This is a genomic window from Winogradskyella psychrotolerans, from assembly GCF_018860565.1.
GTDB lineage: Bacteria > Bacteroidota > Bacteroidia > Flavobacteriales > Flavobacteriaceae > Winogradskyella > Winogradskyella damuponensis.
This window is the reverse complement of the sequence record NZ_JAHKPS010000013.1, coordinates 122413-180083: the sequence shown is the minus strand read 5'-3', so window position 1 is coordinate 180083 and position 57671 is coordinate 122413. Positions and strand designations below refer to the sequence as shown.

At 31.8% G+C, this 57671-nt stretch carries 60 protein-coding genes and 1 riboswitch (1 of these 61 running past the window's edge); of the genes, 32 read left to right on the top strand and 28 right to left on the bottom strand.

The features are described from left to right. Together carB and KO504_RS05405 are read left to right on the top strand one after the other, a co-directional pair. Positions 1-268 carry the 3' portion of a carbamoyl-phosphate synthase large subunit gene (gene carB / locus KO504_RS05410; RefSeq protein WP_215925307.1) on the top strand. Its footprint begins 2588 nt before the window's first position, so the window shows 268 of its 2856 coding nt (coding positions 2589-2856); the start codon falls outside the window, past its left edge; its stop codon occupies positions 266-268. A 77-nt stretch (positions 269-345) separates the two neighbouring features. Further along, positions 346-729 (top strand): T9SS type A sorting domain-containing protein, encoded by a 384-nt coding sequence (locus tag KO504_RS05405; protein WP_215925306.1) that lies wholly within the window; start codon positions 346-348, stop codon positions 727-729. A gap of 71 nt (positions 730-800) precedes the next feature. Here KO504_RS05405 and KO504_RS05400 read toward each other — a convergent pair whose 3' ends face one another. The 4 genes from KO504_RS05400 to rmuC are packed head-to-tail and all read right to left on the bottom strand — an operon-like array spanning position 801 to position 4050. Beyond that, positions 801-1337, bottom strand: a complete 537-nt coding sequence (locus KO504_RS05400) for an acyl-CoA thioesterase (RefSeq protein WP_215925305.1) — start codon at positions 1335-1337, stop codon at positions 801-803. Next, positions 1330-2043, bottom strand: coding sequence for a DUF3307 domain-containing protein (locus KO504_RS05395; RefSeq protein ID WP_215925304.1), 714 nt, complete (start codon positions 2041-2043; stop codon positions 1330-1332). Before KO504_RS05395 ends, KO504_RS05400 begins: the two co-directional genes overlap by 8 nt. Continuing rightward, on the bottom strand, positions 2040-2672 hold the full coding sequence (locus KO504_RS05390) for a SatD family protein (RefSeq protein ID WP_215925303.1): 633 nt from the start codon (positions 2670-2672) through the stop codon (positions 2040-2042). The genes KO504_RS05395 and KO504_RS05390 overlap by 4 nt, the downstream gene beginning before the upstream one ends. Further along, positions 2665-4050 (bottom strand): DNA recombination protein RmuC, encoded by a 1386-nt coding sequence (gene rmuC / locus KO504_RS05385; RefSeq protein ID WP_215925302.1) that lies wholly within the window; start codon positions 4048-4050, stop codon positions 2665-2667. The genes KO504_RS05390 and rmuC overlap by 8 nt, the downstream gene beginning before the upstream one ends. Before the next feature lie 291 nt (positions 4051-4341). Between rmuC and purB the strand changes: the two genes are divergently transcribed. Both purB and KO504_RS05375 read left to right on the top strand, forming a co-directional pair. Further along, positions 4342-5685: an adenylosuccinate lyase gene (gene purB, locus KO504_RS05380; RefSeq protein WP_215925301.1), complete on the top strand. Its 1344-nt coding sequence runs from the start codon at positions 4342-4344 to the stop codon at positions 5683-5685. Between the two features lie 13 nt (positions 5686-5698). After that, entirely contained in the window at positions 5699-5926 is a 228-nt protein-coding gene (locus tag KO504_RS05375) for a hypothetical protein (protein ID WP_215925300.1), read from the top strand. 56 nt (positions 5927-5982) lie between these two features. On the opposite strand, the gene KO504_RS05370 is transcribed toward KO504_RS05375, so the two are convergent. The 4 genes from KO504_RS05370 to KO504_RS05355 all read right to left on the bottom strand — a co-directional run bounded on the left by KO504_RS05370 (position 5983) and on the right by KO504_RS05355 (position 8260). Continuing rightward, positions 5983-6528, bottom strand: coding sequence for a DUF4252 domain-containing protein (locus tag KO504_RS05370; RefSeq protein ID WP_215925299.1), 546 nt, complete (start codon positions 6526-6528; stop codon positions 5983-5985). A 95-nt stretch (positions 6529-6623) separates the two neighbouring features. Continuing rightward, positions 6624-7247, bottom strand: a complete 624-nt coding sequence (locus KO504_RS05365) for a DUF4252 domain-containing protein (RefSeq protein WP_252723623.1) — start codon at positions 7245-7247, stop codon at positions 6624-6626. A gap of 25 nt (positions 7248-7272) precedes the next feature. Further along, a complete protein-coding gene (locus tag KO504_RS05360; protein WP_215925298.1) occupies positions 7273-7764 on the bottom strand; it encodes a hypothetical protein in 492 nt (163 codons plus the stop codon). Beyond that, on the bottom strand, positions 7751-8260 hold the full coding sequence (locus KO504_RS05355; protein WP_215925297.1) for an RNA polymerase sigma factor: 510 nt from the start codon (positions 8258-8260) through the stop codon (positions 7751-7753). Before KO504_RS05355 ends, KO504_RS05360 begins: the two co-directional genes overlap by 14 nt. Positions 8261-8483: 223 nt before the next feature. Here KO504_RS05355 and KO504_RS05350 point away from each other — a divergent pair, with 223 nt between their 5' ends. Next, on the top strand, positions 8484-9989 hold the full coding sequence (locus KO504_RS05350) for a S41 family peptidase (RefSeq protein WP_215925296.1): 1506 nt from the start codon (positions 8484-8486) through the stop codon (positions 9987-9989). Between the two features lie 62 nt (positions 9990-10051). On the opposite strand, the gene KO504_RS05345 is transcribed toward KO504_RS05350, so the two are convergent. Continuing rightward, the gene (locus KO504_RS05345; protein ID WP_215925295.1) at positions 10052-11098 is read right to left on the bottom strand and encodes a YncE family protein; all 1047 of its coding nucleotides are present in this window, start codon (positions 11096-11098) and stop codon (positions 10052-10054) included. A 10-nt stretch (positions 11099-11108) separates the two neighbouring features. Then, positions 11109-12959 carry a TonB-dependent receptor plug domain-containing protein gene (locus KO504_RS05340; RefSeq protein WP_215925294.1) on the bottom strand — a complete coding sequence of 617 codons (1851 nt, stop codon included), beginning with the start codon at positions 12957-12959 and terminating at the stop codon, positions 11109-11111. 29 nt (positions 12960-12988) lie between these two features. Further along, positions 12989-13227, bottom strand: a riboswitch (cobalamin riboswitch). 190 nt (positions 13228-13417) lie between these two features. On the opposite strand from KO504_RS05340, the gene KO504_RS05335 reads away from it, so the two are divergent. The 4 genes from KO504_RS05335 (at position 13418) to KO504_RS05320 (ending at position 17107) form a co-directional block, all read left to right on the top strand. Beyond that, positions 13418-14563: an ABC transporter substrate-binding protein gene (locus tag KO504_RS05335; protein ID WP_215925293.1), complete on the top strand. Its 1146-nt coding sequence runs from the start codon at positions 13418-13420 to the stop codon at positions 14561-14563. Positions 14564-14651: 88 nt separating this feature from the next. Further along, on the top strand, positions 14652-15674 hold the full coding sequence (locus KO504_RS05330) for a FecCD family ABC transporter permease (RefSeq protein WP_215925292.1): 1023 nt from the start codon (positions 14652-14654) through the stop codon (positions 15672-15674). Between the two features lie 12 nt (positions 15675-15686). Next, positions 15687-16313, top strand: coding sequence for a hypothetical protein (locus KO504_RS05325; RefSeq protein WP_215925291.1), 627 nt, complete (start codon positions 15687-15689; stop codon positions 16311-16313). Further along, positions 16313-17107, top strand: a complete 795-nt coding sequence (locus tag KO504_RS05320) for an ABC transporter ATP-binding protein (protein ID WP_215925290.1) — start codon at positions 16313-16315, stop codon at positions 17105-17107. The genes KO504_RS05325 and KO504_RS05320 overlap by 1 nt, the downstream gene beginning before the upstream one ends. 58 nt (positions 17108-17165) lie before the next feature. Here the strand turns inward: KO504_RS05320 and KO504_RS05315 are convergent, their stop codons facing one another. Continuing rightward, entirely contained in the window at positions 17166-17729 is a 564-nt protein-coding gene (locus KO504_RS05315) for an adenylosuccinate lyase (RefSeq protein WP_215925289.1), read from the bottom strand. A gap of 39 nt (positions 17730-17768) precedes the next feature. On the opposite strand from KO504_RS05315, the gene KO504_RS05310 reads away from it, so the two are divergent. Both KO504_RS05310 and KO504_RS05305 read left to right on the top strand, forming a co-directional pair. Further along, positions 17769-18242 carry a heme-binding domain-containing protein gene (locus tag KO504_RS05310; protein WP_215925288.1) on the top strand — a complete coding sequence of 158 codons (474 nt, stop codon included), beginning with the start codon at positions 17769-17771 and terminating at the stop codon, positions 18240-18242. A 72-nt stretch (positions 18243-18314) separates the two neighbouring features. Beyond that, on the top strand, positions 18315-19547 hold the full coding sequence (locus KO504_RS05305; RefSeq protein ID WP_215925287.1) for a glycosyltransferase: 1233 nt from the start codon (positions 18315-18317) through the stop codon (positions 19545-19547). A 23-nt stretch (positions 19548-19570) separates the two neighbouring features. Here the strand turns inward: KO504_RS05305 and KO504_RS05300 are convergent, their stop codons facing one another. From KO504_RS05300 to KO504_RS05270, 7 genes are all read right to left on the bottom strand, one after another. Next, positions 19571-20161 carry an RluA family pseudouridine synthase gene (locus tag KO504_RS05300; protein ID WP_354667386.1) on the bottom strand — a complete coding sequence of 197 codons (591 nt, stop codon included), beginning with the start codon at positions 20159-20161 and terminating at the stop codon, positions 19571-19573. 332 nt (positions 20162-20493) lie between these two features. Next, complete coding sequence (locus KO504_RS05295) at positions 20494-20679, bottom strand: hypothetical protein (RefSeq protein ID WP_215925286.1); 186 nt, start codon at positions 20677-20679, stop codon at positions 20494-20496. A gap of 329 nt (positions 20680-21008) precedes the next feature. Next, positions 21009-21848, bottom strand: coding sequence for a DUF6503 family protein (locus tag KO504_RS05290; protein ID WP_215925285.1), 840 nt, complete (start codon positions 21846-21848; stop codon positions 21009-21011). Positions 21849-21923: 75 nt separating this feature from the next. Continuing rightward, on the bottom strand, positions 21924-22658 hold the full coding sequence (locus KO504_RS05285) for an SDR family oxidoreductase (protein ID WP_215925284.1): 735 nt from the start codon (positions 22656-22658) through the stop codon (positions 21924-21926). Positions 22659-22665: 7 nt separating this feature from the next. After that, on the bottom strand, positions 22666-23469 hold the full coding sequence (locus tag KO504_RS05280) for a haloacid dehalogenase type II (protein WP_215925283.1): 804 nt from the start codon (positions 23467-23469) through the stop codon (positions 22666-22668). Between the two features lie 39 nt (positions 23470-23508). Further along, entirely contained in the window at positions 23509-24111 is a 603-nt protein-coding gene (locus tag KO504_RS05275; protein ID WP_215925282.1) for a TetR/AcrR family transcriptional regulator, read from the bottom strand. Between the two features lie 134 nt (positions 24112-24245). Further along, positions 24246-24920, bottom strand: a complete 675-nt coding sequence (locus KO504_RS05270; protein WP_215925281.1) for an SIR2 family NAD-dependent protein deacylase — start codon at positions 24918-24920, stop codon at positions 24246-24248. A 151-nt stretch (positions 24921-25071) separates the two neighbouring features. On the opposite strand from KO504_RS05270, the gene KO504_RS05265 reads away from it, so the two are divergent. After that, entirely contained in the window at positions 25072-25731 is a 660-nt protein-coding gene (locus KO504_RS05265) for a TrmH family RNA methyltransferase (protein WP_215925280.1), read from the top strand. A 152-nt stretch (positions 25732-25883) separates the two neighbouring features. Here the strand turns inward: KO504_RS05265 and KO504_RS05260 are convergent, their stop codons facing one another. The 3 genes from KO504_RS05260 to KO504_RS05250 form a co-directional block, all read right to left on the bottom strand. Continuing rightward, entirely contained in the window at positions 25884-26684 is an 801-nt protein-coding gene (locus KO504_RS05260) for a carboxypeptidase-like regulatory domain-containing protein (protein WP_215925279.1), read from the bottom strand. 178 nt (positions 26685-26862) lie between these two features. Continuing rightward, positions 26863-28746, bottom strand: a complete 1884-nt coding sequence (locus KO504_RS05255; protein ID WP_215925278.1) for a DEAD/DEAH box helicase — start codon at positions 28744-28746, stop codon at positions 26863-26865. A 286-nt stretch (positions 28747-29032) separates the two neighbouring features. Continuing rightward, positions 29033-29605: a non-canonical purine NTP diphosphatase gene (locus KO504_RS05250; RefSeq protein ID WP_215925277.1), complete on the bottom strand. Its 573-nt coding sequence runs from the start codon at positions 29603-29605 to the stop codon at positions 29033-29035. Between the two features lie 93 nt (positions 29606-29698). Here KO504_RS05250 and KO504_RS05245 point away from each other — a divergent pair, with 93 nt between their 5' ends. After that, positions 29699-30655 carry a DUF4421 family protein gene (locus tag KO504_RS05245; RefSeq protein WP_215925276.1) on the top strand — a complete coding sequence of 319 codons (957 nt, stop codon included), beginning with the start codon at positions 29699-29701 and terminating at the stop codon, positions 30653-30655. 161 nt (positions 30656-30816) lie between these two features. Next, entirely contained in the window at positions 30817-31116 is a 300-nt protein-coding gene (gene hpf, locus KO504_RS05240) for a ribosome hibernation-promoting factor, HPF/YfiA family (RefSeq protein ID WP_215925275.1), read from the top strand. Positions 31117-31159: 43 nt separating this feature from the next. Here the strand turns inward: hpf and rlmH are convergent, their stop codons facing one another. Beyond that, complete coding sequence (gene rlmH / locus KO504_RS05235; RefSeq protein ID WP_215925274.1) at positions 31160-31633, bottom strand: 23S rRNA (pseudouridine(1915)-N(3))-methyltransferase RlmH; 474 nt, start codon at positions 31631-31633, stop codon at positions 31160-31162. A gap of 198 nt (positions 31634-31831) precedes the next feature. Between rlmH and nadC the strand changes: the two genes are divergently transcribed. Both nadC and KO504_RS05225 read left to right on the top strand, forming a co-directional pair. Next, a complete protein-coding gene (gene nadC / locus KO504_RS05230) occupies positions 31832-32689 on the top strand; it encodes a carboxylating nicotinate-nucleotide diphosphorylase (RefSeq protein WP_215925273.1) in 858 nt (285 codons plus the stop codon). A gap of 71 nt (positions 32690-32760) precedes the next feature. Next, on the top strand, positions 32761-33741 hold the full coding sequence (locus KO504_RS05225; protein ID WP_215925272.1) for a YihY/virulence factor BrkB family protein: 981 nt from the start codon (positions 32761-32763) through the stop codon (positions 33739-33741). Here the strand turns inward: KO504_RS05225 and KO504_RS05220 are convergent. Further along, a complete protein-coding gene (locus KO504_RS05220; protein WP_215925271.1) occupies positions 33734-34468 on the bottom strand; it encodes a LytR/AlgR family response regulator transcription factor in 735 nt (244 codons plus the stop codon). The two genes, KO504_RS05225 and KO504_RS05220, sit on opposite strands and share 8 nt — an antisense overlap. A gap of 1 nt (position 34469) precedes the next feature. Then, complete coding sequence (locus KO504_RS05215; RefSeq protein WP_215925270.1) at positions 34470-36245, bottom strand: tetratricopeptide repeat-containing sensor histidine kinase; 1776 nt, start codon at positions 36243-36245, stop codon at positions 34470-34472. 169 nt (positions 36246-36414) lie between these two features. Between KO504_RS05215 and KO504_RS05210 the strand changes: the two genes are divergently transcribed. The 7 genes from KO504_RS05210 (at position 36415) to priA (ending at position 43685) form a co-directional block, all read left to right on the top strand. Further along, the gene (locus tag KO504_RS05210; protein ID WP_215925269.1) at positions 36415-36942 is read left to right on the top strand and encodes a hypothetical protein; all 528 of its coding nucleotides are present in this window, start codon (positions 36415-36417) and stop codon (positions 36940-36942) included. A 46-nt stretch (positions 36943-36988) separates the two neighbouring features. Then, a complete protein-coding gene (locus tag KO504_RS05205; RefSeq protein WP_215925268.1) occupies positions 36989-37420 on the top strand; it encodes a hypothetical protein in 432 nt (143 codons plus the stop codon). A 12-nt stretch (positions 37421-37432) separates the two neighbouring features. Continuing rightward, the gene (locus KO504_RS05200; protein ID WP_215925267.1) at positions 37433-38266 is read left to right on the top strand and encodes a hypothetical protein; all 834 of its coding nucleotides are present in this window, start codon (positions 37433-37435) and stop codon (positions 38264-38266) included. A 110-nt stretch (positions 38267-38376) separates the two neighbouring features. After that, a complete protein-coding gene (locus KO504_RS05195; protein ID WP_215925266.1) occupies positions 38377-40071 on the top strand; it encodes a hypothetical protein in 1695 nt (564 codons plus the stop codon). Between the two features lie 37 nt (positions 40072-40108). Then, positions 40109-40654, top strand: a complete 546-nt coding sequence (locus tag KO504_RS05190) for a DUF6252 family protein (RefSeq protein WP_215925265.1) — start codon at positions 40109-40111, stop codon at positions 40652-40654. 152 nt (positions 40655-40806) lie between these two features. Continuing rightward, a complete protein-coding gene (locus KO504_RS05185) occupies positions 40807-41232 on the top strand; it encodes a DUF2147 domain-containing protein (RefSeq protein WP_215925264.1) in 426 nt (141 codons plus the stop codon). Beyond that, complete coding sequence (gene priA / locus KO504_RS05180) at positions 41232-43685, top strand: replication restart helicase PriA (RefSeq protein ID WP_215925263.1); 2454 nt, start codon at positions 41232-41234, stop codon at positions 43683-43685. The genes KO504_RS05185 and priA overlap by 1 nt, the downstream gene beginning before the upstream one ends. Positions 43686-43962: 277 nt before the next feature. On the opposite strand, the gene KO504_RS05175 is transcribed toward priA, so the two are convergent. Further along, positions 43963-44658 (bottom strand): LytR/AlgR family response regulator transcription factor, encoded by a 696-nt coding sequence (locus KO504_RS05175; protein ID WP_179339550.1) that lies wholly within the window; start codon positions 44656-44658, stop codon positions 43963-43965. A gap of 201 nt (positions 44659-44859) precedes the next feature. On the opposite strand from KO504_RS05175, the gene rpsF reads away from it, so the two are divergent. The 5 genes from rpsF (at position 44860) to KO504_RS05150 (ending at position 47552) form a co-directional block, all read left to right on the top strand. Further along, positions 44860-45210 carry a 30S ribosomal protein S6 gene (rpsF, locus tag KO504_RS05170; protein WP_092443854.1) on the top strand — a complete coding sequence of 117 codons (351 nt, stop codon included), beginning with the start codon at positions 44860-44862 and terminating at the stop codon, positions 45208-45210. Positions 45211-45212: 2 nt separating this feature from the next. After that, positions 45213-45509 (top strand): 30S ribosomal protein S18, encoded by a 297-nt coding sequence (gene rpsR / locus KO504_RS05165; protein ID WP_186845850.1) that lies wholly within the window; start codon positions 45213-45215, stop codon positions 45507-45509. A gap of 12 nt (positions 45510-45521) precedes the next feature. Continuing rightward, positions 45522-45983 carry a 50S ribosomal protein L9 gene (gene rplI / locus KO504_RS05160; protein WP_215925262.1) on the top strand — a complete coding sequence of 154 codons (462 nt, stop codon included), beginning with the start codon at positions 45522-45524 and terminating at the stop codon, positions 45981-45983. A 113-nt stretch (positions 45984-46096) separates the two neighbouring features. After that, the gene (locus tag KO504_RS05155) at positions 46097-46969 is read left to right on the top strand and encodes a glycerophosphodiester phosphodiesterase family protein (protein WP_215925261.1); all 873 of its coding nucleotides are present in this window, start codon (positions 46097-46099) and stop codon (positions 46967-46969) included. 106 nt (positions 46970-47075) lie between these two features. Continuing rightward, entirely contained in the window at positions 47076-47552 is a 477-nt protein-coding gene (locus KO504_RS05150; RefSeq protein ID WP_215925260.1) for a DUF6495 family protein, read from the top strand. Positions 47553-47762: 210 nt separating this feature from the next. Here KO504_RS05150 and KO504_RS05145 read toward each other — a convergent pair whose 3' ends face one another. Then, positions 47763-49004 (bottom strand): ABC transporter permease, encoded by a 1242-nt coding sequence (locus tag KO504_RS05145; protein ID WP_215925259.1) that lies wholly within the window; start codon positions 49002-49004, stop codon positions 47763-47765. 234 nt (positions 49005-49238) lie between these two features. Here KO504_RS05145 and hisS point away from each other — a divergent pair, with 234 nt between their 5' ends. After that, the gene (gene hisS, locus KO504_RS05140; protein ID WP_215925258.1) at positions 49239-50621 is read left to right on the top strand and encodes a histidine--tRNA ligase; all 1383 of its coding nucleotides are present in this window, start codon (positions 49239-49241) and stop codon (positions 50619-50621) included. Positions 50622-50680: 59 nt separating this feature from the next. Here the strand turns inward: hisS and KO504_RS05135 are convergent, their stop codons facing one another. After that, a complete protein-coding gene (locus tag KO504_RS05135; RefSeq protein WP_215925257.1) occupies positions 50681-53443 on the bottom strand; it encodes a LamG-like jellyroll fold domain-containing protein in 2763 nt (920 codons plus the stop codon). Positions 53444-53910: 467 nt separating this feature from the next. On the opposite strand from KO504_RS05135, the gene KO504_RS05130 reads away from it, so the two are divergent. The 3 genes from KO504_RS05130 (at position 53911) to KO504_RS05120 (ending at position 56781) form a co-directional block, all read left to right on the top strand. Then, entirely contained in the window at positions 53911-55536 is a 1626-nt protein-coding gene (locus KO504_RS05130; protein ID WP_215925256.1) for a tetratricopeptide repeat-containing sensor histidine kinase, read from the top strand. 1 nt (position 55537) lies between these two features. Further along, positions 55538-56203: a DNA-binding response regulator gene (locus tag KO504_RS05125; RefSeq protein ID WP_215925255.1), complete on the top strand. Its 666-nt coding sequence runs from the start codon at positions 55538-55540 to the stop codon at positions 56201-56203. A gap of 215 nt (positions 56204-56418) precedes the next feature. Next, entirely contained in the window at positions 56419-56781 is a 363-nt protein-coding gene (locus tag KO504_RS05120; RefSeq protein ID WP_215925254.1) for a hypothetical protein, read from the top strand. Positions 56782-56815: 34 nt separating this feature from the next. Here KO504_RS05120 and KO504_RS05115 read toward each other — a convergent pair whose 3' ends face one another. After that, a complete protein-coding gene (locus tag KO504_RS05115; RefSeq protein WP_215925253.1) occupies positions 56816-57259 on the bottom strand; it encodes a hypothetical protein in 444 nt (147 codons plus the stop codon). Between the last annotated feature and the right edge of the window lie 412 nt (positions 57260-57671).

Here is a 57671-nt window from a genome sequence, read left to right as displayed (position 1 = left end):
TGCAAAAGCTTACAAAGAACCTTATGTAAACTACGCTACTAAAGTAATGTTAGGTGAGAAAAAAGTAACAGACTTTGACTTTAAACCACAATTAGAAGGTTACGCTATAAAACAACCTGTATTTTCATTTAATAAGTTTCCAAACGTAAATAAACAATTGGGACCAGAAATGAAAAGTACGGGAGAAAGTATCTTATTTATTGATAGTTTAAAGGACGATCAGTTTTATGATTTATATGCAAGAAGAAAAATGTATTTAAGTAAGTAATTGGCATAGTTTTCGATGAAGTGTATAGTGTTATTCATTAATAATTACTAACTTAGCTATAATAAGGCCCAAATTATATGAAAAAATTACTACTCATTTTTATATCGGTATTCACTTTTAGTACTATGTCTGCAAATGCGACATGGAATGTAAATGGTGATGTTAAGTTTATAGAAAACGCTAATTATATATATGATTTAAGTGAAAATATTGCTTTATATCAAGATGAAGGTTTTAAAATTTCACCGAATCCTTCAAAAAATAAGTTAAATATTAAATTGCCTGCGTCATCTGAAAATATGACACTCGAAGTATTTGATGTTTTAGGTAAGCGTATTCATAAAAGTACAATTACTAAATTGGAAGCATCAGTAGATGTTTCTAATTGGAAAACTGGAGTATATCTTGTGAAAATTTCAAACGAAAAAGAATCACAAACCAAACGCTTTATCAAGCAATAAAGGAATACAAAAAACAAATAAAGAGCTGCTTTAATCTTGATAATCATCAAAAGGAAGCAGCTTTTTTTTTATTAAAAATCAAGTTTTACACGATAATCCTTTAATTGTTCTAAGTGCTGGTCTACATTTTTATAAAGGTTCTCTAAGTCGGCACTTCGTTTGGTATCACTGTCTCGTCTAATTATAGATTTAATAAAACGCTTGGCGGCTAATTTATTAGTTAGAATTAAACCTGGAACTGTAACTGTATTTCCGTCTTCATCTACAGCAACCATAATAAAATAGGAAGAATTACAGTGTTTCTTTTCGCCTGTTCTAATATTTTCAGATTCTACTCTTATACCTACAACCATAGATGATTTACCCACATAGTTAACAGAAGCTTTCATGGTTACTAATTCGCCAACTTCAATTGGGTTTAAAAAGTTAACCTTATTAACAGAGGCCGTGACGCAATAGCTACGAGAATGTTTTGAAGCGCAAGCAAAAGCAACATTATCCATTAAACTTAAGATATAACCTCCGTGAATTTTTCCTCCAAAATTAGCATAGGATGGTTTCATTAATTCTGAAATCTGAATTCTAGAATCTTCCGTAGTTTTAAACATAATTGATAAGATTTAAGTATAGTAAACTAGTAATTATAGCAATGCCAAAACTGATTAATGTACCTATTAAAATGTATTCGGTAAGTCTTCTATCTTTTGATGCCGATAAATTACCAAAGCTAAAAACAGATTTAGCCGTTATTAAAAAGCCAACGGCCTCCCATTGACCACAAATCATAAACAGAAAGACTAATGTCCGCTCAAGTACTCCAATATAATGACCAGCATATTTTATAGATTTATGCTCAGTTTTAAGGTCATCCATGATGTCTTTTAGTAATAAATTACTCATAATAACAGATACAGGCTTTGTAAGAAACAACAAGCAAATTATAAATAATAGAATTTCCTCTATTTTAAATTCAGTTTTTATTAACGGTAAATCAGTAAATAAGTGCAATGCAGCAAAAATTACTAATAAGTGTAGTGCTTGATCAATAAAGAAAAGAAATACTTCGTTTTCTTTATTTAGCATATATATTTTTAAAACATCAATTAAAAAGTGTAGACAAATAATAAAAACAATAATTGGCCATAATTTTAAATCCCAAAGTAAAAGTGTAGTAATAATTAAGTGAACTAATATGTGAAAATATAACTTAGGGGATTTAATTTTGTTTTTTCTCTTATCCTTAGCCCAAGAATTTGGTTGCAAAATGAAATCACCTAAAATATGTGCTAGTAATAGTTTTAATAGAATTATCATTGCTTAAGGTTTTTTAATTTGTGATTTAAAATATTATTTAGCTCTAGTATTTCATTTAAATATGCTCGTTTTTTTCTTTTGCTTACTGCATCTTGACTGATTCCAATAATACTGGCTAATTCCGATTGAATCATATTAGGATTTTCTAAAGATAGTTTTATAATCTGAGCAGAGTTTACAGTCCAGTTGTCCATAGCAATAAGTGCTAACTTAAAATAAAGGTTAACTTCTTTATTAAGATACTCGTCTTTTGTTTTAAGTTTTATGTTTTGTTTCTCTTTTTTAAGTTTTTCAAAAATTTCGCCAGAATAAATAAATGCTTCACCATTTGATTCACTAACATTCTTTCCTTCATAAGATTTTTTTCCAATACCTATTGCTATGCGAACATCTAGACCTTTAATGGATTTAATGCAAGATTTTATGTATGCTGTTGCATTTAAACAATTATGATAAGATTCAAATTCAATTTGAAAACTATCACCTCTGAAAATTTGCCATTTAGAGGTGTTATGTTGTAAATAACTTAAAGCATCTTTTAGAGGCTCAATCCAAATGTTAGGATTTGTTTTTGTTCTAGAATTAATTATATCACCTGTTATAACTGCTATGCTTTTATTATTAATCATCTTCTGTAGCACGTTTAATAATACTTTCAGGAAGCGCTTTCTTGGCTTTAGCACCCATTTTTTTGATTTTTTCTACACGAGAAATAAGGTTACCTTTGCCATCTACTAATTTATTCATAGCAGCAGAATAGTCACTTTTAGCAGCATCAATCTTTTTACCAACACCAGTTAAATCAGTTACTAAACCTTCAAATTTATCATAGAGTGCTCCGGCTTGTTTGGCAATTTCTAAAGCATTTTGTTGTTGTTTTTCGTTATTCCACATTGTGTCAATTGTACGTAACGTCGCTAAAAGTGTAGAAGGTGTAACAATGACTATGTTTTGTTCAAAGGCTTTATTATATAATGAATTGTCGTCATTTATAGCGACTGCAAAAGCAGGTTCAATAGGAATAAACATTAATACAAAATCTGGAGATTCAATATCATATAAATCCTGATAATTTTTGGCAGAAAGCTGATCGACGTGCTTTTTTATAGAATTAACATGCGCTTTTAAAAAGATAGGACGTTGGTCTTCTTCGGCGTTTACAAACTGTTCGTAAGCAGTTAGTGACACTTTAGAATCGATAATCATTTTTTTAGAATCTGGAAGATGTAATACTACATCTGGCATTACTCGAGAACCATCTTCGCGCTGAAAATTTTGTTGTACAAAATACTCACGGTCTTTTTCTAAACCCGATTTTTCTAAGACACGTTCTAGCACTAATTCGCCCCAATTTCCTTGCGTTTTACTATCGCCTTTTAAGGCTCTTGTAAGGTTAGTCGCTTCTTTTGCCATTTGTTGGTTAAGATCTTTTAAGCCTAACAACTGTTCTTTTAAAGCGGAATGCATACTGATACTTTCCTTTTGTGTATCTTCAACTTTCTTTTCAAATGTTTTGATTTTTTCCTCTAGCGGATTTAAAATATTCTTAATGTTTTCTTTATTCTGAAGTGTAAATTTTTCGGATTTTTCATCTAAGATTTTAGAAGCCATTAATTCAAAATCCTTTCGCAATTGTTCTTGTTGTTCTGCTAATTCTTCGTCGCGTTTTAAGTTTGCTTTTTCAAGATTTTCGTATTCCGAATTACGTCTAGAAAGTTCTGTGTTTAAAAAGTCTTTTTCTCGTCTAATGGCTTCACGCTCACTTTCAATTTTAGAAATGGTTTCTTTTAACTCCGTTAATTGCTGTGTAAAGTATTGGTCTTGTTTTTGGTTTTCGGCTTCAGAATAGGTTTTAAATTCATTGAATTGCTGCTGAAGATTAGTATTGCGTTCTTCTAAAGTACTTTTGTCACTTTTACTTTTTAATTGCGAAAATTTAAGGCCTATAAAAGCTCCAATTCCAGCGGAAATGAAAATGGTAATGATAAGAATAATGGTATCGTTCATGTTTAAAATTGAAATTTATCAAAGATACATTTTTAGCTTGAAGAATGAAGGATTTAGTTGGAAGCTCAAAAGCATAAATTCTTTCTCTAAGTTTTGATGTTAAACTTATAAAACATGAGCTAAGATTGAATTATTTTATAAAGCATCTGGTTTTAGAAGTTGAATTTTAGAAAGTTAAGTGCTAAAAACTAAAGAAGGTAATGCTTCTAGAAACTTTAAAAACTCTTAATTCAGAACGGCTAACTCTTAACTAACTTTCTTATATTTGATGCTTCAAAAAAATCAACATAAATGGCACTTTCACCTCTTAATGCAATTTCACCAATTGATGGTAGATACCGATCTAAAGTAGAAAAATTAAAAGATTATTTTTCAGAAGAAGCACTAATAAAATATCGTGTTTTAGTAGAAATCGAATATTTTATTGCGCTTTGTGAATTACCATTGCCACAATTAGAATCGGTTTCAAACGCTGTTTTTGAAGATTTGAGAGCTATTTATAAGAATTTTACAGCTGTTGATGCTTCTGCAATTAAGGACATTGAAAAAGTAACTAATCACGACGTAAAAGCTGTTGAGTATTTTATTAAGGAAAAATTTGAAGCATTAGGTTTATCGGCATATAAAGAGTTTATTCATTTTGGATTAACGTCTCAAGATATTAATAATACAGCAATTCCTTTAAGTATAAAGGATGCCATGAATGATGTATACGTACCTGAATATCGTTCATTATTACAAAAGATAGAAGATTTGGCAAAAGATTGGGCAGATATCCCAATGTTAGCTAGAACACATGGTCAGCCAGCTTCACCGACACGTTTAGGTAAAGAGATTGAAGTTTTTGCAGTAAGATTAAAAGAGCAGTTTAACTTATTAAACGATGTGCCTAGTGCCGCTAAATTTGGTGGAGCAACAGGTAATTTTAACGCTCATAAAGTAGCTTACCCTAATATTGATTGGAAAGCCTTTGGAACTAAATTTGTACAAGAAAAATTAGGTTTACAGCATTCATTTCCAACCACACAAATAGAGCATTACGATCATGCAGCAGCATTGTTTGATGGTTTAAAACGTATAAATACCATTATTATCGATTTAGATAGGGACATTTGGACGTATGTATCGATGGATTATTTTAAGCAAAAAATTAAAGCTGGTGAAGTTGGAAGTTCAGCAATGCCACATAAAGTAAATCCAATAGATTTTGAAAATAGTGAAGGTAATTTAGGTATTGCAAATGCTATTTTTGAACACCTATCTACAAAATTACCAATTTCTAGATTGCAACGTGATTTAACGGATAGTACGGTTTTAAGAAATGTTGGTGTGCCTTTTGGACATACACTTATAGCCTTTAAATCTACAGTTAAAGGCTTAAATAAATTATTGTTGAATGAGTCTAAATTTGCTCAAGATTTAGAAAATAATTGGGCTGTGGTTGCAGAAGCGATTCAGACCATTTTAAGACGTGAAAGTTACCCTAATCCTTATGAAGCTTTAAAAGGGTTAACAAGAACTAATGAAGCGATTACCCAAACGTCTATTTCAAATTTTATTGATACCTTAGAGGTTTCTGAAGCTATTAAATCTGAATTAAAAGCTATAACACCAAGTAATTATACCGGAATCTAATTGTTTTAGACCTGTGAAATTTATACCAACAACTAAAGATAGTATTGCTTTAACAGCAGTAACCATTTTAACCTTAAGCATGTTTGTTTCAGGTTTATTAAATGTGTTAGACTATCTTATTGTTAAAACGGTATTGCTTATAGGTTTTGTATTGCTTTTTATTTTTGCTCTTGGTTATGCTTTAAAAAATGAAACCAAAAAAAATCATCCAGAAGACAAGCCTCAGGATGATTCTTATTAACATTTAAATACATACCAAATTAAATTCTATTTGGTTTGTGTCAGTGTATTCAAATTTTATTTAAAAAAGTCAGTTAAACTCTTTAGGTTTGAGTCTTCAAAATTGGCTTGCTCTAAAACAGAACTTAAAGTCATAAGTTTACCGGCATTCATATTATCACCTAAAATTCTTGCAATCATAAAGCCTTTATTTTCAATGTTTCCAAATATGATGAGTTCATCTATTTGATCTATTTCACCTAGAAATTTTACTACAAATTTTCCGTCAGTTGTATTGCCTCCACGTATTAATTCTTCGTATTTAGGATTTTTTAAAATGGTGTTTACCTTTTCTAATTCTAGCTCATATTCTGAAGCATCTGTGTCTTCTTTCATGTAGGTAAGCACATTTAATTTATCTACAGAATTGTATGCTTCTTTCTGTTCTTCAGTCATGTCTACGTCTTCAACATTAACTAAACTTGTTGGGACATCAAATGAAGCAAAGCCAGGCTTTAACTCGTTATCTACGTAATAGGTTTGTAATGAAGTCTCTTGATTACAGCTGGTAAAAGCTGTAACCAAAAGCAACATTACTATTGATTTTTTGATTGATTGTTTCATGAGTTTATATTTTTGTTTTTATTATGGACTCATGCGGTTTGCGATGTGTCATTTGATTAAATGATTAAGGCTTTTAGCATGCTTATCTCATAATTTTAGTTTTTCTTTTCGCCTGCTTTCTTTAGCTGCTCACCACCTGGAATATCCATTTGGTTAGTGATTTTTGATACTTGTCTTAAGTCTATATTGCCAGTTAAGGTCATTACTACAGTTTCAAACTCACGTTTTTTACCATTAATTTCGATATTTTGATCTTTAGTCAATTCTTTTAAACCTGTAATAAACATTAATAATTCCTTTACATGGTTATCGTCTTTTCCTTCTTTTACATAAAATTTTACGGTTTGGTCACCATCTTTAATACGCATAAGTTCTTCTAATGCAGATGATTTTAAATATTTTGCAACCGTTGCATTCATGTCTGCCGCTATTTTTGTATCTCCGGTAGTGAATACTTTAAAACCTGTAATATTGTTTGCCATTTCAGCATATTCTTTCATTTCTGGGTCATCTATATCTATACCCATTGTAGCTAACATTTTAAACATTTTCCCATTAAGAATAACAGAAGCTACTCCTTTTTGGTCTTCATATTTATCAAATACACTTTGACTAAATCCAGTTACTGATATAAGCATTGCTGCTACGATGACTACTATTTTTTTACTCATGGCTGTTTTATTTTTTAGGTATTCGTGAAAATTTTTTAAATTTTTCATTGTTCTTGTTTTTAAATTTTGATTTCTAATTCTTTAATAATTTGTTTGTTGTTTCACTAAATTCTGTGATATGATTGGCTTTTTCAAGACCAACATTAAAATTTTCTGAAGCTAAGCTTAAGGTTTTTAAGCTAGAGGCTCCGTCGTTAAAATTATTTGAAAGCATTGCTAAAGCTTCTTTTGCTTCCAAATACATTTGTTGTTCCTCTGGCGAATAATCTGCTAGAGTTTTTGGCCCGCTATTCCAATTTGGAATAAAGAAACCAAGCATAAGAATAGCCACAGCTGCGACAGAAATCCATTGATACAATTTTGTTTTCTTAGTGTTTAATGGAACGTCTTTGGTGTACTGCTCTTTTTTTGATTCAGAAAAGTATTGAAACATAGGCTTGTAATGCTCTAAATGTGGTGCCACATTGTCGCTTAAGAAATACGCTTTTAATTCTGCTTCTTCCTTTAGCGTTGTCTCTGCATTGTTATACTTTTCTAGTAATGTTTCTATATTATTTAATACCATGTTGATGTGTATTAGTTAATTTTTCTCTTATTGTTTTTCGTGCTCTTGATAAATTAACGCGTATTGCGGTCTCGTTCATGTCTAGCATTTTTGCTATTTCTGCAAAATCGTATTCTTCAATATCTCTTAATTGCACTATTATTTTTTGTTGTTCAGGAAGGTCTTCCATTATTTTAGAAACCCAATCCACACTGTCCTTAGCTTCTACTTGTTTTTGTAAAGAGGTGTTATTATCCGTGTAATTACTATGAACAATTTTTAAATTCTGCGCTTGTTTTGATTTTAAACGATCCAAGCAAAAATTCTTGGTCATGGTCATTGAAAACGCTTCTACATTTTTATAGTCACCAATCTTTGTTTTATTCTTCCATAATTTTAACAATATTTCTTGTGTAGCATCTTCTGCTTCTTCACGAGATACTAGTAATCGTTTCGCTAAACGAAAGACTTTATCCTTAAATGGCAACACGATTTCTACAAAATCAGTTTGTTTCATTATTAGTTTGATTGATTGGCGAAAACAATTATTAATTGCCTTCTACTGTTACGACGATACACTTTAGATTTTGTTACAAAGTTTTTTTATTTATAATAATGTCAGTAAATTTAGAGTTTTACATTTATATGTAAACTACTGCTATTAAAAGAAAAAATTAAATATGAGAAATTTAAAAAGTTGTTGCGAACACATCATACATGCCTGTGTCGTGAGAAAAAAAATGAAAGTTTTACTACTGGCATGTTTGATGTTAGTTTCAGTAACCAGTTGTTTTGAAGATGCTGATGATAATATCATTAGAGCTTCTACATTAGATATTAATGACTTTGTATGGAAAGGCATGAATGCCGTTTATGTGTATAAAGACAATATTCCTGATTTAGCAAATGATCGTTTTGACTCAAGTGAAACTTATACTGAGTATCTAAATAATTTTTCTTCACCTGAAGATTTATTTGAAGACTTACTTTATTTGCCAGACGATGTTGATGAGTTTAGTAGAATTTACCCTAATTATTACGATTTAGAGCAATTACTGCAAGGCACAAGTCTTAGTAATGGGATGAAATATGGTTTAGTACAATTGCCAAATACGGCTAATGATATCATAGGCTATGTACGTTATGTTTTACCTAATTCTGATGCTGCTTCAAAAGGAATTACAAGAGGGATGATTTTTAATACAATTGATGGGACCATTTTAACCTCAGGCAATTATGGAAATTTATTGAGTTCTACATCTTATACTGTAGGTTGGGCTAACTATGATAATAATGGAACACCCGAAACACGAGCAGATGATATTATTACAAGTAATGGTGAGTCTGTGTCAATTACAAAAACAGAGTATACTGAAAACCCTATTTTAACTCACAATGTATTTAATATTGATGGGAATTCTATAGGTCATTTAATGTATAACGGCTTTAGAATAGGAGATGCCAATCTTAATGAGCTTAATGCTGTTTTTGCTGAATTTCAATCATCAGGTGTTTCTGATTTAGTTTTAGACTTACGTTATAATGGTGGAGGAAGTGTGAGTACCGCTATTTGGTTGTCATCAATGATTACTGGTCAAAATACTGGAGACATCTTTTTTAAAGAAAAATGGAATAGTGAAATTCAAGCGGCTAGAGAACAAGATGATCCAGAATCTCTTATCAACCGATTTGTAGATGAAATGGTTAAACGAAACACAAATAATGAAATAACCTATCAGCAGCCTATTAATAGTTTAAATCTTAATAAGGTTTATATTATTACCACAGGAAGTAGTGCTTCTGCAAGTGAATTGGTTATTAACGGGTTGTCTTCTCATATCGAAGTGGTTCAAATTGGTTCAACCACAAGAGGTAAACCTCAAGCATCAGTGACTATATATGATTCTGAAAATTTAGGTAGAGAAAATGCTAATCCAAACCATACGTATGCCATGCAACCTTTAATTTATGAAGCAGAAAATTCAGCTGGATTTTCAAGTTATTACGATGGTATTGGTCCAACAGAAGGCTTTGGTATCACAGAACTCTATGAAGACCTTGGACAACTTGGTGATGTTAATGAACGCTTGTTAGCAGAGGCTATTGCAGATATTACAGGTTTTGGTCGTTCAGCAATTTCTGCGCAACGACCATTAAAACATTTAGACCAAAAAAATATTGAAAATCCCTTTCTCTATGATATGGTAGATGATCGTCCTATAAACAATAATTTTTTACAGCCATAAAATGAAAAAGCCGCTTCTACAAAATGTAAAAGCGGCTTTTTTTTGCTTATTAGAAACTATATTTAATTAAAATATATTTTTGAAGCAACCACAGGTGCGTTAAAACTATTTATTAACGTATGGCTAGCTTCGTCAAAAATAAACAACTGACCTGCACTGCTGTAGTCTACAGCATCTGCAAAATACAAACGGTCATCTTTTGCAGCCATTCCATACAACGTAATAGCTCCTGTTGAAAAAAGAGGTGTTGTTGTTACAGCAGTAGCATCATCTGTTATACTTAAAACTGAATTTCCAAGGTTGTAATAAAGATTTCCATTTAAATACATCATCAATTCAGGATGTTGTCCATCTGAAAACTCTAATGCTGTAGATACCGTATTTGTTGTCATATCTATTTTAGTAATTGCAGCCTTAGTTTCGTCTCCTGTCCAAGCTGGCTTTCCACTACTTAAAACTACTAAATCGCCATTGTCATTCACAATCATTTCATCTGGGTTATCATGTACAGTAATTGTAGTTGCTAGAGCATCTGAAGATGTATTTATCACTGAAACAATATTATTTGTACCATAAGCTCCTTTATGAGACACATATACTGAATCGTCTACAGCTAAAATTTGCTCTGGACCATTACCAACAGCTATAGTGTTGATTATCTCATTAGAAGTTAAGTCTATCACAGCAACAAAATCATCAGTTTCATCAACAGGATCTCCCCAATTAGATACATAGCCTTTACCATTTGCAAAAGCAATATATCTTGGTGTTAATAATCCTGTAGAAATCGTCGCTAATTTTTCAAAAGTATAACGGTTAACTACAGTAATTGTACCTGCATCTACTACAATATACGCCTTGTCATCATTAAAGCCTAAAGATTGTAAATACACACCTGTTGCTTCATTATTAACATTAAAATAAATTTGGTTTTCTGATGTCATTAAATCTTCAGAAATAAAAGAAATAGAAGACGGTCCGCCTTCGCCACTAACTATAATTCCATTTTCATAAGCACCCAAAGGTTCAGAAGATGTTGCATCATCGTCGCTAGAACAGGACACGATTAATAATGACATTGCAAAAATTGATAAAATGATTTTTTTCATTGTACTTGGTTTAAAATTTATATTGAATTTGAAAATTAAAATTACGATCTGGCATGGGTCTAAATGCCACGTTCTCGTATACGGTATTAAATAGATTGTTCACTTTTAAGCTTATATCTATTTGTTGTGAATTTGTTTTAAGGAGTTGATAATTTAATCCCAAATTGGTTAGTTGATAGGCTTCTACACTGTAAAATCTGCCAGATAAGTTTTCTGGAGTTGTATATACTTCTCCGGTGTATAAGTGCTGAAGAAATAATGACATCCGTTTGTAAGCATAAGCTAAGTTTATATTGGCTTTATGGTAAGGCACATAAATTAATTGTTTGTTGCTTTCTAAATCTTCTGAAATGTTATACGCATAATTGAATTGTAGTGATAGATGGTGTTCCTTAATTTTTTTAGAAACATCTAAGCTTGCTTCTGCACCATAGTTTTGTGTTTTAGCAACGTTTTCTGGACTCCAAAATCCTGAAGTATTAGGTTTCCATTGGATAAGATCGGTGGTCTTTATATAAAAAGCGTTTAGATTAAGTTTAGCATTTTTATATGTTATGTCTTGTCCTAAGTCAATTTGATAAGAATTTTCGGGGACTAAATCTAAATTACCTCCAGGCTGCCAATACAAATCGTTAAATGTAGGTACACGGTAGTTTTTAGACCCATTTAGTTTTAATTTATAATTGTTGGAAACCTCATAGGCTACATCAAAAGAAAACAACAACGGACTTTCAAAACCTGAAGTTAGATCCTGTCTTAAATTTAACCCATATTGCCATTTCTTATTAGGAGTATATTGAAGTAATGCTGTCGTTGAAAATTCTTTCCGGTTAGGATCACCAAAACTACTTCCACTGCCTTCGTAATAATTATAAGATACTATCGGTTTCAATTTTAAATCCGTTAATAAATCAATATCTGCCGTATAGTTAATGAGGTAAGTATTTACCTTTCCGAAGGTATAATTCTCCGTGTTTTTATTTCCAAAATATTTAAAGTGCTCTTGTAAATGTGCTACTTTTAATTTCGAAAATGCTTTATCACCTTGACGCGACCATTCTAACATGGTTCTAAAATTTTGATCCTCGTATTTAGCTAAAGAAGGTGAACTTATGGTTCCAGAAAATTCGCGTTCTCCTAAAAACGTTTGATGATAAAGTTTTAAGACATCTTTATTGGATAAGACATAACCGACGTTAGCATTAATACTTCCATTGTAATACGCTCCGTTTGTATTGCGTTTGTCTGTATTTAGGTATTTATAATCATTGTCAGAATCAATATAATTCAGCCCGATATTAAAAGACCATTTGTCTTTGCCATAAGACGACAAATAACTGAGATTTTTAGTGTTATAACTTCCATAAGATAAGGTTACAGTATTGTCAAAATGAGGACTAAAACTTAAGGTGTTATTTAAATGGATACTACCACCAATGGCACCACTACCATATTGAACGGATCCACCACCAGAACGTATCACCACATTTTTAAAATTACTCGTATTAATGGTATTAAAATCCGTTTGCCCCGTGAGTTGCGAATTAATAGAAATCCCATTCCATATCACTGCCGTTTGTGAAGCATTAGTGCCTCTAAATGACGGAGAAGATACCATACCATAACCATTCTCTTTAAAATAAAGATTGGAATTAAAACGTAAAATATCGGTAAATGAGCTTCTATTTTGTTGAAGTAAAGAATCATTAAGCACAGTCACTTTGTAGCCATGAGCAAAGCGCTTTAATTTCACATCACTTAATACAACTTCATCCAGTTTCTGAATAGAATCAGTGGATGTTTGTGCCTTAGCAACGCTACCAAATAATAGCAATAAAAATAAGAGTACTACACGTATCATTCTGCAATCACTTTTATCCCGAAAGTTTGATTTTTTTGTTGAATTAGGCAGGTCTCCTGACTTGCGTCTTGCTATTGGTCTTCCCATCCCTAAGTTTTAGGACAGTGACATTGAAGGTAATAACAAGCATCACACTAATGTGACTAAGCTTACAGTTGCGGGAACAGTACAAGAATGAAGAGTTCCGGTTTTTAATCGTGCCTCTTTTCACTTGATTCCCTTTTAATCTAATCGGTTAACGACTAGAACCTAATTTCGGCGCAAAAATAGAATAAGTTATGAGATTAATCGTCCTTTTTCTTATTCATTTTATAGATTAAATAAATGAAGCCGATTAAAAAATGTGCAATGATTATTCCTGCAACGATATATAGTGTTAAATTTGAATCGTCTCTCATGACTGTAGTTTTAACAAAGTTAAAAATTCAATACTTAAATATTAGTTACAAAGGTTACATATGAAAATCATTAAGTTCTTAATTCTTCTGCTTATCGTTAGTGCATGTAAAAATGAAACTAAAAACGACAACAGTTTACCACAAACGAAAACAAAAGACAGCGCTTTAAAATATGCTGAAGGTTTTAAAATTTCGCAATCAGATCATAGTAAAACAATAGAGATTACTAAGGCATGGCCAGAGGCAGAAAAAACATATACCTATTTATTACTTACAAAAGAGCAAGCTGCAAAAACCACTTATAATAAAGCTGATTATGATGGTGTTATTATTACACCAATTACTAAAACGGTGGTGACATCTACGACTCATATTCCGGCATTGGAATTATTAGGAGTTGAAGAAACCTTAATTGGTTTTCCTAGTACAGATTATATTTCTTCAGAAAAAACTCGAAAATTAATTGAAGAAGGAAAGGTTAGAGAGTTAGGGAAAAATGAAGGTATTAATACAGAAGTATTGTTAGAACTCAACCCCAATGTGGTGGTTGGTTTTGGGGTAGAAGGTGTAAACAAAACTTTTGAAGTGATTAAAAAAGCTGGTATTCCAGTGATTTATAATGGAGATTGGGCAGAATCTTCTGCTTTAGCAAAAGCAGAATGGATAAAATTCTTTGGAGTACTTTTTAATAAAGAAAAAGAGGCCGATTCTATATTTAATACCATTGAAAAAGAATATTTAGCAGCTAAAGAAATTGCAGAAAAAGCAAAAACAAATCCGACTGTTTTAAGTGGAGCTATGTACAAAGATGTATGGTATTTGCCTAAAGGTTCTAGTCCTGAAGCTCAATTTTTAAAGGATGCTAATGTAAATTACCTTTGGAGTGAAACAACAGGAAATGGCAGTTTATCTTTAAGTTTTGAAGCTGTTTTAGTCAAAGCTAAAGATGCTGATTTGTGGTTAAGCCCTTCGTATTATGGTAGTTTAGAGCAGTTAGAAAAAGCAAACCCGCTTTATGCTAATTTTAAAGCTTTTCAAAATAAAAGTATATATACATTTGTCAATAAAAAGGGCGGAACAGGAGGAGTTTTATATTACGAATTAGGAACCGCAAGACCAGATTTAGTGTTAAAAGATTTAATTAAAATTGCGCATCCAGAATTACTCGTTGATTATACTCCTTACTTTTTTGAAAAATTAAAATAGCATTAAAGACAGGGCGACACGTCTTTGTAATAAGAGTTTAATTACAAATGTAGAGATGCTTTATTCTTCAGAATGCGAAAACAAACAAATGAAAATTAGCCATACATATTCATTTATTATTCTAATCGTAATTTTACTATGCTGCTTTGTGCTAAACATTAGTTTAGGTTCTGTAAGTATTCCATTTTCTGAAGTTTTTGGAAGTCTTTTTGGAAATATAGATAATATGACTTCGCAGGTAATTATTACAAAAGTGCGGTTGCCAAAAGCCATTACGGCAATTATGGTGGGTTCTGGTTTGGGAATTTCAGGATTATTAATGCAAACGTTATTTAGAAATCCTTTAGCAGGTCCTTTTGTTTTAGGAATTAGTTCTGGTGCTAGTTTGGGTGTTGCTTTAGTGATTTTAGGTTCTGGACTGTTTGGCGGATTGTTTGCAACGGCTTTAATTTCTAAATGGAGTATCGTTATTGCGGCAAGTTTGGGGAGCTTTTTAGTGCTTTTAGCAGTTTTGGCAGTTTCAAGTAAAGTAAGAGATACAATGGCAATTCTTATTATAGGCTTAATGTTTGGAAGTATTACAGCAGCTGTTGTGAGTGTGCTTTCTTATTTTAGTTCGGCAGAACAATTACAACAATATATCTTTTGGGGATTTGGTAGTCTAAGTAATTTATCTTGGGAAGAGATCTTAATTTTCTTTGGCATTTATAGTCTAGGAATTATTCTAAGCGTTTTTTCTATTAAGGGGCTGAATGCTTTGTTATTAGGCGATAACTACGCAAAAAGCTTAGGTTTGTCTTTGAAATCAAGTAGATTCATTATTATCTTTGCCACGAGTTTAATTGCCGGAACCATTACCGCATTTGCTGGTCCAATCGCATTTATCGGTTTGGCAATTCCGCATTTAACTCGGCAAATATTTAAGACCTCAAATCATAAAATATTATTGCCTGCTGTGTTTTTATTTGGAGCTATTGTAATGCTTATTTGCGATAGTATAGCGCAAGTTCCAACAAGTGATTATATGTTACCCATTAATGCAATTACGGCTTTAGTTGGTGCACCTGTGGTAATATGGTTATTAGTAAGACAGCGGAGAATGATGTTTTAGTTTATTTAAAACATGATAATAGAAACTGTAAATTTCTGGAAGATAAATACAATTAAGATTAGTTTTATTGCATTATCATTTTCAGTATTGTTAGGCTGTAAAGCGTATCAACCTACTAAAGAACTTCAAGCCGTTTTTAATCTTCAAGAGTTAAAAGATCTTGAAACTATAAGAACCTTTTTTATTAAGGATATTATGGATTTAAAGGAAGAAGATTTTCATTTAACATTTAGAAGTAAAATTGAAAGATTGGAAGCTTCGGGGTTTGCCACAATAAGTCCTAAAAAAATAAAACAATTATTTAATTCTATTTCAAAATCTACTTTTGATGAGATATGGGAAATAAAAAAACAAAAGCGAAGTAGAAACAACGAAGGCTCTTATGAGTATTTTGTGCCTAAACGAAATAGTAAATATTATGACTTTTTAAATCGTGTTACTGAACATAATTCTATGGTCAAGCAATATTATGATACCACAATAAAAGCAGGCGATTTTAATCATTCATCAATGCTAAAATACACCTCTGATAATACCTTAGATTTTGATTTAAAAAACACAAATGTCCAAATTGTAATGGCTATTCATTATATTTCAATTTGTTATGAAAATAATATTGCTAATCAATTAATCTATTAGTGTTACAATCTAAAGACAATATCATTCTTAAAGTAGAGGATTTAGCCATTGGTTACAACACCAAAAAGGTTGAAACTGTTGTTGCCTCAAATATAAATTTTGAATTAGAAAAAGGACAACTTATTGGTTTAGTTGGAGCCAATGGTATTGGTAAATCCACTTTATTGCGTACCTTAATAAAGGTACAGCCTGCTTTGTCAGGTAAAATATTGCTTAATAGTAAAGATTTAAAATCAACATCAACCATAGCGCTTGCAAAGCAATTGAGTATTGTATTAACAGAGCCTTTATTATCTAAAAATCTTTCGGTTTTTGAATTGGTTGTATTGGGAAGACATCCTTACACCAATTGGATAGGTAATCTTTCTGAAGACGATTTAACTATCGTTAATAATGCGTTAGAGTTAGTTAATATTTCTGAGTTAAAAGATGAAAAATGTTATGAGCTTAGCGATGGTCAGTTGCAAAAAGTAATGATTGCTCGTGCTTTAGCTCAAGATACAGATGTTATTGTTTTAGATGAACCAACAACACATCTCGATATGTATCATAAAGCATATATATTAAAATTGCTTCAAAAATTAACTAAGGAAACAGGTAAAACCATTCTGTTTTCATCTCATGAGATTGATTTGGCTATACAATTATGTGATACCATGATTGTAATGCAAAAGGATAAAGTCGTGTGCAATCAACCTTGTCGTTTAATTACTTTAGGGGTTTTTAATTCGCTTTTTCCAAAGGATTTAATTGTTTTTGACAATACATCAGGAAGTTTTAGAGTCTCTAAATAGTTTCAGTTTTTAACTTGGCTTTTTTGTGGTTTTGCAATAAATTTTTGTTGCTATAGTACTAACGTTTAATTTTTTTTAAAATCTGTTTGGCACGAGCTTTAAAACCTGAACTTTGTAATTGGAAATCACGCTCTAAGATAATTGTCAATTCAGGGTGTATCCAACCATATTCAAGTCCTAGTAAGTATAGCGCATTCATTGCATAAGCTTTTGGTGCAATTTTTTGATCACTAATCATCCAATCAAAACAAGCTTCTGTGATTTTTTCTTTATGTGTTTCTGTTAAATGGGTTTTAATTAAATGATCCGTTTTAGAATAGTTGGCTTTAATGAGGTATTCACAAATTTTGGCAACAGGTCTAACGGCTGGATCTAAGTGAACTTTTGATATGTTTTTGGTAAATGTGTTAAGATGTGGAATAATAGCCTCTAGTTTTTCACCACACATAAACTCAAAAACCCAAGCCGCTCTACATGATATTTTGTCATCTACATCAAATAAAATTTCTAAAAGAGGTGTAATTACTTCTGGGTTATCAATAACGAGATAGGCATATTTTAATCGCTTTTCGCGTGAATGATTTACATAATTTAATTCTTTATAGAGTTCTGCTTTGGTCAATAGAAAATGATTAATTTAGAAGTCTAAAATTAATTAAAAATGAAGATTCTCAAAAAAATAGGCGGTTTACTTTTAGTTGTATTTATAGTTGCTCAGTTTTTTGGGCCAGAAAAAAATGAGGGTGATCTAACTTCGGTTGCAGCTTTTTTTGAGGAGACTAATCCACCAGATGATGTAAAAATGCTTCTAAAAAATGCGTGTATAGATTGCCATAGCGATAGTACACGTTACCCATGGTATAGCCAAATAACACCTATTAATTATTGGATGGCAGATCATGTAAAACATGGTTCAAAACATTTGAATTTATCTAAATGGAATGATTATGATGATAAAAGAAAAGATCATAAACTCGAAGAATTGATTGAAATGGTTGAGTCTAGAGAAATGCCTTTAGATAGTTATACTTGGGCGCATAGCGAAGCTAAATTATCGCAAGAGCAAATAGATGCCATGGTTGCTTGGGCAAAAATGGCACGTTTAAACTATGTGTTTTTAAAAGAACCTCAATAAACTAATATATCATAAAACGTCACTACTTTTTACTCTTACCTTTGTAGTGATACAGTTTTTTAGAATTTTCTCATGAGAAAAAAAATACTCATTATCGGTTTTGTTTGGCCAGAGCCTAAAAGCTCTGCAGCAGGTAGTCGTATGTTGCAATTGATTGCTCAATTTCAAAAACAAGGCTATGAGGTAACGTTTTGCTCGGCAGCTAAAATGTCTGCTAATACATTCGATTTAAGTCGTATTAATGTTGAAATAAAACCAATTCTATTAAATGATTCATCTTTTGATGCTTTTGTAAGCGCCCTAAATCCCAATCTTGTATTGTTTGATCGTTTTATGACTGAAGAGCAATATGGATGGCGTGTTTTAGAACAATGCCCAAATGCTCTTAGGATTTTAGATACCGAAGATTTTCATGGTTTAAGAAAGGCTAGGGAAGTAGCATTAAAGCAAAATAAAGCTGTTGGCTTAGAGCATTTACAAAACGATACTACTAAGCGTGAAATTGCGAGTATTTACCGTTGCGATTTAAGTTTAATGATTTCTGAAGTAGAGATTGAAATTCTAACGCAACAGTTTAAAATTGACAAAAGTTTACTTTATTATTTACCGTTTTTATTAGATCCTATTTCTAAAGTTGAAATTAATCAGTTGCCAACATTTGAAGAACGCCAACATTTTATAACCATTGGTAATTTTATTCACGCTCCAAACTATGATGCTGTTTTATATTTAAAACAAACTATTTGGCCGTTAATAAGAAAGCAATTACCAAAGGCCGAGCTTCATATTTATGGCGCTTACGCATCTCAAAAAGTAACACAGCTTAATAAACCAAAAGAAGGTTTTTTTATTAAAGGCTTTACTGAAGATGTCAATGAAGTGATGCAAAGAGCTAGCGTTTGTTTGGCTTCGTTGCGCTTTGGTGCAGGATTAAAAGGAAAACTAATAGATGCTATGAAAAATGGGACTCCTTGTGTAATGACAAGCATTGCGGCCGAAGGTATGTTTGGCGATTTAGATGAGAATGGATTTATAGTAGATTGTCCTGATGCTTTTGCAGAAAAAGCAATAGACTTATATTCTAATTATGAGTTGTGGCATACGAAACAGCAAAATGGATTTACAATTTTAAAACAACGATTTAATAAAGAAAATTTAGAAGAAGGATTGAAGTCTAAAATAGAAACGCTTTCTATTAATTTAAATGAGCACCGAGAAAACAACTTTATAGGACAATTATTTATGCATCAATCTATGCAAAGCACTAAATATATGAGCAAATGGATTGAGGCTAAGAATGGTTAATTTTTATTTGTTTTTACTTTTTTCTATTGTAGAACGTCAAATAGTTTTTTAAAGTTTAGAGGGAATTCATCTTTAAGATAAAGGGCTTCGTTTGTAAATGGGTGTGTAAATTTTAAAGAATAGGCGTGGAGGTACAAACCTTTTCCATTTAAAATAAGTAGTTTCTTTCCGTAATCTTTATCCCCTAAAATAGGGTTTCCTATACCAGATAAATGCTTCCGTAATTGATGTCGTCGTCCTGTAAAAGGTTCTAATTCAACGAGATTGAGTTGTCCAAATCTTTGAGAAGAAACGGTTTGATGTACTTTGTAGTTAGATTTACAGGGTTTTTCATCAACTTCAGTTGTAATACTACCTTCGGTTTTCATTTTACCAATTGTAACAGCGTAGTAGGTTTTCTTAATCGTTCTATCTTCAAATAGTTTATTTAAAGCGCGAATGCTGCTGCTTGTTTTTCCTATTAATAAAATACCTGTGGTTGCAAAATCTAAGCGATGAACAGGTTGTGGTTGTGTAGCATCTTCTAAAGGACTTGGTTTTAGATTTTGAATTAATGCATTGGCAATAGTTTTAAAGTGATTGCCGCTAACTAAAATTCCACCTGGTTTATGGATAACAGCTAAATAATCATCCTCAAATAAAACATTCAGTTTAAATATTAATCTCTTCTTTGGAGGCTCATTTTTAGGAACGGATAATGTAATTGTTTCACCACCATTTATATATGTTGCAGAAGTGGCAGTAACACCATTAACAGAAATATAGTTTTTTTTTAGAGCTTTTTTTAAAGCTGATTTTGTGGGAAATGCATTAAAAATTCCAACACCATATTCTTGAAGCCGAATAGAAGCACAGCGTTTGGGTACAATATGTGATTCAGTGGTTTTGATAATCTTATATTGTTGTGTTTAAACTATGTTACTTATTTAGATAAGTTATGATATGTTTATTTACGAGTTTTAAAATTGCCAAAGAATAAAGCTGTTAATAGCAATCCTATTCCAATACCTATAGTAGACCCTTTACCTAAATCGGTTAAATGTATGTAATGAGATAGTATTTGAGAAACAGCAATCATAAATATTCCAATAGATAAAAGTATCAATGTTTTTTTCTTCGTTATTGTTTTCATTTATGTGTGGTTTTGAAATATTAGTAATTCAAAATTAAAATTTGTTACACTGGTACAAAAGTGTTTAGCACAATTGTTCAAAGTTAAACGAAAATGTTAGCTGTTGCAAGTTCAATAGATTAAAACTAAGACATAAAAAAAAGCCATTATTTAATAATGACTTTTTTTGTAAAAATGAACAAAACTATTAATCAAATAGTACTTTATGAGATAGTTTTTTTAAACTATTTTCTAAAAACGCCTTAATTATAGAGGGTTGCTCTATTTTAATAGTAGATGTTCAAATAAGCGTAATCAATTTTCCTTTTTCAATTTATTATTTATAGTGTTTATTTTTGAAAATCTTCTATTTTCAAATTATTGTTAAACGTAATATTAGTCCAATTAACGTGTATCCATGGTAGTTCTGTTACTTCAGCATTCCAATTAGATTTTTTGTACTTTCGTTTGGTTGGAATTAAAATACCATCAATTTTTTCGTATTCCAATCGCATTAAATTAGGAGTTTCCATAGCGCCAAAATCTGCAACAGTAAAAAGAAATTGATCTATTAATTGCGTTTTTTTATTGATATAGATTTGGTAAATATCTGTAGGTTTATCGTTTTCTGAAGTAAAAGATACTTTTACAATATCATAATCTTTTTCATCTATTTTGATATCACCTAGATAGTCATATTGTAATCCAGGGTCTAAAAGTTTGGGCATCATAGCAAACCAATAAAAATTTGTTGGTCTGTTAAAAGCTACACGCTTCAAATAGGTGGTGTCGTTTAGTATGGTTTTATTATGTTTTAGCCAAAACGCTTTACCATCATAACCTTGTTCAATTAATCCTTCGAGATTAGGAAGAGTTCTTTCGTGTTGTGTATAAGCACCGTAAGATAACTCACCGTTAAAGATGTATTTTTCAGTACTCACATCTTTTTTTCCATTTGGAGTTTGGTAGGTGTAGGTGTAAACCACATCTTTTTTATTGAGAAGTGTTTGGTAATTCCCTGTTTTTTGAGTGAGGTTATAAACTAATTCATGTCCTTTATTCTCAAATGTTTTGCTTGCTTTTTCTGTTTTAGTTTCGGGTTTTTTAGCTTCAGTTTCTGTTTTTGAACTGTTAGTATTACAAGCGCTTAAAACTAAGCAGGTCATAATTGTTAGTGTGTGGATTTTCATTAGGTATGTTTTGTTCTAGTGGTTGTTTTAATAAAGTATTTTAAGGGATTGTAAATTTGTTAAAGCTTTTAAATATTACACCAATGCACCATTGGCACCAATAACTTGACCAGAGATCCATTTAGAATCGTCACTAGCTAAAAATAAGACAACTTTTGCTATGTCTAAAGGCTGTGCAAGTCTGTTAAAGGCATTCATATTACTAAGTTTGTCAATAAATTCTTGAGATTTACCTTTCATAAAAAGTTCTGTTTCAGTAGCGCCAGGCGCAAGAGCATTTACAGATATTCCTCTGCCAATTTCTTTAGAAAAGACACGTGTCATTTGTTCAACAGCAGCTTTTGAAGCTGAATACAATGCGTAAGTAGGAAACATTAGTTTTACTGTACTTGAAGAAATATTAATGATATTTCCGTTGTCTGATAACTTGTGATATGCTTCTTGTAAAGTATTAAAGATTCCTTTTACATTAATATCAAACTGTTTTGAAAAATCGTCTTCTGTGTTATCTTTTAATTGTTTTGAAATCATAACACCAGCATTATTTACTAATACATCTACTTTGCCATAAGTTGAAATGGTTTTATCAAATAATTCTGTGACATCTATTTTACGGCTAACATCGGCTTTAATTGCGATTGCTGATCCGTTATTTTTGGTGATTGTATCTACCGTTTCTTTAGCTTCTTTAGAGCTATTGGAATAATTTACAACAACTTTAGCACCATTTTTTGCTAATTGAATAGCAATCTCTTTACCGATGCCTCTTGAAGCACCTGTCACGATGATAACTTTATTTTCTAGGGTCATTGTTGTTTTATTTTAGAGTGATTAATTGTTCCGCTATTAATTTTAAATTTGGTTCGTTAATTTCTGGTGTTGGTGCTAAAGGATATAATTGTGCACCTGGTCTGCTAACAAAAGCACCTCTCCATCCAGCCCAAATGGCACCTGCAATATCCCATCCATGAGCTGCAACTAATAAACATTCGCTTGGTTTAATTTTCATTTTTCGAGCAGCCCAATCGTAAGCATCAGAATGCGGTTTAAATTTGCCCATGGCTTCAATGCTTAAGCGTTCTTCAAAATAATCTAATAATCCAGAATTTTTAAATTGTGTTTCTACACCTTTATTAGAAGAGTTTGTAAACGATACTAATTTATAACCGGCACGCTTTAATTCACCTAAAGCTTGTTTGACTTCAGGGTGTGCAGGCAGTGAGCGTATTGGTCCTAATATAGCTTCTCTTGCATCGCCTTCAGAAATTGTAATGCCATGGTTTGCTGCAACCATTTGTAAAGCTGCTGCACCCACAATTCCAAAGTCATTATATTGTCTTCCTACTGTTTCAACTAATGAATATTGTAGCATAGTAGTAAACCATAATGGTAATAAATCACTTCTATTACCTAAAACCTTACCTACACTTTCTTTCATTGCCGTAAGGTCTAGTAATGTTTCATTGACGTCAAAGAATAAGACTTTTGGGCGAGTTAAATTTTGGGGTGTTACATTTTGATCTTCAGTATTGGCCGAAAACCCAAATTGTGGAATGGTGGCTCCTGCTAAACCTAAAATTGCAGATTTTTTAATAAAATTTCTTCTGTTGTTTGTGGTCATTTTTTTTGTTATAAACATACTATATGGTATGTTTGGTAATTAAGCTTTTAATTGGTCGATATATAGTTGTAGTCCCAAAATATAATCGTCTAAAATATCATCATCATTATATAATTTTCTAATACCTCTGATGCCTTCAAAAGCACTGATTAAATAAATAGCAATAGCATTGTTTGCGTATTTTTTATTGATTGTGTTTTCCTTTTTTCCTCTTTCTATTAAATGAATTAAAGCAGCCTTCCATTCTTCAATAATTCGCTTTAAAGCGATTTGATAAGCTTCTTCTTCATCTGCAATTTCATTAATAAAGTTATTCATTGGGCAGCCGTGCTGCTTATCAAACAATGAAAATGATTTTAATCGTCTTGAAAATGTATCTTCTAAAATTTCTAAAGCATTTCCATCCTGATACAATGGCGTAATCATACCGTCATAAACTCGCTTTTGTATTTTAGAACTAATAACTTCTACACCGAGTTCTTTTTTGTTTTTATAATGATAGTAGAAAGCACCTTTGGTAAGATTAGTTGCTTTCATAATCTTGTCAATACTAGTCGTTTTAAACCCGTTTCTATAGAACAATTTAAAAGACTCGTTAAGAATTACTTGTTTGGTGAGTTCGGATTTTTGTTTTTGTTCCATAACACAAATATATATAAAAAATACTAGTTAGTATGTTTTTTGGTTTGGCTATAGAATTACTCATAGATTATTGTACGTTTAATAACAACTTATATCATTAATCTAGAAGTGAAGTTTTAGGTAAAAACTTTTATTTACTTTAAAAGCTCTATGAGTTCTTTTGTTCCTTCGGTTGCAGATTTGGCAATGACAGTAACTCTGCTATTATTTGTTATGGCTGGTTTTGGGTCAATGTAATAAATTGTAGTGTTTGGTTGTACATAATCTATTAGGCTTGCAGCAGGATAAACTTGCATGCTTGTGCCAATAATGATAAGAATATCTGCGGTATAGCATATATTAATAGCAGTTTCAATCTCGGGAACTGCTTCACCAAACCAGACGATATGCGGACGTAATTGATATCCTTTATCGCACATATCTCCAAGATTAATGTCTTCTGTACATTCTCTGATATCATTTGGATTTCCTGTACTTCTTACTTTTCGTAATTCTCCATGAAGGTGAACAACATTAGTACTGCCGGCACGTTCATGCAAGTCGTCTACATTTTGGGTAATTATGGTGACTTTGTAATCGTTTTCAAGGGTAACTAAATCGTTATGTGCTTGGTTAGGCTTTACTTCTTTTAATTGTTGTCGTCTTTGGTTGTAGAAGGTAAGAACTAATTCTGGGTTGCGTGTAAAGCCTTCAGGTGAAGCCACTTCCATAACATCATGTCCTTCCCAAAGGCCATCTGCATCTCTAAAAGTTTTTATACCGCTTTCGGCACTTATTCCTGCTCCTGTTAATACTACAATATGTTTCATTATATAAAAATACAAGTTTTCTATTATTGTTAAGACCTAGGCCTAGGCAATTTGTTTGTTTTTAAGTTTTTGCAATAGTGCAGCTAGAGGTTGTGTTGTCATTCGTTTAAATGACTGTTAGGTTTTAATTTCATTTTCCTATTTTTGAATTATGCAAGACTTAAAACTTTTAGAATACTTAGAAACGTTTTTAACCGAAAATAGAAGTGAACGTTTTAAAAAAGTATTACCATTTCGCACCAAACATTTTACTGTTGCAACAGAAGATGTGTATCAATTGCATAATACAAGTGCTGTAATGCGATCGTGTGATGTGTTTGGGATACAGGAATTAAATATTGTAGAAGAAGTTAATTCTAAAAGTATAGATCGCGAAATAGCAATGGGGGCTCAAAAATGGGTAGACCTTAATCGGTATACTTCTACTACAGATTGTATAAAAGATTTAAAGGCAAATGGCTATCAGATTGTGGCAACAACTCCACATATTGACGATTGCGAGTTAATAGATTTTGATATTAAAAAGAAGTCTTGTTTTTTCTTTGGAAGGGAAACCGAAGGTTTATCTCAGCAAGTAATTAATCAAGCCGATTGTTTTCTTAAAATTCCGATGGTTGGTTTTACCGAAAGTTTAAATATTTCAGTTTCGGCAGCGATAATACTTCAGCATGTTACAGCACAATTGCGAAAATCTGAAATAGATTGGCAATTGACTGAAGACGAAATTGTAGAAAAACGTTTTGATTGGATTAAGAAAACGATTAAGGATTATGATGCTATTGTTGAGCGGTTTTATGCCAAGAAATCCTAGGTCTAGAACTACATTTGTTATGCGCTAGTATTAATGGAAGCGAGTTTGTTATTGCTAAGCAGTAGAGTAAATTAATTGAGTGTAAGCCTTTGTGATTCGGCTTAATAAGCGTTTTAAATAGGTGATAAGGGTATAAAATGAGTGCTTAAAATTTAGTTTTTCTTAGCACTTGAACGATCTTTACTACGTTTAATTACTTTGTATTCTTCATAACATTCACTAATGGCATCTAAAATTTGAAGATCATTAGCTGTGTTTATAAAATCTTTAGAGTAATTACATTGGTTCACTATTTCGTCTAAATCGAATTTAGTCACTTGTAATAAAACAAGTAGCATTTCTCTGTCAAAGCGCTTTGCTAATTGGTTTCTAATCTCATCATTCTCCTTCATTTTCTTTAGCTTATGCATCTCATTAGGCTTTCGGCCAAACATATTGTATAAGAAATCTGCAGGATTAAAAATAGCACCTAAAACTTTGGTTGCAATATTAGGTTTGCCAGCTTCGTAACCTTGGCCAGGTAAACCAGAAATACGATAACGATTATTAGAGGTTACAGGAACTTGTTTCATATCTACCACTAAGTAACCTGTTAATTCAAGTTGCTTTACAGTAACTTCTTCTAACGCTAAAGCAAGTTCTGTCATTTGGATTTTGGTGTCTCCAAATTTTAACCAGTCATTGGTAACTCTAACTTTAATAGATTTATAACCTAAATAAGATAAATGTAATGTATCGTTAACTTTTGCTTTTATTTCAAATACTCCATCATCGTTTGTTGCAGTTCCTATAACTTGATTGATGTTTACAATATTTGCTTCGCTTAAAGGTAGTTCTGTAGAGGCACTAACAATTGTACCTTTTACTTTAGTAGGCGTTGTTGTGGCTGTGCTGTCTTGACTATAGCTATTAACTGTAGTTAAGCATAAAAATAGAATTAATAAATGGCGCATGTACTTGTGTTACGCAGTAAAGGTAATAAACTAAACGGATTTAACATATTACACATTTATTTTTGACTTAATATTAACTTTTTAGAAGTTGGTTGTTGATTTGTAATTTATCATAAAAAAAACCAAAACCTAAAGTAATGCTTTAAGTTTTGGTTTGAGTTTATTGTATTTAGACAACTTAATCTCTTCGTCTAGAACGTCTTGGTCTGTCTGAAACAGATCCGCTAGATTCTGATCGTCTGTCTCCTTTAAAATCGTTAAAACTTCGATCTCCTCTGTCTTTTCTTGTATCGTCAGATCGTCTGCTGCGTCTATCTCCTCCAGAAGGACGTCTATCACTAGAAGAACGTCTGTCTCCTCTTGGTTTATCGTCACGTCTACGACTTCCGCCAGAACGTCTATCGTTGCCACCACGACCTCTTCCGCCGCTTCTGCCACCACGACTTCTGCCTTTGTCTTCACTAACTTCTACATTAACAAAACGACCTTCGTGTTTAAAATCTGTAAAAAAGGCTAAGACTTTTTCTTGTAATGCTTTTTCGGTATTAAAGAAAGAAAAGCTATCCTTAACATCAACTTTAAAGACATCGTCACGACCTAATTCTAATTGTTCTTTTAAGAAATCTTTCAATTTCATCCAGTCAAAACCATCTTTACTACCAACGTTAATAAAATAACGAGAGTCGTTAGATTGCTTGCCGTAATCACGTCCGCCATCTCTATCGCTTCCACGAGATTCTACAACACCTAAATCTTTCGATTTTTGGTAGTAATTGAAGAAACGGTTAAATTCTACAGAGAAAAACTTCTTAATTAATTCATCTTTATCAGTATCTGCGAATAGTTCGTTGATGCTTTCTAGATGCTTATCAATTTCATGATTTGTTTCTGTTGTATGGATTTTATTCGCTAAAGACATTAATTGTACTTCAACAATATCACTTCCAGAAGGAATTTCTTTTTTATCGAAATCTTTCTTAATAATACGTTCTATACTTTTTATCTTTCTCACTTCACTTTTAGAAACAATAACCATAGACACTCCTGTTTTACCAGCACGTCCAGTTCTACCAGATCGGTGTGTATAGGTTTCTATTTCATCAGGAAGTTGATAATTAATAACGTGTGTTATATCATCGACATCAATACCACGTGCTGCAACATCTGTTGCAACTAACATCTGTATTTGTTGATTTCTAAAAGATTTCATGACCAAATCTCTTTGGTTCTGACTTAAATCTCCGTGTAATGCACCTGCAGAGTAACCATCTTCAATTAAGTTTTCGGCTACTTTTTGTGTATCTCTTTTTGTACGACAGAAAATTACAGAAAAAATATCTGGATTAGCATCTGCCAAACGTTTTAAAGCTTGGTAACGATCTCTAGCGTTTACTAAATAGTATTCGTGCGTTACGTTGCTTGTGCTTTCATTTTTATTACCTACAGTAATTTCTGTAGGATTGTACATGAATTTCTTTGCAATGGTTGCCACTTCTTTTGGCATTGTTGCAGAAAATAACCAGGTGTTTTTGTCTTCTGGTGTATGAGAGAGAATATCAGTAATATCTTCCTTAAATCCCATGTTTAACATTTCATCAGCCTCATCTAAAACGCTGTATTGTATTTTAGAAATATCAACCATTCTACGGCTAATCATGTCTTTCATACGACCTGGTGTTGCCACAATAATTTGTGCACCACGTTTTACGGCTCTTGCTTGATCAGAAATACTAGATCCACCATAAATAGCAACTACATTTAAGCCTTTGCAATATTTACCGTAAAGTTTAAGTTCGTTGGTGATTTGTAAACAAAGTTCACGAGTAGGAGATAAGATAAGACCTTGTGTGGTTCTACTATCAATATCTATTTTTTGCAACATCGGAAATCCGAAAGCTGCGGTTTTCCCTGTACCAGTTTGTGCCAAAGCAACTAAGTCTTTGTCTTCTTCTAATAATAAAGGGATTGCTTTTGCTTGTACTTCACTTGGTTTTTCAAAACCTAAGTCTGTAATAGCTTTGAGAAGGTCTTCATTAAGACCTAATTCTTGGAATGTGCTCATTCTTGAGTATATGTATTCGATTATGTTCTTTTGGTGTTACAAAAGAAGCGAATCGACATACTAAACACTTAAACTTCTAGGTAACACATCCTCACTCTGAGGAATATACAAAATCCAATCATGGATTTTTTGCAAGGTGCAAAGCTACAACAATTAATTGGATAATCAACTTTTGTTGTTTTTATGTTTGGTAATGTGTTTTAATTCAGGGTAATAGTTTGGTTGAAAAGGGGTAGTGTACTCGATAATGATTAATGATAAGGTCTTTATAAACCGTTGTTTTGTATTAGTTTTTTAAAAACTCTACCAGTTTAGAAACTGCCTTTCCTCGATGGCCTATTTTATTTTTTTCTTCCAAAGAAATTTCAGCAAATGTTTTGTCATAGCCATTGGCTTTAAAGACGGGATCGTATCCAAAACCTCCATCGCCATGTTTTTGAGTTGTAATAATACCTTTGCAAATTCCAGTAAACGTATGTAGTTTGCCATTAAGATGTAATGCTATGACGGTTTTAAACTGTGCATTACGGTTGGTTTTATGTTTAAGTTCTGTAAGTAATTTTTTAGTGTTATCTTCAGCATTGCGTTGCGGACCAGCATAACGTGCTGAAAATACGCCTGGCTCACCGTTTAAAGCGTGGACTTCTAAACCTGTGTCATCAGCAAAACAATCGTAACCATAATGGTTTTTTAGGTATTCGGCTTTTTGTATGGCATTACCTTCAATTGTAGGTTGGGTTTCTGGGATATCTTCATCACAAGCAATATCTTTTAAACTTAAAAGTTTAATGTGTTGTGGTAACATACTTTGAACCTCTTTGAGTTTATTTAAGTTATTAGTTGCGAAAACAAGTTGCATATGGTGGTCTTATTTAATGTAATTTAGCTTTTGTAAAAATAGAAATCTATTTTAATCTCATTTGTCAAAATAAAACATTTTAACATCACTGTAATGATAAGGCTTTATTTACTTTTAGTTTTTTGTTTTAGTTTCTTGGCTCTAAACGCACAAGATATTGAGGATTTAGATTCTTTACTTATTGATAGAGATATTGAAAATTATTCTATTCGTGTGTTTTCCAATTTTAAAGTTAATAAATTCAGTATAAAAGATGATGATTCTAAAGTAAAGTTTGTGCCCAATAATAGATATGGTTTGGGTGTCGGTTTTGCAAATAGTAAAGTTATAGTTGATATTGCATTTAATATTAAAAATTCAAATAAAGAAGAAACAAAAAAGTTTGATTTACAGGGGACTACTATTTTAAAGGATCAATACTACGTCAATGTTTATGCACAAACCTACAGGGGTTTTAATGTTAAAAATGATTTTAACGAACCTACCACTTTTAGAAATGATATACGTTCTGTAAGTGTTGGTTTCAATTCTTTGTACACGTTTGATGATATAGAGTTTTCTTATGCGCTTTTAAAAGCAGGCTTGTTTGAAAAACGAAATAAAGATATTTATATAACTGGAGGAATAGGGGCTTTTGCAGGTTTTGATTACTTTTCTGCAAATTCTAGTGTTTTAGATGAATCAACCAGTTCTTATTTTAATGACCGTGGAAATATTAAAAGGTATCAAGGTTTAGCATTTGGAGTTTTGGGTGGACTTATTTCATATTTTAAACTTCCAGAAGATATTACTGCAACGGTAAATGTAATGCCAGGAATTGGTTTGGTAAGTAAAAAAATCACTACACAAACAGGAAGTTATATGCCTTCTAGTCCAATGTTATATAAATTAGATTTTTTAATAGGTTTAAGTTATAATTTTAAACAGTTTTATGTTAGTCTAACCTATAATAATGGTTCGTATAATACAGATTTTGATTATGGTAATAACTACGGATTAAACCTTACAAAAGCAAAATTAGCTATTGGTTATAAGATTAAACAAAAGTAATTTCTTGTAGATTAAGCAATAGGAATTCATTTACTTTATTTTATATGTTTTTTCAAAATAAATTAAAAATTTTATCAATATATTATGATAATTATCAGTCATGGATTTGACTAAATCTTGTATCTTAGTGAAAAGAATAATTCATTAAAATAAGATAGATTATGACGGTAAATTTTCAATATGTAAACATTGATGTAAGTGAGACACTTTCAGCATTAACAACAGAAAAATTAGAAAAATTAGCAAATAAATTCGAGTTTCTAATTTCAGCACAAGTATATTTTAAACATGATGAAAAAGATCATGAAACAGGTAAGATTTGTAATATAGAATTAAGCTTGCCTGGGCCACGTATTTTTGCGAAATCGAACGAGAAAAATTATGAAATGGCAATGAATGAAACGATTAACGATTTAACAAGACAACTTAAAAAACGTAAAGAAGTTTATAAAACACACTAATTGAAAAACGTTTCGACGTTTAATACCAGAGGGTTTATAGTTTTTAGCGGTGATGATAGGGTTCATTTCTAAGGATTGTAAACCCTCTGTACAATTGTTCTATAAAGAACAAACGTACCATTTGATGCGAAAATGTCATTTTAGATAAGCTTAATTTTCCGTTAGCTCTAAGGTAAACGGCATCCGAAAATCCATAAGGTCCACCAATAACAAAGATTAAGGTTTTTATTCCAGAATTCATATGTTTTTGTAAGTAATTCGAAAACGCTACGGAATCTAATTGTTTCCCATTTTCATCTAACAAAATTAAAACATCAGAAGTTTGCGTTTTTGCTAAAATTAATTCGCCTTCTTTTTCCTTTTGTTGTGCTTCAGATAAATTTTTAACCTTTTTTAAATCTGGAATAATATCAAATTCAAATTTTATATAATGCCCTAAACGTTTTGAATAATCAGCAATTAAAGCAATTAAGTTTTTATTGTCGGTTTTACCTATGGCTATAAGTTTTATTTGCATTGTAGTGTCTGGTCGAGCGCAGTCGAGACCTGGTTTAATGACCTCTCGACTGCGCTCGAGGTGGCAAAATTTGCCTAATTAAATTTCAAATTTAAGGATTTAAAAGCATTCAAAAAGTTTGCCTCTTTATAATTTGACATTTACTTTTTGATATTTTTTACCTTTCAATTCCTATTTTTACAACAAATATGTATTCAGATGATTTCAAAAGCACAGTTTGATAAAGAAATAGAATTGATAATAGCTAATGCCATTAGAGAAGATGTTGGTGATGGCGACCATAGTTCTTTAGCATGTATTCCTGCTTCTGCTCAAGGAAAAGCTAAATTACTAGTAAAAGACAAAGGTATTATTGCAGGAGTTGAATTTGCAAAGCAAGTTTTTGCCTATGTTGATGAGAACATGAAAGTGGAGACATTAATTGAAGATGGTCAAAAAGTAAAACATGGAGATATTGTGTTTTATGTAGAAGGTGCATCACAATCTATTCTTAAAGCAGAGCGTTTAGTGTTGAATGCTATGCAACGTATGAGTGCCATAGCTACAAAAACTAGAGAATTTGTAGATTTATTAGAAGGTACTGGAACAAAAATTTTAGATACTCGAAAAACCACTCCAGGTATTAGAGCTTTAGAAAAATGGGCTGTGAAAATAGGAGGTGGAGAAAATCATAGATTTGCTTTATACGATATGATTATGTTAAAAGATAACCATATTGATTTTGCAGGTGGAGTAGCAAAAGCAATTAACCAAACTAAGCAATATCTAAAAGATACAAATCGTGATTTAAAAATTATTGTTGAGGCTAGAAATTTAGAAGAAATTAAAGAAATATTAGATTGTGGTGGTGTTTACCGAATTCTAATTGATAACTTTAATTATGAAGATACTCGTAAAGCTGTAAAGCTAATTGGAGACCAATGTTTAACAGAGTCTTCTGGAGGAATTAATGAAAATACAGTTAGAAAATATGCAGAATGTGGTGTAGACTATATATCTTCAGGTGCATTAACACATTCAGTTTACAATAAAGATTTAAGCCTAAAGGCGGTATAATTTAGTAAGTAGTGCGTAAAACAGTTTGAGTGATAAACATGGGCTAACGGCCAATAGCTAAAAGCTAAATAATGTCAAAACATATAGAAGATAAATTAGATAAAATTCCGGTTCTAAATTTAATTGTGCGCTTTTTTAAGCAGATTAAGTTACCAGGATTTGAAGGCCTATCTGTATACGATTTGTTAGAGCTTTATATTATGGGAATAATTAATGGAGCCTTAACCACTAGAGCAAGTGCTATAGCTTTTAGTTTTTTTACCGCAATTTTTCCGTTTTTACTTTTTGTAATTATTGTTATACCGCATATACCTATCGTTGGATTTCGAGAGGATTTTTTAGATTTCTTAAATTCAATTTTACCACCTCAAACCTCCGAGTTTTTTATTGATAGTATTTTTCAAGATATGAGTAGTAATACAAGTGGAGGTCTTATCTCTTCTATATTTTTACTTTCTGTTTTTTTAATGGCAAATGGTGTAAACGCTGTGTTTTCTGGTTTTGAAACATCATATCATAAACAATTGTATCGAAATGTATTTAAGCAATACATATTTGCTATTGGTGTGGCTTTAATTCTTGCATTTCTTTTATTGTTAACTGTTGCCGTATTTGGATATTTTCAAATATATGTGCTTAAACCGTTGTATGAAGGTATAAGTGGTCATGCTATTTCAGAAGGTGCAGGTTGGATCATCTTTGCAAAATATTTGTTTTTTGTTATTATGACGTATTTAGCAACAGCTACATTATATTATTTTGGGACTAGAGAAGGAAAGGCATCTAAGTTTTTTTCCGTTGGTGCGTTGCTCACCACATTATTAATTATGTTAACGTCGTTTTTATTCGCGATTTATATAGAAAATTTTTCAAAATACAATGAACTTTATGGTTCTATCGGTGCGCTGTTGATTTTGTTACTTTATTTATGGCTGAATTCTAATATATTATTATTAGGGTATGAATTAAATGCTTCACTTCAATTTTTAAGAAAACATCCAAGAGCTAGAAAAGAAATTAAACAGAAGGAGGTTGAAGAATTAGTTAAGTAAAGTGTTTTAAAAATTCATCTTTGCGTCTTACCGAAATTGGAACTTGTGCGTCATTAGACATTAGTACATAACTCTGTTTGCCTTTATAGTATTTTTTAACGTGATCTATATTTATTAAATGTGATTTATGAGTTTTAAAAAATGCATTGTCGCCTAATAAATCCTCGTAGAATTTTATAGGTTTTGAGACCATTGATTTACCTTCTTTTGTGAAAATATGTGTGTAACTAGTGTCGGCTTCTAAATGAATAATATCTTCAACTTTTAAAGTTTCAAATCCTGTTAATGAGGGAATGGTAATAACTTTCTTTTGGTCTGGTTTTAGGTTTTTAAACAAATTTTGAAGTTGCTGTCCCATATTTTGATGTAATAAATCTGATTTTAAACGTGTAATAGCATGATTAAAATCGTCAGAATCTATAGGTTTTAATAAATAATCGAATGCGCTAAATTTGAAGGCTTTAATAGCGTAATTGTCAAAAGCGGTCGTAAATATTATTTTAAAGTTTACATCATTTAATTCTTGTAAAAAATCAAACCCTGTTTTATCATGGATTTTAATATCTAAAAACACCAAATCGGGTTGTAATTGCGGTACCATTTTTAGAGCGTCATCTACGGTGTCAATTACAGCAAGTATATTAAACGTGTTTGGGTGTTGTTTGGTAAGGCTTAAAATACGGTCTGAGCAATGAGCTTCATCATCTATGATTATAGTTTTTATCATGCTAAAATGCCAGTTCTATTGGTAGTGAAACATCTATTCTTGTGCCTTCGGTTTTGTCAATAATTTCAACAGTGCCATTGGTGTTTTTGAGTTTGTTAATTATTTCAATCCTGCTTTTGGTAATTGCCATTCCTATAGATTTGTTATTAGCTGAAGTGGCTTTTTTACGGCCAATACCATTATCGTCAACACTACAAATAAGCATGTTTTTTTCTGTTTTAAAAGAAATGTTTATAAGTCCAACACCCTCTTTTTGTGCTAAACCATGAATAATACTATTTTCAATAAACGGTTGGAGAATCATTGGTGGTACTAAAATGTTTTCAGCATCAAGGTTAGGATCTATAGTAATAGTATAATTAAATTTAGAGTTGAAGCGTTTACGTTCAATATCCATATAGGTTTTAAGCAAAGAAATATCGTCACTTAAAAGGATTTCTTTTTTTTCTGAATTTTCTAAAGTGAGACGCATTAGCTTGGCAAATTTACTCAGGTAGTCGCTTGCAGATTGTGTGTCATTTTTTAAAATATAATCACCAATTGAGTTAAGCGAATTAAAGATAAAATGCGGATTCATTTGCGAGCGTAAGGCTTTTAATTCGGTATCAGACACCTTTGCGTTAAATTCGGCTTCCTTAGATTTTGAAACGGCTTCTTGCTTTCTTCTGTATAATACAAACCCGATTAAAGAGGCTAGAACTAATCCGGAACCGCCAATAAGCGAGGCGTTTTTGATGGATTTTTGACGTTCAATTTCGATTTCAGAAATAGCTTTATGTTTGTCGGCTTCGTATTGAATTTCTTTTCGAGATATTTCAAGTTTTCGATCTGCATTTATCAAGCTATCTCTTAAAACAATATGTTTTTGGTAGGTGAGTAATGCGTTTTTATAATCTCCTTTTTCGGCATACACATTAGCTAAAGTTTTAAGAGCCGTGTTTTGTGTCGATAAACTATTTAAGGCTTCATTTAATTTTAAACTGTTAGTGGCGTAATATTCGGCTTTTTCAATATTCTTATTTTGTAAATGTACTTCGGCTGCATTTGTGTAAGCAGTGACGCGTAAGCCTTCAATATTGTGTTGTTCTATTAAATCTAAACTTTCATTAGTACTTGTTAATGCGTCTTCCAAAAATCCAGCATTAGCTTGTACAATACTTAAATTGGTTTTTATGTTTGCAATAAATATTGTGTGCTTATTTTGTTCTGCACCTACAAGTGCTTTTTTATAATAATAGATAGAAGAATCTAATTTTTTTTGATCTCCATAGATATTGCCAATATAAAACTGTGTACTGAATTTACTTTTGTTTTCAGGATTAATTAATAGCGTTTTAAAACTTTTTAGGGCTTTGTCATATTCTTGTTGCTCATAATATATAAGTCCGATATTGGTAAGTACACCAACCTCATATTTTTTAAATTTCTGTTCTTTTTCAAAAATGGCATAACTCTTTTGGTAATAGTTTAAGCCTTCTAAAGGATCAGACAAGAAGTAATGGTTTATAATTCCTAAATTGTTATAAGAAATGGCAATGCCTTTGGGGTAATTAAGTTGTTTAGAAATCGCTAATGTTTTATTAACATAAGTTGTCCATGTGGTATCAGCAGGAGTTAAAAACATTTTTCTTGCAACATACTTAATTCTTAAGTTCACATAAGTGGTGTCTTTGTTTTTGTAATTCTGAATTAAATTCTCTAACGAATCAATCATTTTATTCTGTGAAAAACAAAACGTGGAAATTAGTAAAAAGATGGTAGTCAGTAATGTTTTCATCTAGTGATTTAGTTAATAGCTGGCTTAAAAATAGTAATTAATTGTTGAAAATAAGCTACAAAATCAACGTTAATAAATTCAAAACCAACGATAATAGGTTGGTTATAGCCTATAACTATAAATAGTTATTCCTTTAGATGTAATTAACTTATTAATAATTCAAAAAATAATGAAAACAAAACGTAGTATTCTAAACATCGCCTTAATTGTTTTGCTAACTGTAAGCTGCTCAAGTAGCGATGATAGTTCAGGAGGTAATGCTGTTTATGGAATTATTCAGTTGTCTGGACCAGATACTTCTGAAATAGGCAGCACTTTAACCGTTGGAAATATTAATGCAGATGCTTTAGGCTCAACAGGAACTTCAAGTTCTGTGGTGCTTGCAGATGAAAATACAACCTTTGAAAATGGTGTGCCTAATCCAACCGATTTTTCTAATGGTTTTATCATTGTTGCAGCAGAGTTTGATGATAATGCTGTTGTTGATAAAACAATTTCAATGACTATTCTTAAAAATGGTGAAGAGTATAGGTATGTATGTTCTACACCTCCAACAAGTGCCGCAGATAATACGGATTGTGGTGTAGGGTTTAGTACAGATAAAGTCGCAAAAGAAGTGAAGTTTGATGACACCACTGTTATTAATGTAGATACAGGAACTATTTTAACTATGAATGGTACAATCAATTATGATTGAAAATGAAATTTCAAAAATCATGTAATAACGCAGTAATATATACTTTATGAAATCAATCCGTAAGTTGTCTCGTTATATTTCTATAGGCTTGTTTATAGGTCTTTTTATGCCAATGAATGTTTGGTCTCAAGATAAACGAATTAAACCACCAAAACGAAAATCTAAAATAACAAGTGTAGATAATTTTGTAAAGCATTCTTTTGAATTGTATCATAAAGTTTTTGTGTATGATAGTTTAACAAAAGTAGGTGTAGAAGTGCCTGCAGAAATTGAAGATGAATTAATGGAGCGTGCAGAAAGAGATGCGGATAGTCTTTGGCAGGAAGTGCCAGATATAGCAGAAGCGATTAGCGATGCTCCTTTTATGAAACAAGCAAAAGCTACCTTTAATTTAAATAGAACAAAAAAGGCATTGAGGTTTTGTATGCTTTCTGTAAAAGCTTATTTCATGGGAACAGAAGATGATGAAGATAATTAAAAACCAATATCTATGAATTCTTATATCGCGTTTGTAATATTTTGTTTTGGTCTTCTGTCTGTAAATGCCCAAACTTATAAGGCTGCTTTTAGGGCAGATGTGTGCTCTTGTTTAGAGGAAGAAAGTCTAAAACGTACACTTACAGAAAATACATTTAAAGCGTGTTTAAGGGAGACGCTTCCTAAATATGCTGCACAAATTGATGCAGAAATTGTAGAACCAGATGTCAGTAAAAAATATTATAAAGGCCAGTTAGCTCGAAAAGCATTACTATTTGCAATGCAATACGAATTAATTTATAGCTGTGATGTATATTTTAAACACCTCGATTACCAAAGAACCAGTCAAAAATTAATTGCGCGAGAAAACGCAAAAGAAAGTGATTTAGAAAAGTACAATCAAATGGTCGCTTTAACACCAAACGCAATGGCTTATTTTATGCGCGCTCAGTTACAATTTAATTTAGGAAATATTAAAGCATCTGAAGCTGATGTTCTTAAAAGTTTAGAAGTTAATCCTAATAAAGAAAATGAGAAGGCAACGAGACACGAATTGTTGTTATTGGCTTCTATATACGAAGAACAAGAAAATTTTAGTGCAGCCGTTGCGCTCTACGATAAGATATACATAGGCGATTATGATGTAGAAGTAGCTAGGTTACGTGCGCTTTCAGATAAAAAAGCAGGTGGTACTATTGCTAATGTTTCAAAAATAGGACAGGTTGAAGTAATAAAAGATAACACATCTTTAAAAACCATTGAAAAAACATCTCGTCGTAAAAGTAGAACTCACAAACTAGAAAAAAAGAAAGACTCTTCTTCATTACGTAAGCTACTTAAATTGTAAAATAAATTATTAGTTGTTTTCTTATCGTTAAGGTATTTTCGATTATTTTGATTTCTAGGAGTATATGACTAACTTTCAGCCTTAATCATAAAAAATAAACCAACCAACAAATGAACAATTCTATTAATAATCTGTCAAAAAGTAGTTTATTAACATTGTGTCTTATTCTTTTTTTTTCTATAGTTAATTCACAAAATTTCAATGAACAAGTAGAGACTATTGCTTCAAACTTTGAAACTGTCGAGGCCTCAAAAGCGCAATTCAGTCAAGAAATGAAAGTTGTTTCTTCTGGTTATGTTGTTTTGACAATAACAGAAGTAAATTCTAAAGGAGAAACAGAAGCTATTAATTACGAATTTAGTTTTTCTGATATTGATATTAATACTGTAAGGAGTATTACTAAGAAGGATCTTATCCTAGTTCAATTGTTTATTAAAGGAAAACAAAAACTGATTAAAAAAATTGAAGACGGAGGAGATAAAGTAAGTTATATCGATGAGCTTTTTTTGTACGCAAAAGATATTGATAATGGAAGACATATCTCAGAAGCTATAAAAGATATTATTCCGTTAAATGAGACTTTAGAAAAAAATAAACTGTCGCTTAATACGTATTCAGACCATTTGCAATGGTTAATGGATAATGTAGCAGAAGTAGATTATTCTAAAAAACAATACATACAAAAGCTAAGCAATGACTCTAAGCAAAACGGATACGCTAAATTGGAGACCATAGTAAATGCTAAGAGTAAATCTTCAAACGAGGATTACGAATTTAACTTTGCGGTTTTAAATCCTAATAGCATAGATTTTAAAATTAAAAGTGATGAGTTTTATATTGAGGTTTCAACAAGAAGAAACATAAAAAATATTAAAACTTTTGAAAATGATATTCAGCAAAGTTTTATAAATAAGTTGGAATTTTATGCCACAAGCATAGAAAATGGAAAAGATATTTACAAAGTTTTGAAGGCTATTATTCCTTTGGCAGAAGAGGCTTTTGAAAGTTCTAAGCCAAAAATAGACACCAGATCTGATGCTATTAGTTACTTAAATAGTGTTATAACTCAAGTTGCATCAGAAGACAAAGCTTTTACACAAGCTATTACAGACGATTGTGTCACAGATTTAGAAGTAAAGTTAGTGACTAGTAAAGCTAATGAAGATCATAAGTACACCTTTAATTTTATTGATATAAACAGTGATAATATAGATTATAATTCTCAAAAGGATTTACTATTTGTATCCTTAAATACCAATCAGAAAAATAAGTTTATAAAACATTTAGAAAATGGAGTATTACAAAACTATGATGATGATACAAGGATATATGTTAACTCTATTGAAGAAGCGATGATTGCTAAAGAAGCTTTTCAGAATATTATTAAAAGCTGTTTAGATATGGTAAAAGAAACTAATGATATTGATGAAAAACAAGGCTTAGAAAAACTCACAGAAGCTATAGGAATTGTTAAAATTAATGAAGATAGCTATGAGCAATCTATAGAACTTGTAGATGAAGAAGCTCATATTGTTAAGCTTACTCATATTTTTTCAAATGCTAAAAAGAGTGAAGAAGAAGTGTACGAATTTGGGCTTAAGGATATTAATTCTAAAAGTGTGGTAATGACAACTTCAGGGAAAAAAGTACAAGTAGAAATGAATACGAAGTATTTTGAAAAAATTATAAAAACCTATAAAGATGGTGAGATAAAAAGCTATGGTAATAAAATTGTTATTGAAGCATCAAGTATAGAAAATGCAAGAGAGATAGTGCAATTATTTAGTGCTGTTACTCAAGATTAAAATAGAGAGCTTAGCTGTTTGTTACAAAATTAAAAAGATGAAAAGACTGCTGTTTATGTTGGTGTCATTAAGTGTGTTAGTAGCTTGTTCTAGTAACAATAGTGACGATTTTAATGAACCAAATGACTTAAATGGTGCTTATTTAACAGCTAAAGTTAATGGTGAAGATTTTGTGGTAGAGGGTAATAGTATTTTAACAGGAGTGTATGCGCAATTGGTAGAATCTAATTCTGTTTTTGTTTTTGGAATCGGAGCTACAACATTTGATGATGGTTTTAATGCAAGAGTTGTAAGTCTTGCTTTGGGCGGTTTAGATTTTGATATGGTTGTCTCAGGTGGAGAGTATTATGCCCAACAGGGAGATTTAACGGTGGCTGGCTATTATAACGAGCAAAATACAAATGATACTTATCTTAGTTCAGAGTCAAATATGGAGGCTTATGTAAAAATAACGGCCATTGATAAGATTAATAGAGTCGTTTCTGGTGAGTTTCAATTTGTTTCTATTGATGATGACAATTCAAATATCACCTACGCCGTTACAGATGGTGTTTTTAATGAAATTGAATATGTAACCGAGTAATAATAAACTATCCAAAAAGTGGCTAGTCCTTAAAAAACCATCTCAATTAGAGATGGTTTTCTTAATTAAACCTATTACTTTTGAAATATATACCATTGCTAACAGTTATGTTATTTAATAAGTAGCTAGATTAATTTAAGAAAGATCAAACGATGTTAAAAAAATATATTACAAGTTTTGTTATGCTTCTCCTGTTTTGTAGCCTTTCAGCACAATCTATAACAGGGAAATGGAAAACAATTGACGATAATACAGGTCAGGCAAAATCGATAGTTGAGATTTATGAGTCTGAAGGAAAAATTTATGGGAAAATTATAGAATTAATTAAACCAAAGGTTGAAAATCCAATATGTACAGAATGTAAAGGAAAGAATAAAGACAAGCCTATTGTTGGCCTTCAAATTATAGATGGTTTAACTAAAGATGATGATGTTTATAATGATGGTGAGATTTTAAATCCTGAAAATGGAAAAGTGTATAAGTGTCAATTAAAACTTGATGACAATAACGATACTCTTCAAGTACGAGGATACATCGCTTTTTTCTATAAAACTCAATATTGGAAACGTATTAAATAATGCTACATTTTATAGACGTCATTTTACCTATTCCACTTCAAAAGGCATTTACCTATCATATTACTGAGGCAGAATCTCAATTCTTAAAACCAGGAATGCGAGTCGCAGTGCCTTTTGGGAAAAGTAAAATTTATACGGCTTTAGTTTATACAATCCATCAAAATCCACCAACGGCTTACGATGCAAAAACGATTCATCAAATTTTAGATGATACAGCTGTAATAACAGAAACACAATTGCAACATTGGGAATGGATTGCTAATTATTACATGTGTAGTTTAGGAGAAGTAATGAGAGCGGCAATGCCAAATGCTTTTTTGTTAGAAAGCGAAACCATAATCTCTAGAAATGAAAAAGTTGTTATTGAAGCGTCTGAATTAAAAGACGAAGAATATTTAATTTATGAAGCGCTACAACATCAATCTTCATTAAAGATAAATGATGTCGTATCTATATTAGATAAAAAGCGTGTACTTCCAATTATCAATGGCTTGGTAGAAAAGGGTGTTTTAAATTTACAAGAAGAAATGTACGAAAAGTACACGCCAAAATTAGTGCGGTACGTCAAGTTACATCACAACCACAAATCTCAAGAAAAGCTACAAGAGTTGCTAGAAGAATTAAGTAGAGCACCAAAGCAGCGCGAAGTTGTACTCACTTTATTTACAATGGAAGCCTCTTTGAAGCAACCAATTAAAGTTTCAGATTTAGCAGAACGTAGTGGAGCATCTACTTCGATAATTAAAACCTTAATTGATAAACATATTTTAGAGGAATATCACATTCAAGTCGATCGAGTTCAATTTGATGGCGATGGAGATTCAGATGCTAAACGATTAAGTGAAGCTCAACAACAGGCATGTGATGAGGTTGAGGCTGTTTTTAAAGAAAAATCAGTGGCATTATTGCATGGAGTTACCTCTTCGGGTAAAACAGAAATTTATGTTCAGCTCATTCAAAAACAATTAGATTTAGGAAAACAAGTCTTGTATTTATTGCCAGAGATTGCATTAACTACACAATTGGTAAACCGACTTCAGGATTATTTTGGTGAGAAAGTCGCTGTTTTTCATTCGAGATATTCAGGAAATGAAAGGGTAGAAGTTTGGCAAAATATGCTTAATAATTCCGAAAAAGCACAGGTTGTTATCGGCGCACGATCGTCATTATTATTGCCTTTTCATAATTTAGGATTAATTATTGTTGACGAAGAGCATGAGTCGTCTTACAAACAATTTGATCCTGCACCACGCTATCATGCAAGAGATGCGGCAATTGTTTTAGCAAATATCTTTCAAGCAAAAACCCTTTTAGGATCAGCCACTCCAAGTCTAGAAAGTTATTTTAACGCCAGTCAAGGTAAATATGGATTGGTGGAATTAAATTCACGATATAACAATGTGTTAATGCCAGATATAGAACTGGTAGATTTGGCAGATAAATATAAGCGTAAGCGCATGAAAGGTCATTTTAGCGATAGGTTAATCGAAGAAATGACAGAAACTTTAGAAGAAGGATTTCAAATTATATTATTTCAAAATCGTCGTGGCTTTTCACCAATTATCGAATGTACAACTTGCGGAACGTCGCCTCAATGCCCTAATTGCGATGTCAGTTTAACATATCACCAATACAGAGATCAGTTGCGTTGTCATTATTGTGGATACAATTCGGCTATGCTAAAAAGTTGTCAGGCTTGTGGTAACGCTACATTAGATACTAAAGGTTTTGGTACAGAGCAAATAGAGCAAGAGGTCAAAGTGTTATTTCCAGATAAGAAAGTGGCGCGTATGGATTTAGATACCACACGTGGAAAATATGGCTTCGAGAAAATAATAAACAGCTTTGAACAACGCGAAGTTGATATTTTGGTTGGAACGCAAATGCTAACCAAAGGTCTAGATTTTAGATTTGTAAAGTTAGTTGGTATTATGAATGCTGATAACTTGCTTAATTTTCCAGATTTTAGAGCACACGAACGCAGTTACCAACTCATGGCACAAGTGTCTGGTAGAGCAGGTCGTACGGATTTAAGAGGAAAAGTTTTAATTCAAACGTATAATCCGCATCATAATATTTTACAACAAGTATCTACTAATGCTTATAAGGAGATGTTTGCAGAGCAGATGAATGAGCGTTATAATTTTAAATATCCACCAGTTTTTAGGTTGATTAAAATTACTTTCAAGCATAAGGATTATAATCGAGTGAATTTGGCTGCAGATTGGTATGCAAAATCATTAAAGCAATTATTTAAAGCTAATGTTTTAGGTCCAGAATTTCCGCCAGTATCAAGAATTCGAAATTTATATCATAAAAATATCTTGGTAAAAATTCCACAAAAACAATCCTTGGCAAAAACAAAAGAAGCCATTAGGAAAATAGATAATAGCTTTAATGCAGTAAAAGATTTTAGGTCAGTGAGAGTTGTTATTAATGTGGATAATTATTAAATCCAAATTTTAAAATACTCATAAAGCCTCCTCAAGGGTACAACCTATGTGACTAAATTTTTTATTATAGATTGATGTTTTTTTTCTAAATAACATGAATTACACTAAAGAAACTTGAATATTCTTGATGGGTATTGTCCTTATTAAGGTGATTTTAGGGATGTGAAAATTAAATAATTTCTTAGTATATAAACTTTAAGAACTAAAAAATCCCAAACATTTGCTTGGGATTTTTTATAATTTATAATGTAATGCTTTATATGTAAATATAATATTCTTACATATTATTTAAAGCATCTACTAATTGGGTCTTTTTATTTCGACTCAAAGGAATTTCATAAGCACCAACTTCAACATTTTTACTGTTAAATCGGTCAATTTTATCGAGATTCACAATGTAGGATTTGTGAATTCTTAAAAACTTACCTTCGGGTAACTCTTGTTCAAAAGCTTTCATTGTAGATAGTACTACCAAGCTGTTTTCTTCAGTTACTACTTTTACGTAATCACCAAGCGCTTCAATCCATTTAATATCCTTAATATAAACTTTACGTTTTTTAAGGTTACTTTTTACAAAGATATGTTCGCCATCCGTTTCGTTAAAGTCTAGTTTTAATTTGTGTTGCTCAATAGCTTTTTCTACAGCGACATTAAAACGTTCTTTAGTGATTGGTTTTTGAAGATAATCGGTAGCATCATAGTTAAATGCTTTAAAAGCATACTCGGTTTTACCAGTAACAAAAATAATTTGGGGTTTGTTGTTGAGTACATCTAGTAATTCAAAACCGTTTAATACAGGCATCTCTATATCTAAGAAGATAAGATCTACTTTATGTGTATTAAGACCGTTTTTTGTTTCTAACGCACTGCTGTACTCTGCAATAAGGTTAAGTGAGGAATGATTCTCAATTAACTTTACTATAGAGAGGCGCTGAATCGCAGAATCATCAACAACTACACAGTTTAAAGTCATAACATTATTTATTTTAGGTTAAGATATCGACAATAGTACGATAAATTCGGTTAAAAAACAAATATTACCGACAAACCGTAAGATTTAACATAATTTTTAAAGCAATAATGTAGTCTTAATATTAGATTAGAAAAACGTTGTCAAATATAGAATTTATGTGTATTTTTGCAGCCGTTTTAACAATAAACAAAATTATTTATTATGAATCATTATGAAACTGTTTTCATCTTAAATCCCGTTTTATCTGAAGACCAGATAAAGGAGACAGTAAAGAAATATGAGGATTTCCTCGTTTCTAAAGGAGCTAAGATGGTATCAAAAGAAGATTGGGGACTAAAAAAATTAGCCTACCCAATTCAAAACAAAAAAAGTGGTTTTTATCACTTATTTGAATACCAGGTGTCTGGTGAAGTTATCGAACCTTTAGAGGTAGAATTTAGACGTGATGAGCGTTTTATGCGTTACTTAACTGTGAAATTAGACAAACATGCTATTTCATGGGCTGAGAGAAGAAGAGAAAAAATGAAAGTTAAAGCAAAAGCAAAAGCGTAATTATGTCATCAATAGAACAACAAGCAAAAGGAAAAAAGGACGGAGAAATTAGATATCTTACTCCTTTGAACATAGAAACTTCTAAAAATAAGAAGTATTGTCGTTTCAAAAAATCTGGAATCAAGTATGTAGATTATAAAGATGCAGATTGGTTATTAGGTTTTGTAAACGAACAAGGCAAGTTATTACCAAGACGTTTAACAGGAACATCTTTAAAGTATCAAAGAAAAGTGTCTGTAGCTGTAAAAAGAGCGAGACATTTAGCTTTAATGCCTTACGTAGCAGATTTATTAAAATAAAATATCATAACAATGGAACTTATATTAAAACAAGACGTTGAAAATTTAGGATTTAAAGACGATATTGTATCTGTTAAGAACGGTTATGGTAGAAACTTTTTAATTCCTCAAGGACAAGCTATAATGGCTACTTCTTCTGCTAAAAAAGTATTAGCAGAAACTTTAAAGCAAAGAGCTTATAAAGAAAAAACTGTTATTGCTGAAGCTGAAAAAACTGCTGAAGCTTTAAGAGGTTTAGATATTAAAATTACAGCTAAAGCTGGTACTGGTGCTACTGCTGGAGACAAATTATTTGGTTCTATTACCAATATAGATTTGGCTGCTGCTATTAAAAACGCTGGTCATGAAGTTGACAAAAAGTTTATTGCTATCACTGGTGGTAACATTAAGCGTTTAGGTCAGTATGAAGCTGCAATTAGATTACACAGATCAGTAACAGTTGATTTAACTTTCGACGTTGTCGCTGACGCATAATCTTTTTATTACAATTATTAAAAACCGTTTAGTTTACTAAGCGGTTTTTTTATAACTTATTTTTTGAATAGAATATAAGATTTAAATCGCTTAAGCATTGCAATATTTATAATATGAAACAGTTTCTTTTAATTTTTGCGCTTTGTGCTTTTTGGGCTTGTAAACAAACTAAAACGTCAACAGATACTTTAGAACTACAGCCTTCTAAATTAATAGAACGCTTTAAGGTTTCAAATTTAGAGTATCCAAATATCAGTGTACATAGAGGTGGAAAAGGATTTATAAATTATCCAGAAAATTGTATAGAAACACTGAAATATGTTAGTGATAGCATTGTTGCAGTCTATGAAGTTGACGTCGCTCAGACCAAAGATGGGAAATTAGTCTTAATGCACGATAAAACGATAGATAGAACAACAACAGGAAGTGGGAAAGTAGATGAATTATTATACCAAGAATTGAAGCAATTTAATTTAAAGGATGATTATGGTAATAAAACAGACTTTAAAATTCCTTTGTTCTCAGAAGTTTTACAATGGTGTGTAAAAAATAATGTCATTCTAACAGTAGATATTAAAAAATCTGTAAGTCAAGAAGCCGTTATTAAAACGATTAGAGAATTTAAAGCTGAAGATGTTTGTATTATAATTACTTACAATGTTGAAGAAGCTAAAACCGCTTATAAAATAGCACCAGATTTATTATTGTCTGTTTCAGCTAGAAATGATGACGAGCTAAATCGGTTATTAGAAACTAATATTCCTACTAAAAATATGTTGGCTTTTACAGGGACACGTTTGTCGGATCCGTTACTTTTTAAAAGTTTACACGATAAAAATATCGTTTGTATTCTAGGTACATTAGGAAACTTAGATAAAAGTGCAGAAGCAAGAGGAGATAAATTATATGTTCAGTGGAAAGAAAAAGGAGCAGATATCATAGCTACAGATAGACCTTTTGAAGCTTATAAAGCGATCAATAATTAAATTTGAAGTGTTAGCTGTTGTATTACGCGCAGTAGAAATGCTCATTAAAAAGTAAATAATAATTAAACAAATTCCGCATAAGTGCGGAATGACAAATAAATTTGTCATGAAATACACAAGATTAACAAAAGAACAATTTGAAGAATTACACCAAGAATTCATCAACTTTTTAGCAACACAATCCATTACTGCAGACGAATGGGAAGATATAAAAAAGAATAAACCAGAAGTTGCAGAACAAGAATTAGACGTCTTTAGTGATTTAGTATGGCTAGGAGTATTAAATAAAGTGCAATATTTAGAGCATATCTCGCCACAGCAAATACATCTTTTTCAGTGCAATGAAAAGAGTATGCGTTTAATTGCCCTAAGAATCCAAAATAAGGCTGTTGATTTTACAACTAAAGAAGGTTTTAACTGGTTACGAGATAATTTATTATCAGATTCTGTTGAGTTCTTTAATGCTAAAAAAGACTATTCAGACGATAAGCATTTAGATATTTTTAAAATGATTCAGGCTGGAGCCAATATCACAAAAGGGGAATTATTTAATTATTTTGCTAATTTGGTAAAAGGAGCATAAAACCCTTTAGTTTAGTCACTTTTATTTATAGGCCTTTCTTTTGATTTGTAATTAACAATGCTATAGAAAGGCTTTGTTATATGCGTTATTTCATTTAGAAATAAAATGATAAAAAAGTGTTTAATAACAAAAATCTGGAATCAGTGACATTAGCTAAACTCAACTATCAATGGGATTCTATTAGAATAAAACTCTTGGCTTTACGAGTCTTTATTCATAACGTAAAGACTCAATAGGATCTAATTTTGCAGCTTTTGTGGCAGGATATAAACCAGAAACAATAGCCACAACAAAAGCAATGCTTGTAGCCCAAATCATGGCTACCCAAGGTGTAGAGAATTCGAGATCAAATCCTTTGGCAACTGCTAATCCTATTAAAATACCAAGAATAGTTCCTAATAGACCACCAAGTTGACCAATGATTATGGTTTCCATAAAAAACTGAAAGGCAATAGTTTTGCTCTTAGCGCCAAGCGCTTTTCTTACACCAATCTCACGAGTACGTTCGCTAACGGAAACGAGCATAATATTCATTAAGGCAATTGTAGATCCAAAAATGGTAATAATGCTAATTATCCAAGCAGCTACATAAAGTGCTGCTGTATTTTGTGCCACTTGGTTTAATAAATCATCACTTCCCTTAATTCCAAAATCATTTTTTTCAATAGGGTTAAGGCCTCTAATGTTTCTAAAAGTTATTATGGCATCTTCTTTTGCTGCTTCAAGCATGTCTCCTTTATCAACCTTAACACTTAAATTGTAATTAATATTTGGATTGGTAAAGATGGAACGTGCTTTTTGGATAGGCATAATCACTCTTAAATCTTGATTGTTGCCAAACGTAGATCCTTTTTCTTTTAATACGCCAATGACCTTAAATTTAGAGCCTCTAACGCTAATTGTTTTGCCAATAGGGTTGTCTTCAGGAAACAGGGCTTTGTGTAAATCGCTACCAATCACACAAACAGCGTTTCCGTTTTTTGCATCAAATACATTTAAAGAACGGCCATTTTCTATTTCTAAACCGGAGTTTTCAATAAAAAACTCATTTGCTCCAATAACAGCTACTTCAGGGTCGGTTTTTTTACTCTCGTATTTTATTTCTGCAGAAGAAGTCCCAAAGAAAGACACAGCTACTTTTGTAAACGGAAAGTTATAATTTTCTTCAAAATCTTTTACATTTCGGTAGCTAATCACTGGATTTATTTTTTGTCGTTCTCTACTGCTTTGGCGTTGTGCCGTAAATTCGTAACGCTGAAAATTAAAAGTATTAGAACCCATAGATAAGAAATTACCAGTAATAGTATTTTCTAATGCAGATACACCACTTAAAATCCCAACCAGTGCCATAATACCAATAGCGATTATTAAAACCGTTAGTATGGTACGTAATAATTGACTTTTTATAGAGTCGAAAGCAATTCTAATATTCTCTTTAGCTAATGAAAACATAGTTTTTTGGATACGTTAGTTGGGTTGTTTTAAGTATAAGACTACTTAAGTAGCATAAAGTTACTATAAAATCCAATTATCTTAGTAAGACCTCTAAAAATTATAATATTTTTGTGACTTCATCATAGAAATTTCATAGTTTCAAGGATGAAGTCACACGGAGGATAGTCGAAGTGTTTTTTTTATAAAATAGAGTTTCACTTAAAAAGACTCCCACTTTCGTGGGAGATTAATATGGCACAAAAACCAAGTATACCAAAAGGCACAAGAGATTTTAACGCAGAAGATGTTGCAAAGCGTTCTTATATCATGGAAACGATAAAAGCACAGTTTCAAATTTTTGGATTTCAACCTATTGAAACTCCAAGTTTTGAAAACTCGAATACCTTGATGGGCAAATACGGAGACGAAGGAGATCGCTTGATTTTTAAGATTTTGAATAGTGGTGAGTTTTTGAAAAAAATTTCAGATGAAGATTATAAGTCTAAGTCGGAAGCTATACTAACTTCTAAAATTTCAGAAAAGGCATTACGTTACGATCTTACAGTCCCTTTTGCAAGATACGTTGTACAACACCAAAACGACATCGAATTCCCTTTTAAACGTTACCAAATACAACCGGTTTGGCGTGCAGACCGTCCACAAAAAGGACGTTTTAGAGAGTTCTATCAGTGTGATGCCGATGTTGTAGGTTCTAAATCCTTGTTTCAAGAAGTCGAGTTTGTACAGTTGTATGATGCTGTATTTTCGGCATTAAAATTAGAAGGTGTTACGATTAAAATTAATAACCGTAAAATCTTATCAGGTATTGCAGAAGTTATTGGAGCACAAGATAAACTCATCGATTTTACAGTGGCTTTAGATAAGTTAGATAAAATAGGTGAGGAGAAAGTAAAAGACGAAATGCGTAGTAAAGGTATTTCTGAAGATGGTATTACTAAGCTTCAACCGTTATTTACTTTAAAAGGAGATTTTGGCAATCAGATAGACAGTTTAAAATCTATCTTGAGTTCTTCAGAAATTGGACTAAAAGGCATAGAAGAACTTGAGTTTATAAATACTGCTATTTCCAACTTAGAATTAAAAACGGCAAACCTTCAACTTGATGTTACTTTAGCAAGAGGACTAAATTATTATACAGGAGCCATTTTTGAAGTCTCAGCTCCAGAAGGAGTAAAAATGGGTTCTATTGGTGGAGGCGGTCGTTATGATGATTTGACGGGGATCTTTGGTCTTAAAGATATGAGTGGAGTAGGAATTAGCTTTGGTTTGGATCGTATTTATTTGGTGTTAGAGGAATTGGGATTATTTCCATCGACCATTACAGAATCTACTAAAGTACTCTTTATTAATTTTGGAGATGAAGAAGCGTTATTTAGTTTGAATGCTGTAACTAAATTACGACAAGCTAATGTAAAAGCAGAATTATTTCCAGATGCCGCAGTTTCAGGTAAGCAAATGAAAAAACAAATGAATTATGCGAATCGTCGCCATATTCCGTTTGTAGTTTTGGTTGGTGAAGAGGAAGTTAAGGCTAAGTTATTCACGCTTAAAAATATGGATTCTGGAGCGCAAAATAAATTTTCCTTTGAGGAGTTATTAGAGGTACTAAAATAAGAAAAGCCTCAGTTTTAAGTAGACTGAGACTTTTCTAATCACTAACTAAAAACAATCAACTATTTTATTAATACTTTTTTGGTTACTAAGGAACCCGTTTCGGTTTGTAATTTGATAATATAAGTACCAACAGTTAAATTACTTATTTTATATTCTGAATAATTACGTTGTGCTATGTTGTTAATTGTGTAAACAGATTGACCTAGCATATTATACAAAGTCATAGATTTTACGTGTAATTGATTTGGATTAACAAGTACAATTTTTTCAATAGTATTTGAGTATAATACATCTATATGACTTGCTATTTGATCACCAATACCTAATACTTGTTCTGGTGTACCAAAAGTGATTTCAAAACGATCTAAATATTCTCCTTCATTTAAGAAAATATCGTAATTACTAGCTCTTAAATCATGATAGACATCTAGTTCCATGTCATGTAAATACACATTAAAATTGTCAGGAACATGTTCTAATGCATCAATCATTATTGAATTGATACCATCCATATCTGTTTTAATTCCTAAAGGGTATGTGGTATTAATGTCTGCTTCATTACTGGCTTGAATGATATACGCATCAGTATTAATTACCCAAAACATATCATCTATTTGGGTTTCGTTTAATTTGCCATCATAAGCCCAATCAACACCAGGAGTTGCATTATCGTCTATGGTTAATAATAATTGACGATGAATGGTATTTACTGAATTAAATCCTATTCTAAATTTCATTCTGTCATCACCATCATCAGTATTATTAGTTTCACTAGTTGGAGTTGTATTATTAAATGCACTTCTTATAAATACCGAAGAATTATCTTCAGTTTTAAAGATACGTTGTCCGTTGTTAAAATTAATAGTTCCAGAGTTTTCTCCAGTGACAAAGAACGCTTGCCCAATAGGAATATAACGTCCTGGTTTTTTTGTAGGTGTACCTCCTGAAGCCACATCTGGATGATTATTAGCCTTGTAGGCTGCAGCTACTGCTCCAGAAAAGTTGTAAGTAGCATATCCGCCTTGATAATCTTGTAAATAATGAGAACCACCTCCCCAATGATTCCAAAAATAAAGCGTACCGCTTATTAAAGGCGTGGAGTCTGGAACTGGAGTATTGTCATAGTCTAATGTTGGACCATTATCTCGAATAAATTCATGGGCATCTATAGCTGAAGGGTATGGGTTTCCTACTAAATAATCATTGTTAGCTGCCAATGTAAGGTTAATATCGCCATTGTTTGGCTTACCTGAAAACACATAATTTTGTGGTGTAGAAATTGAACCTGTTCCTGGGCCTTTCATGGTAAATCCTTCACCAGGTGATAGAGTACCTGTTTTTCTAATATGTTGCCATGCTGAATATGTATTAGTTGGTAGATTGGCGTATTTCCATATCCAATAGTCAGCAATCTTAATAGGACTAGTTGCAGCACCATCGTAACCAGAAGATGAAAAGTTGATATTGATGGGGTTGTTAGGATCTGAACCATCTTTCATGACATCCATAACCCTAAAATTATTTGATGCTGAATTTTGCATTTTAACAGGAGAAGACCAATAGTTGTAAGTATAAGTATCTGCAGTACCTTGTTGGTCACGTTCTATTTTACCAATACTTGCAGAATCGAGGATACTATCTTCACCTTGTACTAATTGAGATTCGCCTTCGAGATCAATAAAACCATCTAATTTTAAATACCAAGATATGTTTAATTCTGAGTCGTTTGTGACATGATATTCTATGGGATTAGAACTGGCATCGTTTTCATTAATAATTAAACCTAAATGCGTTTGTTTACTATTATAGGTAACATTATTGTGTTCTACTCTAACAATAGACCAATCGTAAGTTATGACATCATCTCCATTAACTCCATCTGCCGTATTTTCAACAGCAGCATCTAAGCTGCCACTACGTTGTGTAACAAATGGCATTGGTGCTGATTGAGGTACAATCTGACTAGTGGCAATGTTGTGTAGTGTTGCGCCTGTACCTGTGTCAATAGCTGGCGTAGTTAAGTTGTCTGTAATATTTCCTCTATAACTATCAAAACGGTAATATCTAATGAGATTAGACCAAGATAAGCTGCTGATATTTATGGGGATTTCTGTACCGCGAACATTGCCATTATTTTCAATTTCTTGGTATACTATTTTTTGAATTTGTTCATTAGAAAGCGCTTTGTTAAAAAGTCTTACTTCGTCTATATGCCCTTTAAAATGCCATTTATCTGTTCCGTAATATCTTCTCCCAACATAAAATGGTGTGCTATCTGTATTAAGAGGGCCGCCGTTAAGATAAATGTTATTTACTTCTTCTCCATTGACGTATAGTTTTAGTCGGTTTTCAATATTACTATATGTTGCGCTAATATGCATCCATTGATTGGAGGGTAATATCATGGGGGTGCTTATAGAGCTACTGTTAGTTTTAACGACTAAGCGGTTAAAGACTAAAAATAAAGAAAAATTATCTTGACCAACTATGGTTTGAATCATTGGTCCTGATGGATCAATTTTTACCCATGCCATTAATGAAACTTCTTGCCATCCGCTTAATAGTGAGGCGTCTTCAACATAATCATCAACACCGTCAAAATAAAGCTGGAATTTTCCGTCTATATCTACAGGTGGTTCAGATGATATACTTGTTGCGTTAAAAGTATCTGTAAAATCCGAATTATTGTCTTTGCCGTTACAATCTTCATATTCAGATAGCTTATCATCTGGAATTAAAGTATTGTAAGAGAAAGCATTAAACGCATACATAAGCAATAAGCATAATGTAAAGCGTTTCAATATAATATGAACACGATCCATAAGTGGTTAAATTTATTTAGTTTGGGACTAAATTATTCGACAAACATAATATTTTTATCCATTAAATGCAAATAAATCCGATTAAATGTATTTTTTGTGGCTTTTTGCCGTTTTAAGCCTTGCTCAGGTAGACTAAATGAGTCGTGTTTTTTGTGTTGTCTCGCCTGTATTTGTAAACCTTACTTGATGTTTCTGTTTTAAATTGATGGATATATAATTAATTTTAGGTAATTATACGATATGTGATTTTCTTCAGTTTAGCATTCTTTTTATCTAACTTTTAGAGGTTGGTAGATGAAAATATAATCGCAAGCATATTAAAAAAAAGAGAAGATATTACGCATCTATCACTTCACTTTTATTCTACAATTCCATCAGTAGGTATGACTAGTTAGTATTAAATTTATTATTATTTTAGGGGAATGATTTCAACTAAAATTTCTTCTCTTTTTTTTTGCCTTCTCCTAATGTTATTATTCAGCATTAGCGCTAATCAAAATTGTTACGGACAACAACAAGAAGAAGACAGTACAGACTACAGACGTTTAATTTTAAAACCCAAAAATATTTCGGATTTAACAAAGGGGTTTAGATTCTATTTAAATTCTAAAGATGCTAAATTAGAACGGTTAGATACTATTGGCGCTATATACGATTTGCGTTTAATTTCTATTGCTCTTAGGAAAAAAGGACTTTTACATGAAAGTGAGAATTATGCCGTTGAAGCTCTAAAACTGTTAGATCATTCTAGTATAAAGGATTCTTTAGAAAATGAATCTCGAACAGCATTATATAATCATCTAGGACTTATTAATGAAGACTTAGAGAACAATGACTTGTCTTTAAATTATTATAATAAAGCTATTGCTATTGCAGATGCTTTTAACAGTAAGAGTACTATTATAAAAAATCGCGCAAATGTGTACCTTAAAGAAGAAAGGTATAAAGACGCTATAGCAGATTATTTAAGTGTTTTAGATTTTAGTATTGAAAATGAATCTAAAACTAAAGTTGCCAGGCTGTATGATAATTTGGGTTACGCGCAATCCAAAATTGATCATCCTGAGGCTTTAGGCAATTTAGAGAAAGGATTGGATATGAGAAAAGCTGTAGAATCGTATTCTGGATTAATTACCAGTTACTTGCATCTAGCGGAGTACTATAGTGATAGAAATCAGAAAAGTCAGGCACTAGCATATACGGATAAGGCGTTAACCTTGGCTAAGACTAGTGGAAATAAATATTATGAAGCTCATGTTTTAGGGTTTAAAATGACACTGAAGAATGATAAGGAGGTTATTAGGTTTAAGACATTGAATGATAGTATTAATTTGGCAAATCAGGTGTTTAAAAATCAGTTTGCATCAAGTAAGTATGAATTTTTTAAAGAGAAAAAACGTGCAGATGAAAATGAAATTTTAAAGGAGAAAGAGAAATTTAAACGTCTGGTTGTTCAGTCTATAGCAGGCTTTGTGATACTATTAACTGTATTTGTAGTGCTCAAACTTAATGATAAGCACAAAAAAGAAAAATTACAACAGGTCTATCATACAGAAACTCGTATTTCTAAAAAAGTGCATGATGAAGTCGCTAATGACGTTTATCATGTCATGACTAAACTTCAGAATAGCGACCATGTAAATGAGGAGCTTTTAGACGATTTAGAAGATATTTATGTTAGAACAAGAGATATTTCAAAAGAAAATAGTGTTATAGATGTGAAGGGTAATTTTAATGCGCAAATTTATGATTTACTATCTAGCTATAGAACTAAGGATGTTAATGTGATTACTAAAAACAGTTCGAACATTAATTGGAATGGCTTGTCTGATATAAAAAAAATAATTCTTTACAGGGTCTTACAAGAATTAATGACCAATATGCGTAAACATAGTAAAGCCTCTATTGTTGTTTTAAACTTTAGTCAAACCCATAAAAAAATAACCATTGACTATAACGATAATGGTGTTGGTAGTAATATTATTAAAAGCGATGGTTTGCAAAATGCGGAAAACCGTATTGAATCTATCAACGGATCAATTACTTTTGATTCAGAAATTAATAAAGGCTTTAAAGCACAAGTTATAATTTAATATGTTTTCAAAAGTATTAATATCCGATGATTTAGGGAGTATCAATCAAGGTGTGGGCACGGTTTTAGAAGGCCTTGGCATTACAGATGTAACACAAGTACAGTACTGTGATGATGCTTATTTAAAAGTTAAAAATGCGTACCAAAAAGCAGAGCCTTATCATTTATTAATTACAGATTTATCTTTTAAAACAGACCATAGATCTCAAACTTATGCTTCTGGTGAAGCTTTAGTAAAACAATTAAAACAAGAGTATCCTGAGTTAAAGATTATTGTGTATTCAGTAGAGGATCGTTTGCAAAGGGTAAGAACTTTAATTCAAACACATAAGGCTAATGCTTATGTGTGCAAAGGCCGACAAGGTCTTAATGAGCTTAAGGCAGCTATTCAATCGGTTTATCATGATAATATTTACATTTCACCACAAATAGAGCAGGCTTTGCGTCCTAGTACAGACTTAGAAATAAGAGACTACGACATTGTATTGCTAAAACAACTTTCTAAGGGTTTATCTCAAGAAGAAATTAGTAAGTTTCTAAAGCATCATGAAATATCTCCAAGCAGTTTAAGTTCTGTAGAAAAACATTTAAATAAACTTAGAGTGCAGTTTAAAGCTAAAAATGCCATACATTTAGTGGCCATTGTAAAAGATTTAGGGCTTATTTAATTTTCCGATTAAGGAAAACCGTAAGGTAATTAGCTAAATCATTTTTAACTTTACGGCACATTGTTATTTGCTATTAATATATTATTCTAAGGAAGAGGGTAGGGTGCACATTTTTAAATGTGCACTTTTTATTTTTATATTCTTTAGAAGTATATTTATAAAACGTTTCTTTTTATATAGTGGATAAAACCCAAACAAACGACACAAAACACCAAATGACTATAAACGAATTACCAGGCACATACAACATCATAGGAAGCAACCAAGACGAAAATGGCATAGCTTACAAAGGTATGTTAGAATTAGCCTTAGATGAGCACAACCGAATACAGGCAAAGTGGCTAATTAATACTAATCAAGAGCAATTTGGTACTGGTTTTTATAAGGACAACATTTTGGTTATTAATTTTAATTATAAAGGTGATGATGATCTTACTTATAAAGGGGTTGTGGTCTATAAATGCATTACTAAGGACTTATTAGATGGCTTTTGGTCTGAGAAGCATGGTAATCCGTTGTATCTTGGAGAGGAACGTTGTTATAGGGTTGGAGCCGAACAGCTTGAGTTGGTTAATTGAGATTGCTTTGTTCTGTGTCCTCGCAAGGGCGTAACTAACGTTTGTCATTAGCATTAGCCCATTGCTTATAACGGTTAAACTGTTCTTTATCTAGGATAGTCTCTAAGATATTAGCTTCTGCGTCGATACGGTCGTTAGCCGAAAGGTTTTTATAAGGGGGTTCTGTATTGGAATCCATCCAATTGGCGAGTGCCGTTTCATAGCGTTGTTGTTGATCGTCGCTCATTTTAAATTGCGCAAATAAACGCATTTGTCGTTCTGGGTTGTTTAGATTCCAGTTTTGGTCTATGTCACCGGTTTTTTCCTTGTAGGTATAAACGTCTTCTTCAAAATTGCCATCCTTTTCATAATTTCTGGTATCGGTAAGTTCTTCGTTCATTGGATTTCTAGTGTCTATGCTTTCTTTTGAGGTTTCATTTTTACAAGAAAAAGAAAGCGTTAATAGTGCTAAGGCTAAAAAGGGATATGTTGTTTTCATAAGATTACTATTTAAAATTCAATTTAAATATAGTGGTATAAATTTCATGATTTTAACTCAAACCGTTTAAATATTAATCATTTAGGTATGGTTGAGTTGTGAGGTGGTTACTATTGGTTGTGCTGGCACACTATTATAGATTTTTTAAATTTTTGTTGTACTCGATTTTGCTTTGCTTAATACATAGAAGGTGAGCTTTACAATAGTAAAAGTTTGCAATGCTAGGGCATTGCTATGGCCTTTTTTTATGCTTTAACGCTTTATATATTTTTTGATTTACTTTCAGTGAATCTTCGCGGGTGAGCGTGAGCTGTACAATAGTAAAAGTTCACAATGCTAGGGCATTGCTATGGCCTTTTTTTATGCTTTTACGCTTTATATATTTTTTGATTTACTTTCAGTGAATCTTCGC

Coding starts and splice junctions, on each gene's coding strand:
- KO504_RS05405 (WP_215925306.1), top strand. CDS start 346: ATGAAAAAATTACTACTCATTTTTATATCGGTATTCACTTTTAGTACT.
- KO504_RS05400 (WP_215925305.1), bottom strand. CDS start 1,337: ATGTTTAAAACTACGGAAGATTCTAGAATTCAGATTTCAGAATTAATG.
- KO504_RS05395 (WP_215925304.1), bottom strand. CDS start 2,043: ATGATAATTCTATTAAAACTATTACTAGCACATATTTTAGGTGATTTC.
- KO504_RS05390 (WP_215925303.1), bottom strand. CDS start 2,672: ATGATTAATAATAAAAGCATAGCAGTTATAACAGGTGATATAATTAAT.
- rmuC (WP_215925302.1), bottom strand. CDS start 4,050: ATGAACGATACCATTATTCTTATCATTACCATTTTCATTTCCGCTGGA.
- purB (WP_215925301.1), top strand. CDS start 4,342: ATGGCACTTTCACCTCTTAATGCAATTTCACCAATTGATGGTAGATAC.
- KO504_RS05370 (WP_215925299.1), bottom strand. CDS start 6,528: ATGAAACAATCAATCAAAAAATCAATAGTAATGTTGCTTTTGGTTACA.
- KO504_RS05365 (WP_252723623.1), bottom strand. CDS start 7,247: ATGAAAAATTTAAAAAATTTTCACGAATACCTAAAAAATAAAACAGCC.
- KO504_RS05360 (WP_215925298.1), bottom strand. CDS start 7,764: ATGGTATTAAATAATATAGAAACATTACTAGAAAAGTATAACAATGCA.
- KO504_RS05355 (WP_215925297.1), bottom strand. CDS start 8,260: ATGAAACAAACTGATTTTGTAGAAATCGTGTTGCCATTTAAGGATAAA.
- KO504_RS05350 (WP_215925296.1), top strand. CDS start 8,484: ATGAAAGTTTTACTACTGGCATGTTTGATGTTAGTTTCAGTAACCAGT.
- KO504_RS05345 (WP_215925295.1), bottom strand. CDS start 11,098: ATGAAAAAAATCATTTTATCAATTTTTGCAATGTCATTATTAATCGTG.
- KO504_RS05340 (WP_215925294.1), bottom strand. CDS start 12,959: ATGATACGTGTAGTACTCTTATTTTTATTGCTATTATTTGGTAGCGTT.
- KO504_RS05335 (WP_215925293.1), top strand. CDS start 13,418: ATGAAAATCATTAAGTTCTTAATTCTTCTGCTTATCGTTAGTGCATGT.
- KO504_RS05330 (WP_215925292.1), top strand. CDS start 14,652: ATGAAAATTAGCCATACATATTCATTTATTATTCTAATCGTAATTTTA.
- KO504_RS05325 (WP_215925291.1), top strand. CDS start 15,687: ATGATAATAGAAACTGTAAATTTCTGGAAGATAAATACAATTAAGATT.
- KO504_RS05310 (WP_215925288.1), top strand. CDS start 17,769: ATGAAGATTCTCAAAAAAATAGGCGGTTTACTTTTAGTTGTATTTATA.
- KO504_RS05305 (WP_215925287.1), top strand. CDS start 18,315: ATGAGAAAAAAAATACTCATTATCGGTTTTGTTTGGCCAGAGCCTAAA.
- KO504_RS05295 (WP_215925286.1), bottom strand. CDS start 20,679: ATGAAAACAATAACGAAGAAAAAAACATTGATACTTTTATCTATTGGA.
- KO504_RS05290 (WP_215925285.1), bottom strand. CDS start 21,848: ATGAAAATCCACACACTAACAATTATGACCTGCTTAGTTTTAAGCGCT.
- KO504_RS05285 (WP_215925284.1), bottom strand. CDS start 22,658: ATGACCCTAGAAAATAAAGTTATCATCGTGACAGGTGCTTCAAGAGGC.
- KO504_RS05280 (WP_215925283.1), bottom strand. CDS start 23,469: ATGACCACAAACAACAGAAGAAATTTTATTAAAAAATCTGCAATTTTA.
- KO504_RS05275 (WP_215925282.1), bottom strand. CDS start 24,111: ATGGAACAAAAACAAAAATCCGAACTCACCAAACAAGTAATTCTTAAC.
- KO504_RS05270 (WP_215925281.1), bottom strand. CDS start 24,920: ATGAAACATATTGTAGTATTAACAGGAGCAGGAATAAGTGCCGAAAGC.
- KO504_RS05265 (WP_215925280.1), top strand. CDS start 25,072: ATGCAAGACTTAAAACTTTTAGAATACTTAGAAACGTTTTTAACCGAA.
- KO504_RS05260 (WP_215925279.1), bottom strand. CDS start 26,684: ATGCGCCATTTATTAATTCTATTTTTATGCTTAACTACAGTTAATAGC.
- KO504_RS05255 (WP_215925278.1), bottom strand. CDS start 28,746: ATGAGCACATTCCAAGAATTAGGTCTTAATGAAGACCTTCTCAAAGCT.
- KO504_RS05250 (WP_215925277.1), bottom strand. CDS start 29,605: ATGCAACTTGTTTTCGCAACTAATAACTTAAATAAACTCAAAGAGGTT.
- KO504_RS05245 (WP_215925276.1), top strand. CDS start 29,699: ATGATAAGGCTTTATTTACTTTTAGTTTTTTGTTTTAGTTTCTTGGCT.
- hpf (WP_215925275.1), top strand. CDS start 30,817: ATGACGGTAAATTTTCAATATGTAAACATTGATGTAAGTGAGACACTT.
- rlmH (WP_215925274.1), bottom strand. CDS start 31,633: ATGCAAATAAAACTTATAGCCATAGGTAAAACCGACAATAAAAACTTA.
- nadC (WP_215925273.1), top strand. CDS start 31,832: ATGATTTCAAAAGCACAGTTTGATAAAGAAATAGAATTGATAATAGCT.
- KO504_RS05225 (WP_215925272.1), top strand. CDS start 32,761: ATGTCAAAACATATAGAAGATAAATTAGATAAAATTCCGGTTCTAAAT.
- KO504_RS05220 (WP_215925271.1), bottom strand. CDS start 34,468: ATGATAAAAACTATAATCATAGATGATGAAGCTCATTGCTCAGACCGT.
- KO504_RS05215 (WP_215925270.1), bottom strand. CDS start 36,245: ATGAAAACATTACTGACTACCATCTTTTTACTAATTTCCACGTTTTGT.
- KO504_RS05210 (WP_215925269.1), top strand. CDS start 36,415: ATGAAAACAAAACGTAGTATTCTAAACATCGCCTTAATTGTTTTGCTA.
- KO504_RS05205 (WP_215925268.1), top strand. CDS start 36,989: ATGAAATCAATCCGTAAGTTGTCTCGTTATATTTCTATAGGCTTGTTT.
- KO504_RS05200 (WP_215925267.1), top strand. CDS start 37,433: ATGAATTCTTATATCGCGTTTGTAATATTTTGTTTTGGTCTTCTGTCT.
- KO504_RS05195 (WP_215925266.1), top strand. CDS start 38,377: ATGAACAATTCTATTAATAATCTGTCAAAAAGTAGTTTATTAACATTG.
- KO504_RS05190 (WP_215925265.1), top strand. CDS start 40,109: ATGAAAAGACTGCTGTTTATGTTGGTGTCATTAAGTGTGTTAGTAGCT.
- KO504_RS05185 (WP_215925264.1), top strand. CDS start 40,807: ATGTTAAAAAAATATATTACAAGTTTTGTTATGCTTCTCCTGTTTTGT.
- priA (WP_215925263.1), top strand. CDS start 41,232: ATGCTACATTTTATAGACGTCATTTTACCTATTCCACTTCAAAAGGCA.
- KO504_RS05175 (WP_179339550.1), bottom strand. CDS start 44,658: ATGACTTTAAACTGTGTAGTTGTTGATGATTCTGCGATTCAGCGCCTC.
- rpsF (WP_092443854.1), top strand. CDS start 44,860: ATGAATCATTATGAAACTGTTTTCATCTTAAATCCCGTTTTATCTGAA.
- rpsR (WP_186845850.1), top strand. CDS start 45,213: ATGTCATCAATAGAACAACAAGCAAAAGGAAAAAAGGACGGAGAAATT.
- rplI (WP_215925262.1), top strand. CDS start 45,522: ATGGAACTTATATTAAAACAAGACGTTGAAAATTTAGGATTTAAAGAC.
- KO504_RS05155 (WP_215925261.1), top strand. CDS start 46,097: ATGAAACAGTTTCTTTTAATTTTTGCGCTTTGTGCTTTTTGGGCTTGT.
- KO504_RS05150 (WP_215925260.1), top strand. CDS start 47,076: ATGAAATACACAAGATTAACAAAAGAACAATTTGAAGAATTACACCAA.
- KO504_RS05145 (WP_215925259.1), bottom strand. CDS start 49,004: ATGTTTTCATTAGCTAAAGAGAATATTAGAATTGCTTTCGACTCTATA.
- hisS (WP_215925258.1), top strand. CDS start 49,239: ATGGCACAAAAACCAAGTATACCAAAAGGCACAAGAGATTTTAACGCA.
- KO504_RS05135 (WP_215925257.1), bottom strand. CDS start 53,443: ATGGATCGTGTTCATATTATATTGAAACGCTTTACATTATGCTTATTG.
- KO504_RS05130 (WP_215925256.1), top strand. CDS start 53,911: ATGTTATTATTCAGCATTAGCGCTAATCAAAATTGTTACGGACAACAA.
- KO504_RS05125 (WP_215925255.1), top strand. CDS start 55,538: ATGTTTTCAAAAGTATTAATATCCGATGATTTAGGGAGTATCAATCAA.
- KO504_RS05120 (WP_215925254.1), top strand. CDS start 56,419: ATGACTATAAACGAATTACCAGGCACATACAACATCATAGGAAGCAAC.
- KO504_RS05115 (WP_215925253.1), bottom strand. CDS start 57,259: ATGAAAACAACATATCCCTTTTTAGCCTTAGCACTATTAACGCTTTCT.